48 protein-coding genes (1 of these 48 running past the window's edge) are annotated in these 57671 nt (G+C 62.3%); 20 read left to right on the top strand and 28 right to left on the bottom strand.

Going from position 1 to position 57671, the window contains the following annotated elements; genetic code table 11:
* The 7 genes in view from LIY36_RS23405 to tssA are tightly spaced (at most 31 nt apart) and all read right to left on the bottom strand, a layout consistent with a single transcriptional unit that may run on beyond the window.
* On the bottom strand, positions 1–554 hold the 5' end (the start) of the coding sequence (locus LIY36_RS23405; RefSeq protein WP_226457332.1) for an AAA family ATPase. It extends 1870 nt beyond the left edge of the window; only the first 554 of its 2424 coding nucleotides appear in the window; its start codon is at positions 552–554; its stop codon lies off the left edge, out of view.
* A gap of 12 nt (positions 555–566) precedes the next feature.
* Positions 567–1574: a type VI secretion system baseplate subunit TssG gene (gene tssG, locus LIY36_RS23400; protein ID WP_226457331.1), complete on the bottom strand. Its 1008-nt coding sequence runs from the start codon at positions 1572–1574 to the stop codon at positions 567–569.
* Entirely contained in the window at positions 1538–3307 is a 1770-nt protein-coding gene (gene tssF / locus LIY36_RS23395) for a type VI secretion system baseplate subunit TssF (RefSeq protein ID WP_226457330.1), read from the bottom strand. Before tssF ends, tssG begins: the two co-directional genes overlap by 37 nt.
* Positions 3297–3716 carry a type VI secretion system baseplate subunit TssE gene (tssE, locus tag LIY36_RS23390; protein WP_230412835.1) on the bottom strand — a complete coding sequence of 140 codons (420 nt, stop codon included), beginning with the start codon at positions 3714–3716 and terminating at the stop codon, positions 3297–3299. Before tssE ends, tssF begins: the two co-directional genes overlap by 11 nt.
* Positions 3713–5188 carry a type VI secretion system contractile sheath large subunit gene (gene tssC, locus LIY36_RS23385; protein ID WP_226457329.1) on the bottom strand — a complete coding sequence of 492 codons (1476 nt, stop codon included), beginning with the start codon at positions 5186–5188 and terminating at the stop codon, positions 3713–3715. The genes tssE and tssC overlap by 4 nt, the downstream gene beginning before the upstream one ends.
* A 25-nt stretch (positions 5189–5213) precedes the next feature.
* On the bottom strand, positions 5214–5711 hold the full coding sequence (gene tssB / locus LIY36_RS23380; RefSeq protein WP_192300842.1) for a type VI secretion system contractile sheath small subunit: 498 nt from the start codon (positions 5709–5711) through the stop codon (positions 5214–5216).
* Positions 5712–5742: 31 nt separating this feature from the next.
* Positions 5743–7296, bottom strand: a complete 1554-nt coding sequence (gene tssA, locus LIY36_RS23375; protein WP_226457328.1) for a type VI secretion system protein TssA — start codon at positions 7294–7296, stop codon at positions 5743–5745.
* A gap of 468 nt (positions 7297–7764) precedes the next feature.
* On the opposite strand from tssA, the gene LIY36_RS23370 reads away from it, so the two are divergent.
* The gene (locus LIY36_RS23370) at positions 7765–8280 is read left to right on the top strand and encodes an Hcp family type VI secretion system effector (RefSeq protein ID WP_192300840.1); all 516 of its coding nucleotides are present in this window, start codon (positions 7765–7767) and stop codon (positions 8278–8280) included.
* Between the two features lie 37 nt (positions 8281–8317).
* Here LIY36_RS23370 and LIY36_RS23365 read toward each other — a convergent pair whose 3' ends face one another.
* The gene (locus LIY36_RS23365) at positions 8318–9139 is read right to left on the bottom strand and encodes an aldo/keto reductase (RefSeq protein ID WP_226457327.1); all 822 of its coding nucleotides are present in this window, start codon (positions 9137–9139) and stop codon (positions 8318–8320) included.
* A 106-nt stretch (positions 9140–9245) separates the two neighbouring features.
* On the opposite strand from LIY36_RS23365, the gene LIY36_RS23360 reads away from it, so the two are divergent.
* The 12 genes from LIY36_RS23360 (at position 9246) to LIY36_RS23305 (ending at position 24933) form a co-directional block, all read left to right on the top strand.
* Positions 9246–9740, top strand: coding sequence for a DUF1543 domain-containing protein (locus tag LIY36_RS23360; RefSeq protein WP_226457326.1), 495 nt, complete (start codon positions 9246–9248; stop codon positions 9738–9740).
* A 222-nt stretch (positions 9741–9962) separates the two neighbouring features.
* Positions 9963–10244: a peptidylprolyl isomerase gene (locus LIY36_RS23355; protein ID WP_010210937.1), complete on the top strand. Its 282-nt coding sequence runs from the start codon at positions 9963–9965 to the stop codon at positions 10242–10244.
* A gap of 130 nt (positions 10245–10374) precedes the next feature.
* On the top strand, positions 10375–12222 hold the full coding sequence (locus tag LIY36_RS23350; RefSeq protein WP_226457325.1) for an extracellular solute-binding protein: 1848 nt from the start codon (positions 10375–10377) through the stop codon (positions 12220–12222).
* On the top strand, positions 12222–13283 hold the full coding sequence (locus LIY36_RS23345) for a microcin C ABC transporter permease YejB (RefSeq protein ID WP_192300836.1): 1062 nt from the start codon (positions 12222–12224) through the stop codon (positions 13281–13283). The genes LIY36_RS23350 and LIY36_RS23345 overlap by 1 nt, the downstream gene beginning before the upstream one ends.
* Complete coding sequence (locus LIY36_RS23340; protein WP_226457324.1) at positions 13283–14305, top strand: ABC transporter permease; 1023 nt, start codon at positions 13283–13285, stop codon at positions 14303–14305. The genes LIY36_RS23345 and LIY36_RS23340 overlap by 1 nt, the downstream gene beginning before the upstream one ends.
* Positions 14306–14315: 10 nt before the next feature.
* A complete protein-coding gene (locus tag LIY36_RS23335) occupies positions 14316–15887 on the top strand; it encodes an ABC transporter ATP-binding protein (RefSeq protein ID WP_226457323.1) in 1572 nt (523 codons plus the stop codon).
* Between the two features lie 80 nt (positions 15888–15967).
* Positions 15968–17365 carry a sigma-54 interaction domain-containing protein gene (locus LIY36_RS23330; RefSeq protein ID WP_226457322.1) on the top strand — a complete coding sequence of 466 codons (1398 nt, stop codon included), beginning with the start codon at positions 15968–15970 and terminating at the stop codon, positions 17363–17365.
* 296 nt (positions 17366–17661) lie between these two features.
* Positions 17662–19053, top strand: coding sequence for a GntP family permease (locus LIY36_RS23325; RefSeq protein ID WP_192300832.1), 1392 nt, complete (start codon positions 17662–17664; stop codon positions 19051–19053).
* Positions 19054–19060: 7 nt separating this feature from the next.
* On the top strand, positions 19061–19834 hold the full coding sequence (locus LIY36_RS23320) for a 3-hydroxybutyrate dehydrogenase (RefSeq protein ID WP_192300831.1): 774 nt from the start codon (positions 19061–19063) through the stop codon (positions 19832–19834).
* 185 nt (positions 19835–20019) lie between these two features.
* Positions 20020–21972: an acetoacetate--CoA ligase gene (locus LIY36_RS23315; protein WP_226457321.1), complete on the top strand. Its 1953-nt coding sequence runs from the start codon at positions 20020–20022 to the stop codon at positions 21970–21972.
* 144 nt (positions 21973–22116) lie between these two features.
* Complete coding sequence (locus LIY36_RS23310; RefSeq protein ID WP_226457320.1) at positions 22117–24612, top strand: hybrid sensor histidine kinase/response regulator; 2496 nt, start codon at positions 22117–22119, stop codon at positions 24610–24612.
* Positions 24613–24657: 45 nt separating this feature from the next.
* Positions 24658–24933, top strand: a complete 276-nt coding sequence (locus tag LIY36_RS23305) for a peptidylprolyl isomerase (RefSeq protein ID WP_046383114.1) — start codon at positions 24658–24660, stop codon at positions 24931–24933.
* Positions 24934–25053: 120 nt separating this feature from the next.
* Here the strand turns inward: LIY36_RS23305 and LIY36_RS23300 are convergent, their stop codons facing one another.
* The 8 genes from LIY36_RS23300 to LIY36_RS23265 form a co-directional block, all read right to left on the bottom strand.
* Positions 25054–25959, bottom strand: a complete 906-nt coding sequence (locus LIY36_RS23300; protein ID WP_226457319.1) for a sugar kinase — start codon at positions 25957–25959, stop codon at positions 25054–25056.
* 134 nt (positions 25960–26093) lie between these two features.
* Positions 26094–27302 (bottom strand): amino acid deaminase, encoded by a 1209-nt coding sequence (locus tag LIY36_RS23295; protein ID WP_192300827.1) that lies wholly within the window; start codon positions 27300–27302, stop codon positions 26094–26096.
* Between the two features lie 9 nt (positions 27303–27311).
* Positions 27312–28076 (bottom strand): IclR family transcriptional regulator, encoded by a 765-nt coding sequence (locus LIY36_RS23290; RefSeq protein ID WP_226457318.1) that lies wholly within the window; start codon positions 28074–28076, stop codon positions 27312–27314.
* A gap of 168 nt (positions 28077–28244) precedes the next feature.
* The gene (locus LIY36_RS23285; protein ID WP_078742925.1) at positions 28245–28634 is read right to left on the bottom strand and encodes a RidA family protein; all 390 of its coding nucleotides are present in this window, start codon (positions 28632–28634) and stop codon (positions 28245–28247) included.
* Positions 28635–28650: 16 nt separating this feature from the next.
* Entirely contained in the window at positions 28651–29433 is a 783-nt protein-coding gene (locus LIY36_RS23280) for an amino acid ABC transporter ATP-binding protein (RefSeq protein ID WP_226457317.1), read from the bottom strand.
* Entirely contained in the window at positions 29430–30092 is a 663-nt protein-coding gene (locus LIY36_RS23275; RefSeq protein ID WP_226457316.1) for an amino acid ABC transporter permease, read from the bottom strand. Before LIY36_RS23275 ends, LIY36_RS23280 begins: the two co-directional genes overlap by 4 nt.
* A gap of 11 nt (positions 30093–30103) precedes the next feature.
* Positions 30104–30766 (bottom strand): amino acid ABC transporter permease, encoded by a 663-nt coding sequence (locus tag LIY36_RS23270; RefSeq protein ID WP_124526745.1) that lies wholly within the window; start codon positions 30764–30766, stop codon positions 30104–30106.
* A gap of 52 nt (positions 30767–30818) precedes the next feature.
* A complete protein-coding gene (locus LIY36_RS23265) occupies positions 30819–31667 on the bottom strand; it encodes a transporter substrate-binding domain-containing protein (protein WP_192300823.1) in 849 nt (282 codons plus the stop codon).
* Positions 31668–32000: 333 nt separating this feature from the next.
* Here LIY36_RS23265 and LIY36_RS23260 point away from each other — a divergent pair, with 333 nt between their 5' ends.
* Positions 32001–32249 carry a hypothetical protein gene (locus LIY36_RS23260; RefSeq protein ID WP_226457315.1) on the top strand — a complete coding sequence of 83 codons (249 nt, stop codon included), beginning with the start codon at positions 32001–32003 and terminating at the stop codon, positions 32247–32249.
* Positions 32250–32324: 75 nt separating this feature from the next.
* Positions 32325–32654, top strand: coding sequence for a thioredoxin family protein (locus LIY36_RS23255; RefSeq protein WP_226457314.1), 330 nt, complete (start codon positions 32325–32327; stop codon positions 32652–32654).
* A 143-nt stretch (positions 32655–32797) separates the two neighbouring features.
* Here LIY36_RS23255 and LIY36_RS23250 read toward each other — a convergent pair whose 3' ends face one another.
* Positions 32798–34354, bottom strand: coding sequence for a TerC family protein (locus tag LIY36_RS23250; protein ID WP_192300820.1), 1557 nt, complete (start codon positions 34352–34354; stop codon positions 32798–32800).
* 247 nt (positions 34355–34601) lie between these two features.
* Positions 34602–35477 (bottom strand): LysR family transcriptional regulator, encoded by an 876-nt coding sequence (locus LIY36_RS23245; RefSeq protein ID WP_226457313.1) that lies wholly within the window; start codon positions 35475–35477, stop codon positions 34602–34604.
* 150 nt (positions 35478–35627) lie between these two features.
* On the opposite strand from LIY36_RS23245, the gene LIY36_RS23240 reads away from it, so the two are divergent.
* Complete coding sequence (locus LIY36_RS23240) at positions 35628–37166, top strand: MFS transporter (protein WP_226457312.1); 1539 nt, start codon at positions 35628–35630, stop codon at positions 37164–37166.
* Between the two features lie 107 nt (positions 37167–37273).
* Here LIY36_RS23240 and sohB read toward each other — a convergent pair whose 3' ends face one another.
* Positions 37274–38299 (bottom strand): protease SohB, encoded by a 1026-nt coding sequence (sohB, locus tag LIY36_RS23235; RefSeq protein ID WP_226457311.1) that lies wholly within the window; start codon positions 38297–38299, stop codon positions 37274–37276.
* A gap of 195 nt (positions 38300–38494) precedes the next feature.
* Between sohB and LIY36_RS23230 the strand changes: the two genes are divergently transcribed.
* On the top strand, positions 38495–39205 hold the full coding sequence (locus LIY36_RS23230; RefSeq protein WP_226457310.1) for a histidine phosphatase family protein: 711 nt from the start codon (positions 38495–38497) through the stop codon (positions 39203–39205).
* Between the two features lie 56 nt (positions 39206–39261).
* Positions 39262–39576: an SCP2 sterol-binding domain-containing protein gene (locus LIY36_RS23225; RefSeq protein ID WP_192300815.1), complete on the top strand. Its 315-nt coding sequence runs from the start codon at positions 39262–39264 to the stop codon at positions 39574–39576.
* Positions 39577–39721: 145 nt separating this feature from the next.
* On the opposite strand, the gene LIY36_RS23220 is transcribed toward LIY36_RS23225, so the two are convergent.
* The gene (locus LIY36_RS23220; RefSeq protein WP_226457309.1) at positions 39722–42358 is read right to left on the bottom strand and encodes an MGH1-like glycoside hydrolase domain-containing protein; all 2637 of its coding nucleotides are present in this window, start codon (positions 42356–42358) and stop codon (positions 39722–39724) included.
* 69 nt (positions 42359–42427) lie between these two features.
* Positions 42428–43837, bottom strand: a complete 1410-nt coding sequence (locus LIY36_RS23215) for an OprD family outer membrane porin (RefSeq protein WP_226457308.1) — start codon at positions 43835–43837, stop codon at positions 42428–42430.
* 289 nt (positions 43838–44126) lie between these two features.
* Here LIY36_RS23215 and hglS point away from each other — a divergent pair, with 289 nt between their 5' ends.
* The gene (gene hglS / locus LIY36_RS23210) at positions 44127–45503 is read left to right on the top strand and encodes a 2-oxoadipate dioxygenase/decarboxylase HglS (protein WP_226457307.1); all 1377 of its coding nucleotides are present in this window, start codon (positions 44127–44129) and stop codon (positions 45501–45503) included.
* Between the two features lie 166 nt (positions 45504–45669).
* Here hglS and LIY36_RS23205 read toward each other — a convergent pair whose 3' ends face one another.
* The 7 genes from LIY36_RS23205 to lexA all read right to left on the bottom strand — a co-directional run bounded on the left by LIY36_RS23205 (position 45670) and on the right by lexA (position 56086).
* Positions 45670–45894, bottom strand: coding sequence for a DUF465 domain-containing protein (locus LIY36_RS23205; RefSeq protein WP_226457306.1), 225 nt, complete (start codon positions 45892–45894; stop codon positions 45670–45672).
* 143 nt (positions 45895–46037) lie between these two features.
* A complete protein-coding gene (gene uvrA / locus LIY36_RS23200) occupies positions 46038–48545 on the bottom strand; it encodes an excinuclease ABC subunit UvrA (protein ID WP_226457305.1) in 2508 nt (835 codons plus the stop codon).
* A gap of 8 nt (positions 48546–48553) precedes the next feature.
* Positions 48554–50254 (bottom strand): ATP-binding protein, encoded by a 1701-nt coding sequence (locus LIY36_RS23195; RefSeq protein WP_226457304.1) that lies wholly within the window; start codon positions 50252–50254, stop codon positions 48554–48556.
* Positions 50255–50363: 109 nt separating this feature from the next.
* Positions 50364–53435: an error-prone DNA polymerase gene (locus tag LIY36_RS23190; RefSeq protein WP_226457303.1), complete on the bottom strand. Its 3072-nt coding sequence runs from the start codon at positions 53433–53435 to the stop codon at positions 50364–50366.
* Positions 53432–54847 (bottom strand): Y-family DNA polymerase, encoded by a 1416-nt coding sequence (locus LIY36_RS23185; protein WP_226457302.1) that lies wholly within the window; start codon positions 54845–54847, stop codon positions 53432–53434. The genes LIY36_RS23190 and LIY36_RS23185 overlap by 4 nt, the downstream gene beginning before the upstream one ends.
* A gap of 7 nt (positions 54848–54854) precedes the next feature.
* A complete protein-coding gene (imuA, locus tag LIY36_RS23180) occupies positions 54855–55469 on the bottom strand; it encodes a translesion DNA synthesis-associated protein ImuA (protein ID WP_226457301.1) in 615 nt (204 codons plus the stop codon).
* On the bottom strand, positions 55469–56086 hold the full coding sequence (gene lexA, locus LIY36_RS23175; protein ID WP_192300805.1) for a transcriptional repressor LexA: 618 nt from the start codon (positions 56084–56086) through the stop codon (positions 55469–55471). The genes imuA and lexA overlap by 1 nt, the downstream gene beginning before the upstream one ends.
* A 250-nt stretch (positions 56087–56336) precedes the next feature.
* On the opposite strand from lexA, the gene LIY36_RS23170 reads away from it, so the two are divergent.
* The coding region (locus LIY36_RS23170) for a DUF6531 domain-containing protein (protein ID WP_226457360.1) at positions 56337–57671 on the top strand (1335 nt) is incomplete at its 3' end.

The raw sequence follows: 57671 nt of genomic DNA, 5'->3' as shown, positions 1-57671 counted from the left end.
TCGCGACACAGCACCGGGTCGATTTGCCCTTCACGGGCCTGCTGCGTCAGGTCATGGGTAAACCGTTGCAACATCGACTCCGCCACCGGCTGCCCGGCTGGGCTGCTGTGGCTCAGGACAAAATCGCGCACACGCTCGGCGTCCAAACCTGCCAACACCCGCTGATAGCCGTTGCCCGCGTGCTCCAGCGGATGACGCAGCAGCGCCAGCAACAGTGCGCCGTGATCCACCTCGTGCTGACCGAGCTCCACATGCGCAAGCATTGACGCCTGTTGCAACCAGCGCACCAACGGTGGGGCAAAGACCGGATTGCGCGTGGCATGTTGCTCGCTCTTGGGTTGCAGCAGCGCATGCAGGTCGCTCACTGCCACACCGGCGTCCGCCAGGGCCTTGCCGACTAGCCCGTCGGCATGTTCCAGCAGCACCAGCAGCAGGTCTTCCACCAGCACTTCGCGGCCACCGCGGTTGACACAACGCTCGGCGGCACGCTCCAGGTCGCCACGCGTGCGGGCGGTCAACGTCTGGATAAGTTGTTGCAAGTCGATATTCATCATCACCCTTGATCCTTAATGAAGGTTGCCGGCCAGAGTGACCACGCCGTCGGCGCGCTCGTGCCCCAGCCAAGTGGTCCAGCCCAGACGACACACATTGCGTTCGCCGATATGCAACGCGCGGATTTCGCCCTCGGCCAGCCCCAGCCTCAGGTCATAGGCCAACGGGTCGCGCACGGTCAGCCGCACCAGCGCACACAGCGGCTGGTAGCCCGCACCGAACAGCAGGAACTCATGGAAGCGCTGCCAATCGAGCCCGACGATATGCACCCTGAACTTGCCGCTACGGTCGGCAACCCGTTCGCCCAATACCGAGTCCAGGCCAAGTCCATGATTGGCCTGGCCCAACCGGGTGAGCTGACACGGCGCGATCAGCACGCTGCGCGCCACCCACTGCTCGATAAACAAGCGGTGGTGCTTGAAGTAGTACCGCAGCACGGTCTCGATCAACGCCGCCGAATGCGCGCGCAGGCTCAACAGCCCGAGATACGGCAGCAATCGCTTGCAATCGAGTGGCGCGGCTTCGCGGATCGCCGGACCGCCCAAGCCCACCAAGGCAAACATCTGCTCGGAGAAGGCATCACCGGCGCCACTGCGAAACCGAGCCTGGTAGCGATACTTGCGCCAGATCGGCAGCAACAGCCGGTGCAGGCGATGTTGAAACAGGTTGAGAAAATCCCGCGTGGTGTTGCCTCCCGCCTGCTCGGCGTAGGCCTGATCGCCGTAGAACGCCGGCAGTGGCGAGCCCGCGCCAAACAGCCCGAGCACATTCAGGCGCAGACGTGCGCGCAACTGGCCGTGCTCGGTGAAAAACTCCACGCGGTCAATGTCGTGCCCGGCAAATCCCAGGCCCGGGTTGGCGACAAATTCCAACTGGTCGTACAGCGCGTCCTCATCCAGCAAAGGATGGGCTTCACGCAAATGCTCAATCACCTGCAACACCGCCTGGTACAACGAGTACTCGCGGATGCTGCGCGACAGCGGGGTTAAAGCACGGGCTGCTGGCCCATCCGGGGTGGCCATAGGTACACATCTCCTTGTGTGCTGATGACGCGAAGTTCGTGGTACGAATTGAGGCTGGCGTACAACGCGAAAAACTCATTGAGGACCGAGGCGAATACAAACACTTCGCCTTGGCCGAGAAAGCCCTGAGGGTCGATGCCCAGGTCGACGCGCAGACCGCGAACGGGCAAGCCTCGATGCAAGCGGTCGACGGCGGAGTGACTGATGGAGCGCAAGGCGTCCAGGCGTCGACGGCTGACCTTCTGTGCCTGGCGGTCGTGGTAACGCGGCAGGTCGTAGGTTTCGAGGATGACCTTCAGTGCGTTGATGTCAGTCAGCGACAGGTAGTTGAGCGACATGTGGCTGATTAGCTTCCACAGGAAGTCCTGGTCCAGGGGCGGAGCAAAGCTCTGGGTCGGTACGCTGATATTGCGGAACGCGATAAATTCCGGAGTTTGTTCGCAGGCCCTGTTGATCTCGCCGACTTGCAGTTGCCGCGGCAGGTTGTGGTTGGTGCACGTCAGCTCAACCGACAGGGTTTCCTGCTCATGCCCACGCCCACTCCTCACCACCAGCCAGGTATCCAACCCGCCATGCTGAGCCGAGGACCGTTGGCGCACGGTGTAACTTGCTGGTTTTGCGCAGTCATCAGCGTCATGTTCAAACGATTCGAACGGCACGTAGGCCTGGTAACCCAAGCCGCCTGGCCGCCACCCGGTGACGCTGTCCACGGAAAACACACTGGCGGTGCCCTGGGTGAACTCACCCGGCAACAGCAGGTATTCATCCCTCTTTGCGTCCAGTCGAACCGGCACCGCGTCGTGCTGGAACAGGTTGACAATGGGCGTGCAGTACAGCTTCACATTGTCCAGCGTCGGCGCTTGCAGCACCGCCCCGCGCGCCCGCAGGTCAAAGCGCAATACCAGACTGCGAGTCTGTTTCAGCACTGCGGCGGGCAGCGTGTGCAGCGCCTCCAGCCCCTCGATGTCGACAAACAGGTACTTCTCGGGAAATGCGAAGTACTCCTGCAAATGGCGATAGCCACGGAAGGTATTCTGCGGATAAGGGATCAGCGCCTGATCTTCGGCAAACCCTACGGGGCGCACATGGTCCGGGCGCAGCCGCAACACGGCCGCGTCCGTGACCGGGCTCCCATGTTGATCCAGCAGCACCAACTCGATGCCATCCAGGTGCCGCAGCAGGCTGAGATACAAGCCCTGACTAATGTAGCGATCACCGGCCAGGTGCAGACGCAGGGCGTCGAATACCAGCTCGCTGAAATTGCCCTGGGCGCACATGTCCAGGCGCAGGCTCATCAGCCCGCGTTCGCCTCTGGCAACGTAATCCAGCGCACCGAGTTGCAGCGGCATGATCCGCGTGGCGTAGCAGGTGCGAAAACGACAGCGCTGCCCATTCACCCCCACACTCTCCACGGCAGTGTCCCGGGCCACCTGAACGGCGTGCCCGGCGCGCTTGAGCGGGTCGAACTGCAAGATGCTGAACGCCGGTAACGGACGCATGTAGTTGGGCCACAACAAATGCATCAACGAGTGAGTCAGCTCGGGCAACTCGTCATCCAGCTTCTGGCGCAAGCGCCCGGTGAGAAACGCGAAGCCTTCGAGCAATCGCTCCACATCCGGGTCCTGCCCGGCATCCGCCAGAAACGGCGCCAGGGCCGGGTTGCGCTCGGAGAAACGTCGGCCAAGCTGGCGCAAGGCGCTGAGTTCGCTTTGGTAGTAACGGTTAAATGCCATCGGGCAGCACCTCGACATGGCCACCGTCACTCAGCCGCGCGCAGAAGGCGACGGGCTGGGTGATGCCATCGACGGTCAGCAAGGCTTCAACCGCGAATGCCAGGGCCAGGGGGTTGCGATCACGGGGCAACAACCGGACCTGGACATTGGCCAGGCGAGGCTCGTAGGCCTGGATAAAACCCTCGATTTGCAGGCGCGACTGGCTCAATGACTCATGCAAACTGCGACGCATGTCATTGAAGTCGGGCAAGCCGTAGTCCGGCAGCGTCTGCACGCTGCCAGCACGGGTACTGAGCATTTTCCCCAGGTGGGCGGCGACGCAGGTCACCCGTGATGCACCGCTGGGCGTCGGCTGCTCGAGACGCTCGAACAGGCTGCGGTGATCGTTCACCCCTTGGCCGGCACTCATGCTTTGTCGAGCTTGCCGACCAGGGACAGAGTGAAGTCCGCCCCCATGTACTTGAAGTGCGGGCGCACGCTGAGGTTGACGCGATACCAGCCGGGTTCGCCCTCGACATCACTGACCACAATCCGCGCAGCCCGCAACGGCCGCCGGCCACGCACTTCGGCGCTGGGGTTCTCCTGGTCGGCGACGTATTGGCGAATCCACTTGTTGAGCTCCAACTCCAGGTCCGTGCGCTCCTTCCAGGAGCCCAGCTGTTCGCGCTGCAAGACCTTGAGGTAATGGGCCAGGCGGTTGACCACCATCATGTAGGGCAACTGCGTACCCAGGCGGTAGTTCAACTCCGCTTCCTTGCCTTCGGCGCTGATGCCGAAGTGCTTGGGTTTTTGCACCGAGCTGGCGGAAAAGAACGCTGCGTTGTCACTGCCCTTGCGCATGGTCAGGGCGATGAACCCCTCCTCGGCCAGCTCGTATTCGCGACGGTCGGACACCAATACTTCCGTGGGAATCTTGGTTTCGATTTCGCCCATGCTGTGGAAATGATGCAGCGGCAGGTCCTCCACCGCCCCGCCGCTTTGCGGACCGATGATGTTCGGGCACCAGCGAAAGCGCGCGAAACTGTCGGTCAGGCGCGTGGCAAAGGCGTAGGCGGTATTGCCCCACAGGTAGTGCTCATGGCTGTTGACCACGTTTTCTTGATAGGCAAAGGTCTTGACCGGGTTTTCCAGCGGATCGTATGGCGTGCGCAGCAGGAATCGCGGCACGGTGAGGCCTATGTAGCGCGCGTCCTCGCTCTGGCGAAAGCTCTGCCATTTGGCAAACTGCGGGCCTTCGAAATGATCCTTGAGGTCCTTCAGGTCCGGCAGCCCGGTAAAGCTTTCCAGGCCAAAGAAACCCGGCCCCGCCGAAGCGATAAAGGGCGCGTGGGCCATGCAGGCGACGCTGGCGGCGTACTGCATGAGCTTGACGTCCGGAGCGCTGGGTGACAGGTAGTAATTGGCAATGATCGCGCCCACGGGCTGGCCGCCAAACTGGCCGTATTCGGCGCTGTAGATATGTTTGTAAAGGCCGGACTGGGTGATTTCCGGCGAGTCCTCGAAGTCGTCGAGCAGATCCTGGCGGGCGACATTCAACAGCTCGATCTTGATGTTTTCGCGAAAATCGGTGCGCTCGACTAACAGCTGCAAGCCCTTCCACGCCGATTCCAGTGCCTGGAATTCGGGGTGATGCAGGATCTCATCGATTTGCTGGCTGAGCTTGGTGTCGATCTCGGTGATCATCCGGTCGACCAGGCGTTTTTTCACCGGCTCGCCGCTGTTGTGCGGCTTGACCAGTTCTTCGATAAACGCCGCGACACCGCGCTTGGCAATGCCATAGGCCTCGTCATCGGCGCTCAGCAGTGTCTGTGCGATGATGTGATCGAGAATGCTGGCGTCGCTGCTCAGAGGCTGGGGTTGGAGGTGTGTTTGGGTGGTCATGCATCAGTGTCCTTTTACTGAAGAGTCACGGGTGGGCGCTGTTCAATCCCAGCTCTGCCAATACCCGAGCGCGGGAATCATCGTCAGCCAGAGCCTGCTCAATGGCTTTGCGGAAACTGGGGGTGTTGCCCAACGGGCCCTTGAGCGCCATCAACGCTTCGCGCAGGACCATCAGTTTGCGCAGTTCGGGCACCTGCTCGACGAGGTTGGCGGGGTTGAAGTCTTTCATCGCATTGATGCGCAACTGGATCGCCAGTTCATCGACGTCGGCGTCGTCTTGCAGGCGATTGGGCACGCTGAGGGTGAGGCTCAAGGCCTGCTTGGCGAGCACCTCGTCGAGGGTGTTCTTGTCGATGCCGATGGGTTTGCGGTCTTCCAGCTTGCGCAGGTCCTCGCGCCGGGTGAAATCCCCCAGCACCAGCAACTTCAACGGCAGTTCAACCTCTTCCTGGGCGCCGCCAACCGCCGGCTTGAACGTGATATTGATGCGTTCCTTGGGCGCAACCGAACCTTCTTTGGCCATGGTGTTTCTCCTTTTCCTGTGGCTTGAAAGCCTATTCAAGTACCGCTTCGAGATCGAAACGGCACAGCCTGCGATGGCTGTCTTCCTTGCATTCGCGCACGGCCTGGTTTTGTGGCAACAGGTCGCAACAGCGGTACAACAATTGCGCAACCTGCAGGGCCAACGCCGGTTCCCAGCGTTCCAGCCCGGCGTGTTGCAGTTCCTGATCGAGCTGTTCGAGCTGGATCTTCGCCAACTCGTGCTTGCCCGCCAGCAGACACAAGCGGGCCACGGCGAGGCGCCACTGGAAGCGTTCACGCTCGCTGGTGGCGGCTTGCATACCTTGGTTGAGTTGGCTGACGGCGGCCTTGAGCCCGTCCTTGCGCAGGATCGACATGACCTGCTGCAACGCGGCTTCCCACGGTTGCGCCGTGGCGTCGACGAGCACTTTGGGCGGCGCGGGCTGGCGCAAGTGACGTTCGATATGCAGCGAGATCCAGTCGCGGGTGGCGCGGCTGGCAAAGGCTGTGCCGTCGTGAAAATGCAATTGGGGCAGGTCCGGCAGGCGCTTGAGCAACTGGGCAAAGTCAGCCTCCAGCTCGCTCATCGCCAGCTCGGCCTGCAACGCGGCGAGGCACTGCCAGGCCATGTGCAAGCCATCGAACCAGAACATCGCGGTGGCCAGGCTGGCTTCCAGTTCCAGCAACAAATCGGCGTAGTGCCCTTGGGCGAAGCGCTCCTGGTAGCGCTGGAGCTTGTCCGGCGCCGGGCCGCGCAGGCTGGTGATGCGCTCACTATTGGCGTCCGGGTAGCCGACCAGGGTCAGCCAGGCCATGGCTCGGCTCAGGCGCAGGGCGCGCAAGTCGGTGGCGTCCTGGCGCAACCACCAAGCGCAAAGGGGTCGGGCCTGATCCTGTAACGTGCGCAGGCGCTTGTGTGCGTCTTTTTCACTGTCGATGGTGGATTCGGGGGCGAGCAATTGGGTGGTGGCCTGTTTGAGCTGGGCGATCACCCCCGCCACCGCACCGGGTGCCGGCGTGCCTTGTGTGGCGTGCTCCAGGTGCTCCGACAGTTGCCGCCGCAACGGCAGCAACATCGGTGCGTCATCCCCCAAGTGCCCGGCCCAGAGTTCATCGAGTCGCGTCAGGTGTTCGAGGATCGCTTGAAACAGCGGGCGTTGCTGGGCCAGTGGCAGGTTTTGCAGACACAGCGGCTCAAGACGCAATTCCAACCAGGCAAAGGCGGCGGCACGCGTACGTGGCTTGGCGGGAAACACCTCGACCCAATGCTGCTCGCAGAGATAGCGCAGCAGCCCAAGGCCAGCGAGCAACCCCGGGAAGGATTCGCACTCATGCAGCGCCCAGGTCAGCCACACCGCGACGCGCACATCCTTTGAATGCTCGCGCAACAGGCACTCACTGATCTCGCGGACTTTCTGCCAGTCCGGCTGGCGGGTGCCGTGCATCGACTGCAACTTGGCCAGTTCTGACTCCAGCGCTTCATATTCGCTTGAATAACGCATGTCACTGCCGGCAAAACTCGTTTGCGAGCAAGGTGAACGTGCAAGTTCAAGGTAATAGTCGAGGCACTTATCGGAATAGTTCATGGGCCGCCATACATGACCGTCAGAAGCAGGGCTGGCAAACTAATTGCACTTATCGCACAAAGTAGCGCGCCACATTAACTTCGCTCGATCGCCGCGAAGCCAGCAAACCTTAGCCATGCCTAAAACGTTCAGCAAGCAACCAAACAAGAGTTAAGGAATATCCTACACACCGCAAAAATCAAGGCCTGCGCAGCAATTTGCGCAGCACAAACGTGTAAGCCAGGCGTTATTCATGCGCACTTCAAGCACATCCAAGAGACGCCAATATGAGCAATTAATTGCGCACTTACGCGCAACTAATCCGACTTAAATTTCGCACACCGACTAAAAGAAAACCCGCAACTTACCGCGCCAGCCATATTTCATTGGCTCACACACTTTCAGGCACGTTTCTTGTTATAGGGCTCTGCCCACCCGGCACCGTCTGTCGGGTGGAACTACCTCAACCATCAGGCAAGGAAACCCGTCATGCCAACACCCGCGTATCTCTCCATCACCGGTGTCAAACAAGGTTTGATTACGGCAGGCACGTTTACCCAGGACTCGGTAGGTAACATTTACCAGGAAGGTCATGAAGATCAGATCCTGGTCCAGGCGTTCGCCCATCAGGTGATCATTCCCCGTGATCCACAGTCCGGCCAGCCGACCGGCCAGCGCGTGCACAAACCACTGATGATCAGCAAGATCTTCGACAAGTCGTCACCGCTGCTCTTCAGTGCGCTCACTGGCGGCGAAGAGGTCAAATGTCGCCTGGAGTGGTTCCGCACCTCGTCGGCCGGCACCCAGGAGCACTACTTCACCATCGAGCTGGAAGGCGCGACCATCGTCGACATCCAGTCGCGCATGCCGAACTGCCAGGACCCGGCCAACGCGCACTTCACCCATCTGGAGGACGTGTATTTCACCTATCGCAAGATCGTCTGGACCCACGAAGTAGCCGGCACCTCTGGCTCGGATGACTGGCGCACACCAGTCTCCGGCTGACGTCACGGGTCGCGGCCGCCAGGGACGGCAGCCGTGACTAGACCATCGCCAGCGGGTGCTTGCGCTGGGGTGCGCCAAACACCCGATCGATTGCGTCCAGGTCGTGCTCATCCAGCACCAGTTGCGCGGCGCTGGCGTTGAGCCGCACGTGCTCGGGAGTAACGGCCTTGGGGATCGCGATCACACCGTCCTGGCGCAGCACCCAGGCCAGGCACACCTGGGCTGGGGTGACGTCATGGCGTCGGGCGATCTGCTTGAGTGTGCTGCTGTCCAGCAATGCGCCGCCCTGGGCAATCGGGCAATAAGCCATTAGCGGCAGATGGTGTTGTTGCCACCAGGGCAACAGGTCGAATTCGATGCCGCGCTCTTCGATGTTGTAGAGCACCTGGTTGGTGGCGCATGCCGGGGCGGCGAGCTCCTGGAGGTCTGCCACATCGAAGTTGGACACGCCCCAGCGGCCGATCTTGCCGGCTTCGCGCAGGCGCTCGAAGGCTTCGACAGTTTCTTCAAGGGGATACTGGCCACGCCAGTGCAGCAAGTACAGATCGATGTAGTCCGTGCCCATGCGTTGCAGGCTGGCGTCGCAGGCGCGCGGCACACCTTTGTGGCTGGCGTTGTGCGGATACACCTTGCTGACCAGGAACACCCGGTCACGCCTGCCGCGAATGGCTTCGCCGACGACTGCTTCGGCGCCGCCTTCGCCATACATTTCAGCGGTATCGATCAGGGTCATGCCCTCGTCGATCCCCAGTTGCAACGCGGCAACTTCAGCGCGGCGCTGGCCGGGGTCTTCGCCCATGCGCCAGGTGCCCTGGCCGATAACAGGGACCGGAACACCGGCCAGATCAATGGTACGCATGACAACCTCCTGATGAGTTCGCGGATAAACAGTGTGGCATTGGCCGGACAAAAGGGTTCAATCGCAGTATGGTTGGCGCCTGCCAACTCGCCAGGAAGTACCTGCAATGCTGTTTGTCGTCATGCTCGGGGGCAAGCACCCACGGGCCCGGATTGAAGTGCACGATGTGGTGTTCGCCGTGGCGGACACACTGCAAGCCACCTACCCGCAACTGCGCGACGCCTGGTTTGGCAGCGCCAAGGGCGTGCACATCGATTCGTGGATGGCGGTAGACGGCGTGGATGGCTGGAAGGTCCAACTCAGTCACCTCGCCCCCCAGGCCGATGCCCCGCGCCTGTATTTCATCAACCTCGGTGGTTATGCAGCCAACGTGTTTGGCGAGGCGCATCAGTATGTGCTGGTTGTGGCACGCACTGCGCGGGAGGCGAAAGCGTTGGGCAAGCAGCAGATGCTGCGTCACTGGGCCCAGGCGCATACCGATGCCGTGATGGATATAGACGACTGCCTGCCGATCGATCTGGTGGATGGGCGCTATGTTCACCTTGAACAAGCCCCACACCGGCCGATCGTGCAGCACAACGACTACATCGTGCTGCCCTGACACATCAAACGGTCCGCTGCGGTGGGTCAGCAAGACCGAGGTATCTGGATTTGGGGCGGCTTCGCCACCCGGCGCGGGGCAAGCCCGCTCACTACATGGTGCGGTCGCGGTTGGGTGGCATGGGGCGTTGGTCAGGCGTGTCGGAACACCAGCGGAACTTTGCCGGGAAATAACCGCCTGAATCCGGTAGGCTCACCCTTTTTATTCAAGGAGTTAATCCCCATGGCCAAAGCCACCGCCCGCCACATCCTCGTTTCCACTGAAGACAAGTGCAACGAACTCAAGGCCCAAATCGAAGGCGGCGCTGATTTCGCAGAAATCGCCAAAGCCAATTCCAGCTGCCCATCCAGCCGCGACGGCGGCAATCTGGGTTCGTTCGGCCCAGGCCAGATGGTCAAGGAATTCGACACCGTCGTCTTCAGCGCCCCGGTCAACACCGTGCAAGGCCCGGTGAAGACCCAGTTCGGCTACCACCTGCTGGAAGTCACCAGCCGCCAGGACTGATCCGGTCTGCGCTGATGCCCTACACAACGGCCCGCCTTTTGGTGGGCCGTTGTGCATGTGATGACTGGCGACGCTGCCGCCGTTAGCGTACAAATCCCTATTCTTCTATACGCGGCGTTCAAGGCTGATAATGCGACTGGCTTTTTCTACCCTGCTTAGCTCTACCCTGGCCCTGCTGCTGGCCAGCAGCGCCGTGATCGCGGCACCGCTGCCGTACCTCACGGTCTATGGCGAGCCGGCCAAGTACCCCGCCGGCTTCCACCACTTTGACTACGTCAACCCCAATGCGCCCAAGGGCGGCAACCTACGGCGCTCGGCCATTGAGATCGGGCGCTTTGACCATGTGCTGCCCTACATCGACAAAGGCATCGGTGTGTCCCAGGTCGACGGCTGGCTCTATTCGCCCCTGGCCCAGCGCTCCCTGGATGAGCCTTACACGGTGTATGGCCTGGTTGCCGAGAAGATGGAGCGCGCCGAAGACGGCCTGTCGCTGCGCTTCTTCCTCAATCCCAAGGCGCGTTTCGCCGACGGCACGCCCATCACCGCCGAAGACGTGCGCTACACCTATAACCTGCTGATGACCCAAGGCCGCCTTGGCTTTCGCACGCTGTTCGCCGACGTCAAGCACGTCGAAGTCGAAGGTGAGCGCCAGGTACGCTTCGATTTCTCCAGCAATGAAAACCGCACCCTGCCCCTCGACCTCGCGACCCTGCCGGTGCTGCCCGAGCACTGGTGGAAAACCCGCGACTTCGCCAACGGCGGCGGCTACGAGGCACCACTGGGCAGCGGCCCGTATAAAGTCAGCAAGATCGATTCCGGCAGCACCATCACCTTTACCCGTGACCCCGACTGGTGGGGCAAGGACCTGCCCGTCAGCCGCGGCCTGTACAACTTCGATCACCTGAGCCTGGAATATTTCGGCGATACCGAAGTAGCGCGCCAGGTCTTGCGCGGCGGCGCCTATGACTTCAACCGCGAGTTTTCCGCCACCGGCTATTCCATCGGCTACAACGGCCCGGCCCTAGACGACGGTCGCCTGCAACGCGCACATTTGGCCAAGCAGATGCCGCAACCGGCCCAGGGCTACGTGTTCAATGTGCAAAAACCGATGTTCAAGGACCGCCGCGTACGCCAAGCCCTGGCGATGCTGTGGGATTTCGAATGGGCCAACCGGCAGATGATGCGCAACATGTACATCCGCCAGCAGAGCTTCTTCTCCAACAGCCCGCTGGCCGCCAGCCAACCGCCGACCCCAGAGGAACTGGCGATCCTCGAACCCTTGCGCGGGCAAATTCCCGACGAAGTCTTTACGCAAGTGTTCAAGGCCCCGGTCACCGACGGCAGCGGCATGATCCGCGACAAACAACTGCAAGCCCTGGCCCTGCTGGAAGAAGCCGGCTGGAAACCCGACGGCGACCGCCTGGTCAACGCCGACGGCGAGCCGCTGGAGTTCACCTTCCTCAACACTCAGAACGGCCTTGAGCGCCTGCTGCTGCCGTACAAACGCAACCTCGCGCAAATCGGCATCACCTTGAATATCCGCCGTATCGACTCCTCGCAGTACGTCAACCGGATGATGGCGCGCGACTACGACATGATCGTGGTCGGCTTCCCGGTCACTACTTCGCCGGGGATGGAGTTGTACAACTACTTCGGCTCAGACGCCGCGTTCGATCCCGGCGCCAACAACTACATGGTCCTCAAGGACCCGGCGGTCGATACCTTGATCAAGGGCCTGGTCAAGGCCGACACCCAGGCGCAGATGCTCACCTACGCCCACGCCCTGGACCGGGTGCTGCAATGGAATTACCTGTGGATTCCCAACTACTACCCGCCCGGCACGTCCGCCGCATGGTGGAACCGCTTCGGCCGCCCTGCCGTCGAGGCGAAAAACGATGAAGCCCTGGAAAGCTGGTGGGAAATCAGCCCTACACCGCTGACAAACGAGCAGATGCAAAAACGCGGAGGCCGCCACTGATGCTTGCTTATATCGTACGGCGCCTGCTGCTGATCATCCCCACGCTGGTGATTATCCTGCTGGTCAACTTCGTCATCGTGCAGGCCGCCCCCGGCGGCCCGGTGGAACAAGCCATCGCCCACCTGCAAGGCATCGGCGGCGGCGCGGTCGGCGGCTCGGGCGGTGACGGCATCAGCGGCGGCTCCCGGGCCAGTCGCGGCCTGGACCCGAAGCTGATCAAGGACATCGAAAAACAATACGGCTTCGACAAGCCCGCACCGGAACGCCTGTGGCTGATGCTGACCAGCTACGCCAAGCTGGATTTCGGCAACAGCTTCTTTCGCGGCAAAACAGTGATCGACCTGATCCTGGAGAAAATGCCCGTCACCATCTCCCTCGGCCTGTGGGCCACCCTGATCACCTACCTGGTGTCGATCCCCCTGGGGATTCGCAAGGCGGTGCGCCATGGCAGCAGCTTTGATGTGTGGAGCAGCACCGCCATCGTCATCGGCTACGCCATGCCAGCGTTCCTGTTTGCGATGTTCTTGATCGTGGTCTTCGCCGGCGGCACCTCGCTGAACTGGTTCCCGGTGCGCGGGTTGGTCTCGGAAAACTTCGAGGAACTGAGCACCGTCGGCAAGATCGCCGACTACTTCTGGCACCTGGTGCTGCCGGTCACGTCGCTGGTGATCGGCGGTTTCGCCACCCTGACCATCCTCACCAAAAACTCGTTCCTCAATGAAATCACGCGCCAATACGTGGTCACCGCGCGCGCCAAGGGCTTGAGCGAACGGCGGGTGCTATACGGCCATGTGTTCCGCAACGCCATGTTGCTGGTGATCTCGGGGATTCCCCAGGCGTTTATCAGCGTATTCTTTGCCGGTTCGCTGCTGATCGAGGTGATTTTCTCCCTCGACGGCCTCGGGCGCATGAGTTACGAAGCGGCGGTGTCGCGGGATTATCCGGTGGTGTTCGGCTCGCTGTTTATCTTCACCTTGTTCGGCCTCTTGATAAAACTCATTGGTGACCTCTGCTACACCCTGGTCGACCCGCGTATCGACTTCGCCGCGAGGAACGCCTGATGTTCAACCTGTCTCCCGTGGCCCGTCGACGCTTCGAACGGTTCAAGAAAAACCGACGTGGCTGGTGGTCGCTGTGGCTGTTTATCGGCCTGTTCATCCTGACCCTCGGCGGCGAGTTGATCGCCAATGACAAGCCCCTGGTGCTGAGCTTCAAGAACGAGCTGTATTTCCCGGTGTTCAAGCGCTACACCGAGCAGCAGTTCGGCGGCCAGTTGCCGTTCCAGGCCGACTACCGCAGTGACTACGTGCAAAAACTGATCAAACAGGACGGCGGCTGGATGCTGTTCCCGCCGGTCCCGTTCAGCGACGATACGCCCAACTACGAACTGACCCGGCCTGCCCCCAGCCCGCCTTCGGCCGTGAACTGGCTGGGCACCGATGACCAGTCGCGGGATGTGCTGGCGCGGGTGATCTTTGGCGCGCGGGTCTCGATCCTGTTTGCCCTGGCGCTCACCGCGATCAGTGCCGCCATCGGCATTGCCGCCGGTGCGTTGCAGGGTTACTACGGCGGCTGGGTCGACCTGATCGGCCAGCGGGTGCTGGAGGTGTGGTCGGGGCTGCCGGTGCTGTACCTGTTGATCATCCTGTCGGGCTTTGTCGAGCCGAATTTCTGGTGGTTGCTGGGGATCATGGCGCTGTTTTCCTGGCTGGCCCTGGTGGACGTGGTACGCGCCGAGTTCCTGCGCGGACGCAACCTGGAGTACGTCAAGGCCGCTCGCGCACTGGGCCTGAGCGACGCCAAGATCATTCGCCGACACATCCTGCCGAATGCCATGACCGCAACCTTGAGCTACCTGCCTTTTATTCTGACCGGTGCGATTTCCACCCTCAGCGCCCTGGACTTCCTCGGCTTCGGCATGCCCGCCGGCAGCGCCTCGCTGGGTGAATTGATCGCCCAGGGCAAGCAGAACCTGCAAGCGCCGTGGCTGGGCCTGACGGCGTTTTTCACCCTGGCACTGATCCTGTCGCTGCTGGTGTTTATCGGCGAGGCATTACGTGATGCCTTCGACCCCCGTTCATGAGTGACTGCAGATGAACCTGATCGAAATCCGCGACCTCAGCGTCGCCTTCAGCGGCCAGACCGTAGTGAACAAGCTGAGCCTGGACGTACGCCCCGGAGAGTGCCTGGCACTGGTGGGCGAATCGGGCTCGGGCAAGTCGGTGACGGCCCACTCGATCCTGCAATTGCTGCCCGAAGCCGGCACGCAAACCACAGGCTCCATCCAGTACCGCGGCCAGGAGCTGATGGGCGCGCCGGCCTCGACTCTGCAAAAGCTGCGCGGCAACCGCATTGCAATGATCTTCCAGGAGCCAATGACGTCCCTGAACCCACTGCACAGCATTGAAAAACAGATCGGCGAAACCCTGCTGTTGCACAAGGGCCTGGGCGGCAAGGCGGCGCAGGCGCGCATCCTCGAATTGCTCGATCTGGTGGGCATCCAGAACCCCCGGGAACGCCTCAAGGCCTACCCGCACCAACTCTCCGGCGGCCAGCGCCAACGGGTCATCATTGCCATGGCCCTGGCCTGCGAGCCGGAACTGCTGATCGCCGACGAACCCACCACCGCGCTGGACGTGACGGTACAGCGCAAGATCCTGCTGCTGCTCAAGTCCCTGCAACAACGCCTGGGCATGTCGTTGCTGCTGATCAGCCACGACCTCAACCTGGTGCGCAGCATTGCCCAGCGCGTGTGCGTGATGCATGCCGGCAAGATCGTCGAGCAGGCCGATTGCCAGACCTTGTTCAACGCACCGCAACACCCTTACAGCCGCCTGCTGCTGGATGCCGAGCCGGCGGGTGAAGCGCTGTGCAGCGAGGAGCGCGAGACCGTGTTACAGGTTGACGACCTGACCGTGCAATTCCCCCTCGGCGGCGGCCTGTTCCAGCGCAAAACCTACCTGCGCGCGGTGGACGGCATCAGCCTCAGTGTGCAGCGCGGCAAGACTCTGGGGATTGTCGGCGAATCGGGCTCGGGCAAATCCACCCTGGGGCAGGCGATCCTGCGCTTGCTCGACTCCACCGGCAGCATCCGCTTCCAGGGCGAAGCCCTCGACCCGCTCAATCATCAGCAGATGCGCCCGTGGCGCAAGCAGATGCAGGTGGTGTTCCAGGACCCTTACGGCAGCCTCAGCCCACGCATGACAGTGCAGCAGATCATCAGCGAAGGCCTCGAAGTGCATGCGCCGTGCAGCGTTGCAGACCGTGACGCGCAGGTGATCCAGGTGCTCAAGGACGTCGGCCTCGACCCTGCCAGCCGGCATCGTTACCCCCATGAATTCTCTGGCGGCCAACGTCAACGGATCGCCATCGCCCGCGCCCTGGTGCTCAAGCCCGCATTGATGTTGCTGGATGAGCCGACCTCGGCCCTCGACCGCACGGTGCAGAAGCAGGTGGTAGCGCTGTTGCGTGAGTTACAGGAGAAGTACGGCCTGACCTACCTGTTTATCAGTCATGACCTGGCGGTGGTGCGGGCGATGGCCCATGACATGATCGTGATCAAGGACGGCAAGGTCGTGGAGCGCGGCGCAAGCCAGCAGGTATTCGAAGCGCCCCAGCACGCCTACACCCAGGAGCTGCTGGCCGCCGCGCACATCCTCCTGTAAACCCATCCCCCTGTGGGAGATGGCTTGCCTGCTCCCACAGGACCGCACTCCCACTCCCATTTTGTGTTGGCGACATAAGCATGAACACCAACGAAAGCCTCAAGGATTACCAACAGGTGCGCGGCCTGGCCATCCAGTCGCTGTTCGAGATCATCGAGCAGTCCAGTGAAGGCACGGTGATTGTCGACCGCGACGCGAATATCGTCTGGATGAACGAGCGCTACGCCAAGCGTTTCGGCTTGAAAAGCGCCGACGAGGCCATCGGCCAGCCGTGCGAACAGGTGATCTCCAACAGCCTGCTACGCCAGGTGGTGCGCAATGACCAGCCGATCCTGCTGGATATACAGGACACACCCAAAGGCCCGCTGGTGGTAATGCGCCTGCCGATCCACAACGATGCCGGCGCGGTCATCGGTGCGATTGGCTTTGCGCTGTTTGATGAGCTGCGCAACCTGTCGCCGCTGATCGAACGCTACCTGAGCATGCAGCAGGAACTGGCTTCGACCCGCTCGTTGCTGCGTTCGCGACAGAGCAAATACAACTTCGCGCACTTTATCGGCACCAGCGCCGCCAGCCTCGAAGTCAAGCGCCGTGCGCGGCGCAGTGCCAGTGCCGAGTCGCCGGTGTTGCTGCTTGGCGAAACCGGCACCGGCAAGGAGCTGCTGGCCCAGGCGATTCACGGCGCATCGAAGCGGGCACACAAGGCGTTTGTCAGCGTCAACAGCGCGGCGATTCCGGCCGACCTGCTGGAGGCCGAGTTCTTCGGCACCGCGCCGGGGGCATTTACCGGCGCCGACCGCAAGGGCCGTCCCGGCAAGTTCCAGATTGCCCAGGGCGGCACCTTGTTCCTCGACGAAATCGGCGATATGCCCCTGCCCCTGCAAAGCAAATTGCTGCGAGTGTTGCAGGAAAAGGAGTTCGAGCCGGTAGGCTCCAACGAGATGCTGCACAGCGATGTACGGGTGATTGCCGCCACGTCCATGGACCTGGAGGCAGCGATCAAGCGTGGCGAGTTTCGTGCGGACCTGTATTACCGCCTGAATGTATTGCCGATCCAGGTGCCGCCGTTGCGTGAACGATTGGAGGACATCCCAGCGTTGAGCGAAGCGATTCTGGAGGAGTTGCGCAGCCAGCACGAACTGGATCGCGAAGCCCTGGCGCTGCTGGCGCAACATGCGTGGCCGGGGAATATTCGCGAACTGCGCAATGTGCTGGAACGGGCGGCGTTGCTCAGTGATGACCTGGTGTTGAACGCCGAGGAAATTCGCGCAGCCATCGGCACCTTCACCCCGGTGCAACGCACTGCCGTGGCGACGGTAGCGGGCGAAAGCTTCAGCGCGGCGCGGGAGCGCTTTGACCGGCAGATCATTGCGGCGGCGTTGGCGGCCTGTGGCGGGAATGTGGTGGAGGCAGCCAAGCGGCTGGGGCTTGGCCGCTCGACGCTGTACAAAAAGATGCTGGCCCTCGGCATCGCCTAGTCTCAAAACAGAGACAGCACTCTCGCTATCAAGACAGCCGCCTGTGGAAGCGGGCTTGCCCGCGAAGGCGGTGGTGCAGCCGACGCATCTGTGACTGATACTGCGCCTTCGCGAGCAAGCCCGCTCCCACATTTGTTCTGCGCCCGTCTCAAATTCGAGACAATACTCGCAGCAGCCACCAGAAAGAAATAATTTATCCTTATATTTCAACGACTTAATATCTTGGCACGCATCTCGCTATAGCTTCTCCCCACCGCAACACCCACAAAAATAACAATTCGATCTGGAGACACTCCATGAGTGTAATCATCGCCCTGGCAGCCCTCGCGCTGCTGATGCTGGCTGCCTACCGTGGCTATAGCGTTATCCTGTTTGCCCCCATCGCCGCCCTCGGCGCCGTCCTGCTCACCGACCCGTCCGCCGTCGCGCCTGCCTTTACCGGGGTGTTCATGGAGAAGATGGTCGGCTTTATCAAACTGTATTTCCCGGTGTTCCTGCTCGGTGCGGTGTTCGGCAAGCTGATCGAGCTGTCGGGCTTTTCCCGTTCGATTGTGGCCGCCGCGATCCGCTTGCTCGGCACCCGCCAGGCAATGCTGGTGATCGTGCTGGTCTGCGCCCTGCTCACCTACGGCGGTGTGTCGCTGTTTGTGGTGGTGTTTGCGGTGTACCCATTTGCCGCGGAGATGTTCCGCCAAAGCAATATCCCCAAGCGCCTGATCCCGGCGACCATCGCCCTCGGCGCCTTTTCGTTCACCATGGACGCCCTGCCCGGCACTCCACAGATCCAGAACATCATCCCCAGCACCTTTTTCAACACCACCGCCTGGGCTGCGCCGTGGCTGGGCCTGATTGGCACGGTCTTCGTGTTCTGCGCCGGCATGCTCTACCTCGCGCGCCAGCGCAACAAGGCGCAGCGCGCCGGTGAAGGGTATGGCACCGAGTTGCGCAATGAGCCGGAAACCGCTGAAAACCTGGCGCTGCCCAACCCGTGGATCGCGCTGTCGCCGCTGATCCTGGTGGGGGTGATGAACCTGCTGTTCACCCACTGGATCCCGCAGTGGTACGGCAAGACCCACAGCCTCGCGCTGCCGGGCATGAGCGCGCCGGTGACCACCGAGATCGCCAAGCTCACTGCGATCTGGGCGGTGCAGGCTGCGTTGCTGGTGGGGATTATCGTGGTGCTGGTGTTCGGCTTCTCCGCGATCAAAAGCAAGCTTGCCGAAGGCAGCAAAAGCGCGGTCAGCGGCGCGTTGCTGGCGGCGATGAACACCGCGTCGGAATACGGCTTCGGCGCGGTGATTGCCTCGCTGCCGGGCTTTTTGGTACTGGCAGACTGGCTCAAGGGCATTCCCAACCCGCTGGTCAACGAAGCGATCACCGTGACGCTACTGGCCGGTATCACCGGGTCCGCGTCGGGTGGCATGAGCATTGCGCTGGCGGCCATGTCCGAGAGCTTTATTTCAGCAGCCCATGCGGCCAATATCCCCCTTGAAGTGCTGCACCGCGTCGCCGCCATGGCCAGCGGCGGCATGGACACCCTGCCCCACAACGGCGCGGTGATCACGCTGCTGGCGGTCACCGGCCTGACCCACCGCGAAGCCTACAAGGACATTTTCGGCATTACGATTATCAAGACCCTCGCGGTGTTCGTGGTGATCGGTACTTTCTACGCCACTGGCATTGTGTGAGGTTTTCATGACGACATTGAACGGCAAGACCGCCCTGGTCACCGGTTCCACCAGCGGTATCGGCCTGGGCATCGCATTGAGCCTGGCCAAAGCCGGCGCCAACCTGATCCTCAACGGCTTCGGCGACGCCAGCGCGGTGATCGCCCAGGTGCAGGCGTTCGGCGGCAAGGTCGGGCATCACCCGGCCGACGTCAGCGACCCGGCGCAGATCGCCGACATGCTCGCCTACGCCGAGCGCGAGTTCGGCGGCGTCGACATCCTGGTCAACAACGCCGGCATCCAGCATGTGGCGGCGGTGGAAGACTTCCCCACCGAGCGCTGGGATTCGATCATCGCCATCAACCTGTCGTCGGTGTTCCACAGCACGCGCTTGAGCCTGCCGGGCATGAAAGCCAAGGGCTGGGGGCGCATCGTCAACATCGCCTCGGTACACGGCCAGGTCGGTTCGGTGGGCAAGGCGGCCTATGTGGCGGCCAAGCACGGCGTGATCGGCCTGACCAAAGTGGTGGGCCTGGAGACCGCGACCAGCAACGTGACGTGCAACGCCATCTGCCCGGGCTGGGTATTGACGCCGCTGGTGCAGAAGCAGATTGATGATCGCATCGCCACGGGCGTGGACCCGCAGCAAGCGCAGCATGATTTGCTGGCAGAGAAGCAGCCGTCGCTGGAATTTGTGACGCCGCCGCAGTTGGGTGAGTTGGTGCTGTTCCTGTGCAGCGAAGCCGGCAGCCAAGTGCGTGGTGCGGCGTGGAACATCGATGGCGGCTGGTTGGCCCAATAAACGCAAACCTGGACAACACTGGAGATACAAATGTAGGCAAGGGCTTGTGTGGGAGCGGGCTTGCTCGCGAAGGCGGTGGTTCAGCCCAAGCATCTGTGACTGATACTCCGCCTTCGCGAGCAAGCCCGCTCCCACATTGGGCCTGTGTTGCCTGGCAGACTCAAACAAGAACAAGAGATCTCGCAATGTCCGACATCCTCTGGCAACCCTCCCCGGAACGCATCGCCAATACGCGCATGGACCAGTTCCGCCGCTACATCAACGCCCACCACAACGTGCAACTCAACGACTACCCCGCCCTGCACCAGTGGAGCATCGACCAGCGCCCCGACTTCTGGCAGGCCATCGTCAGCTTTTTCGACGTGCAGTTTCGCAGCCCGCCCAGCGCCGTACTGATTGAACAAAGCGCCATGCCCAGCGCCCAATGGTTCCCCGGCGCCACCCTGAATTTTGCCGAGCACCTGCTGCGCCGCCGCGACGATCACCCCGCCGTGGTCGCCATCAGCGAAGACGGCCAGCGCGAGCAGTTGACCTACGCCGAACTGGCCGCACACGTCGCGGGCCTGCAAACAAGCCTGCGGGCCATCGGCGTGACCCAGGGCGACCGCGTGGCCGCGTGCATGCCCAATACTTGGCAAACCCTGGTGGGCATGCTTGCCACCACCAGCCTTGGCGCGATCTGGTCATGCTCATCGCCGGATTTCGGCACCCAGGGTGTGATCGACCGTTTCGGCCAGATCGAACCCAAGGTGCTGATCAGCTGCGCCGGTTATCGCTATGCGGGCAAAGATATCGATCAAAGCGCCAAGCTCAATGAAATCCTCGAACGCCTGCCGTCCCTGGAGCAACTGATCGTGGTGCCATACGCCAAGCCCCAGGCGCGGGTCGAGGACTACCGGAGCGCGGCCAACGTCGCCCTGTGGGACGACTTCTACCGACCCGGCGGCGATCCGCAATTCGTCGCGGTGCCGTTCGATCATCCGCTGTACATCCTTTATTCCAGCGGCACCACCGGGGTGCCCAAGTGCATCATCCACGGCACCGGCGGCGTGCTGCTCACGCACCTCAAGGAACACGGCCTGCATGCCGATCTGTGCCGTGAGGATTGCCTGTTCTACTACACCACCTGCGGCTGGATGATGTGGAACTGGCTGGTGTCGGTACTGGCCATCGGCGCCACAGCGGTGCTGTATGACGGTTCGCCGTTCCACCCTGGGCCCGAGCGCTTGCTCGACTTGATCGATGCCGAAAAGATCAGCGTGTTCGGCACCAGCCCCAAGTTTCTCGCCACCCTGGAAAAGGCCGGTCTGCAACCGCGCTTGAGTCACGATTTGCGCAGCCTCAAAGGCTTGATCTCCACCGGCTCGCCCCTCTCGCCGCAGAGCTATGACTACGTGTACCGCGAGATCAAGGGCGAGCTGTGCCTGTCGTCCATGTCTGGCGGCACCGATATTGTGTCCTGCTTTGTGATCGGCAACCCGGTGCTGCCGGTGCGCCGTGGCGAGATGCAGTGCAAGAGCCTGGCGATGGCCATTGAAGTGTGGAACGACCGCGGCCAGCCGTTGATCGGTGAAAAAGGCGAGTTGGTCTGCACCCGGCACTTCCCGGCGATGCCCATCGGCTTGTGGAACGATCCGCACCAGACGAAGCTGCGCGCCTCGTATTTCAGCCAGTTCCCTGGCGTCTGGGCCCAGGGCGACTACGCCGAGCAACGCCCGAACGGCAGCCTGCTGATCCACGGGCGCTCCGATGCCGTGCTCAACCCCGGCGGCGTGCGAATCGGCACGGCGGAGATCTATCGCCAGGTGGAAAAAGTCCCGCAAGTCATGGAAAGCCTGGCCATCGGCCAACGTTGGCAGGATGACGTACGGGTGGTGCTGTTTGTACGCCTGGGCGACGGCATCGCCCTGGATGAGGCGCTGGAGCAGCAGATCCGCCACGTCATCCGCGCCAACACCACGCCACGCCATGTACCGGCAAAGATCCTCGCCGTCACCGACATCCCGCGCACCATCAGCGGCAAGATCGTCGAATTGGCAGTGCGCAATGTGGTACACGGCGAGCCGGTGAAAAACACCGATGCGCTGGCCAATCCCGAGGCCTTGGAGCAGTTTCGCGACCGGCCTGAGCTGGCTTGATAGATGAAAGGTTTCAGCCCTGAGCCACTCATTTGAAGACAAAACCCCAATGCATGCTATTTTTCGAGGGGTAGTCAGCCGTTCCCTTGTCACGGGATAATCGGCGTTTGTCATATTTCAAAGCGTTACGCTCAGGGCTTTTTCATGAATGGAACATCCACCGTCAGCGAAGCCGGCGCATTGATCGCACGGCTGGACTGGGCGCAAAGCCCTCTCGGTGAAGCCAAAAACTGGCCGCAAAGCCTGCGTACGGCGGTGGATATTGTCGTCCACTCGCCGATGCCGATGCTCCTGCTGTGGGGCAGCCAACTGACCCAACTGTACAACGACGGCTTCGCCGCCCTGGCAGGCAACAAGCACCCACAGGCGCTCGGCCAGCCGGCGCACCAGACCTGGCCGGAATTGCACAGCTTTACCGCACCGATCTACGACGCGGTGCTCAGCGGCCAGGTACGCACGTTCAGCGAGCAGCCCTTCGTCCTGCAACGCAACAACCGCGACATGGAAATCTGGCTGGACCTGACCTACAGCCCGATCCGCGATGAAAGTGGCAGCGTGGCCGGCATCCTGGTCACCGCCATCGAAACCAACGAGCGCCGCAAGGCTCAGCACAACACCGAGCAACGCCTGCAACTGGCGCTGGCAGCGACGGACGCCGTCGGCACCTGGGATTGGGACATCGCCGAAGACCGCTTTATTGCCGACGCCCACTTCGCCTACCTGCACGGCGTCGACCCGGATACGGCCGAGCTGCTGCCGATCAGCGACTACCTGCACGGCGTGCATCCCGAAGACCGTGGCATGGTGACGCGCAGCATCAAGCACTGCATCACCTTCGGCACCGAGTACGCCGAGGAATACCGCCTGCAACAAGCCGACGGCACCGTGCGCTGGGTGTTCGCCCGCGGGCGTTGCTACAAGGACCATCAGGGCCGCCCGGCGCGCTTTCTCGGCGCCGCCCTGGACCTCACCGAACGCAAGCACACCGAACAGGCCCTGCGCCAAAGCCAGACCGAGCTGCAGTTGATCATCAACGCCATGCCGGTGCTGATCGGCTATGTCGACCACGAGCAACGCTTTCGCCTGAACAACAGCGCGTACCTGGACTGGTACGGCATGACGCCCCAGGAGCTGTACGGCAAGACCATCCGCGAAGTGCTCGGCGACGAGGTGTATGCCGGGCGCCAGGACCAGATCAACGCCGCGCTCAACGGCAAGGCATGCAGTTTCCTGACCATCACCCCACACCGCGACGGGCGCCCGCGCCATGCGCTGATGAAGTACCTACCGCGCTTCAGCAACGACGGCTCGGTGAACGGCTTCTACATCTTTGTGATCGACGAGACCGAACGCAAACTCACCGAGGAAGCCCTGCGCCACCTCAACGAAAACCTCGAAGAGCGCGTGGCCCAGCGCACCCAGGCATTGGCCGAGGCCAACCAGCGCCTGCAAAACGAAATGTTCGAACGCGAGCGCGCCGAAGATGCGCTGCGCCATGCGCAAAAGATGGAAGCGGTCGGCCAGCTCACCGGCGGCATTGCCCACGATTTCAACAATATGCTCACCGGCATCATCGGCAGCCTGGACCTGATGCAGCGTTACATCGCCGCCGGGCGCAGTGAAGACATCGGCCGTTTTACCGATGCCGCCGTGTCCTCCGCCCATCGCGCCGCCGCCCTCACCCACCGTTTGCTGGCCTTCTCACGGCGCCAATCCCTGGACCGCCGCCCGCTCGACCCGAACCAGCTGGTGGCGTCCCTCGAAGAGTTGTTCCGCCGCACCAAGGGCGCCCATATCAACCTCAAGGTGCAATTGGGCCACGACATCTGGCCGGTGAACACCGACGCCAGCCAGCTGGAAAACGCTCTGCTCAACCTGGTGATCAACGCCCGCGACGCCATGCCCGACGGCGGTGAACTGCTGATCGAAACCGCCAACAGCTACCTCGACGGCACCGACATCACCACCCTGGAACCAGTCAAAGCCGGTGACTACGTGATGCTCGGCGTATGCGACAACGGCTCCGGCATGGCGCCGAAAATCCTCGCCAAGGCGTTCGACCCGTTCTTCACCACCAAACCCATCGGCCAGGGCACCGGCCTTGGGCTGTCGATGATCTACGGTTTTGCCCAGCAGTCCGGCGGGCACGTGACCATCCACAGCGAACCGGGCCAGGGCACCTGCGTGCGTCTGTACCTGCCGCGCCTGCATGGCACCGCGCTGGAAAGCAGCCTGCCGGCCAGCGTCGGTGAAGCGCCGGTGGCCCTGGCGGGTGAAGCCGTGGTGGTGGTCGAAGATGACCCGGCGGTGCGCATGCTGGTGGTCAATGTGCTCGGCGAATTGGGCTACACCGCGCATCAGGCGGCGGATGCACGCACCGCCTTGCCGCTGCTGGAATCGGATCTGCGCGTGGACCTGCTGGTCACCGACGTCGGCCTGCCAGGCATGAACGGCCGGCAATTGGCCGAGATCGCCCGCCAGCACCGCCCGGGCCTGCGCGTGTTGTTCATGACCGGTTACGCGGAAAAAGCCGCCGAGCGCCAAGGCTTCCTGGAGGACGGCATGGACATGGTGGCCAAGCCGTTTTCCATCGACCTGCTGGCCACGAAAATCCGCAGCATGATCAGCGTCGTCGAGTGAGTTCAGGCATAATCGCGCGCCGTTGCACGTACCTGGTAGAGATCAATGAAAGCCCAAGCCCGTCATATCCTGGTGAAAACCAGCGAAGAAGCCGAACAACTCAAACAGCGCATTGCCAAGGGCGAAGCCTTTGACGTGCTGGCCAAGAAGTACTCCACCTGCCCATCGGGCAAGCGCGGTGGGGATTTGGGCGAGATCCGGCCGGGGCAGATGGTCGGGGCGATTGATGCGGTGATCTTCAAGAAGCCGCTGCGGGTGGTGCATGGGCCGGTCAAGAGCAAGTTTGGGTATCACCTGGTGCAGGTGTTTTACCGGGATTGAGGGTTGGCTTGAGGCCGCTATCGCAGGCAAGCCAGCTGCCACAGGTGACCGCGTTTTGTTTGAAGGAATGCGGTCGAATGTGGGAGCCGGGCTTGCCCGCGATCCGCCGCAGGCGGCCATTCACCGAGGGATCAACGCCCCTGGTACTTGAATCACCCGACTCGCCAACCCATGCCCCGCCACCGCCGCTTGCTCCGGCGAGCCGCCCTTCAAGCGACTGGCCAGATACGCCGCACTGAACGAGTCCCCTGCCGCCGTCGTATCCACCACCTTCTCAACCTTCAGCGCCGGCACGGCAAAGTGCTCGCCCTTGAAACGGATCAGGCATTCCTGCGCGCCACGCTTGAGCACCACTTCGTCAATCCCCGGATACGCCGCAAACACCTGCTCACTGCTGGCATAACCAAACAACCCGCGCTCGTCATCTTCGGTCAGCAAGGCCATATCCACCTCGGCCAATACCTTGTGATAGGCCACACGCGCCGCTTCGACGCTGGCCCATAAACGCGGCCGGTAGTTGTTGTCAAACACCACCTTGCCCCCGCGCCGGCGGGTTTCGACCAGGGCTTGCAACAAGCGCTCGCGGCCGACTTCGCCGAGCACCGCCAGGGTGATGCCGCTGAAATACACCACGTCGTAGCCCGGCAAGGCCGCCAGGATCGGCGCGGCGGCAGGCGTGGTAAAGCAGTCGCGCACGGCGGCTTCGTTGCGCCAGTAAAGAAATTTGCGCTCGCCGCTGGCGTCGGTCTGGATGCAGTACAACCCCGGCAAACGTCCCGGCAGGCGCTGGACCATGTCCAGGCCGAGGCCTTCGTCGCGCCATTGCTGGCACATCGCGTCGCTGAAGCTGTCATCGCCCAGGGCGGTGACGTAATCGACGCGGCCTAGGCTGCCCAGCTCGCGGCGCAGGTACACCGCCGTGTTGAGGGTGTCGCCGCCGAAGCTCTGGTGCAGGCTGCCGTCGGCGCGGTGTTGCAGTTCGATCATGCATTCGCCGATGAGGGCGATGTGGGGGTGAGCAGTCATGATGGGGTCTCGGGTGTGGCTGATGGCCTCTTCGCGAGCAAGCCCGCTCCCACATTGGATTGGGTTCACAGATTTCTATTTGTGAATACCGTCAACTGTGGCAGCGGGCTTGCTCGCGAAGGGCTCGACTCGGTCTAGAAACAGGTATGCAAGCTCTCGACCACCTGCAACTGCTCATCCACCAGGCAACCCACCTGCCACTTGTCAAACGTCAGGCACGGGTGCGAAGTACCGAACGAAATAATGTCACCAATACGCAACTCAACCCCCGGCGCCACGCTCATGAACGCATGCTGGTCCATCACCGCCGTGACCTTGCACCCGCTCACATCCTCGCCTTCGGCGGGCACGATCCCAGCCTTGTAGCGCTTGAGCGGCACCGGCAACCCGGCGTCGTAGGCCACGTCGCGCTTGCCCAGGGCAACCACCGCGAAGCCCGGCTCGGGCAGCGATTGCACGTGGGCCCAGACTTCCAGCGCCGGGCGCAGGCCTTCGTTGAGGTCGCTGCGACGCTCGAGTACGCAGCATTGCGCGTCTTTGTAGATACCGTGGTCGTGGGCCACATAACTGCCGGGACGCAGCACGCTGAGGAAGCGGCCGGCGGCGTTTTGTGTTTCGAACGACTCGGCGATCAGGTCGTACCAGGCCGACCCCGATGCGCTGATGATCGGCTTGGCCAGGTCGAAAGAACCGTTGTTCTGCAAATCCACCGCCAGGCGCACCAGGCTCGCGGCAAAGTCGCGGATACCGCTGATAGCGTGCTCGCCGTGGATCACCCCTTCATAACCTTCGATACCGGTCAGCGCCAGGGCCGGCTGGGCCTGGATCGCCTTGGCCAGGTCGCGCACTTGCTGCTCGCTGCGGCAGCCGCAACGGCCGCCGACCACGCCGTATTCGATCATCACATTGAGGCGCAGGCCACGGGCGGCAAAGAACAGCCCGAGGTCGGCGACGTTGTCTGGATGATCGACCATGCAGTGGAAATCGAAATCCTTGTCCGCCAACAGGTCGGCGATCAACGCCATGTTCGGCGCACCCACCAGTTGGTTGGCCATCAATACGCGGCGAACGCCACCGGCGTAGGCAGCACGGGTCTGCACGGCGTTGGCCAGGGTAATGCCCCAGGCACCGGCGGCGATCTGGCGCTGGAACAGCGCCGGCATCATGCTGGTCTTGCCATGGGGCGCCAGCTCGGCGCCACTGTTGCTGACGAACGTTTGCATCCAGCGGATGTTGTGTTCCAGGGCGTCGCGGTGCAGCACCAGGGCCGGCAGGCTGACGTCACGGACCAGATGGGCACCGACGGCGGCGGCGCCTTTTTCAACGGCATTGATGGCAGACATGAAATGCTCCTATTCGTTGATGCGACGGGCCAGGCTGTTGGCGCTGTCGATCAACACCCGGCGATAGTCGTTGTAGTTTTTCAGCGCATCGGCCCTTGGGGCGACGATGCACAGGGTCGCAATGCTAATGCCTTGCGCGTCCCGCACCGGGGCGGCAAAACAGTGGGTAAAGGTGTCGGCCACGCTGTCGAAGGAGAAGAAGCCATCGAGGGTGGCCTGGCGGATCTGTGCCAGGAAGGTCTCCAGCGGCAAGCGCTCACCGTCCGGCAGGATGAAATCGTCCTGGTCGATCAGGTCGATGATCTGCTGGTCGCTCAGATGCCCCAGCAGCAGGCGCCCGGAGGCCGTCCAGGGGATCGGCGCGTTTTCGCCGATGTCCGAAGAAATACGGAAATGCCGCTCGCCCTCGCGCATCAGCGCCACCGTGTATTTGCGCCCGTTGAGCAGGCACATCTGCGCGGTTTCGTGGGTCTGGCTGACGATTTCCTGCAAGGCGTGGTCGGCCTCGCGGGTCAGGTCGAAGTGGCGCAGGTGCGCCTGGCCGAGAAAATACAGCTGGCGACCAAGGTAGACGTGACCGTCTTTGCCTACCGTCTCCAGAATGCGTCGCTCCAGCAGCGAGGCGACCAGTTCGTAGACCGTGGACTTGGGGCTGCCGATGCCGCTGGCAATATCATTCGGGCGCAGGGGCTGGCCGATTTCCTTGAGGAAATCGAGAATATCGAACGCCCGGTCCAGGCCTTTGGCGCGGCGTTTGATGGTGTCTTCGGTCATGGCAGTTTTCGGTCCGGTCATAGTAGTAATGCTGCACAGTGAACCCCTGTGGGAGCGGGCTTGCCCGCGAAAGCGGTGGGTCAGTCAGGCATGGGTTGCCTGACACTCCGTCATCGCAGGCAAGCCAGCTCCCACATTGGCGCTGCGGGGGTCTTCAGATCGCTGCATTTAGCCTTTTTTCTTGTAGGCCACGCAATCGATCTCCACCTTGCAATCGACCATCATATTGGCCTGCACACAGGCGCGCGCCGGTGCGTGTTCCGGGGTGAAGTATTCGCCGAACACCTTGTTGAAACTCCAGAAGTCCCGTGGGTCTTCCAGCCATACGCCAACGCGGACCACGTCTTTGAGCTCGTAGCCGGCTTCTTCGAGGATCGCTACCACATTGCGCATGGTCTGCCGGGTTTGCTCGACGATGCCACCGTTGATGATTTCACCGTCCACCGCTGGCACTTGGCCCGAGACGTAGAGCCAGCCGTCCGCTTCCACCGCACGGGCGAAAGGACGTGGCTGGCCGCCGCCGGCAGTGCTGCCGGTGCCGTAACGAGTAATGCTCATAAAAATAGCCTCCTGATTAAAAACGAATGTTCTTGAGAAATTCCGCCAGGCGCGGCGATTGCGGGCGCTCGAAGATGTCCTTCGACGAGCCCTGCTCTTCAATGCGGCCCTGGTTCATGAAAACGATCTTGTCGGACACTTCATAGGCGAAGCGCATTTCGTGGGTGACCAGCAACATGGTCATGCCCTCTTCCGCCAGGCCCTTGATCACGCTGAGCACTTCGCCAACCAGTTCCGGGTCGAGGGCCGAGGTGACTTCATCGAACAGCATCAGGCTGGGGTTCATCGCAATCGCCCGGGCAATCGCCACGCGCTGTTGCTGGCCGCCGGAAAGCTGGCCGGGGAAATGGTTGCGCCGCTCCAACAAGCCTACGCGGTCGAGCCATTTTTCCGCCAATGCCACGGCCTCGTCCTTGCCCATCTTCTTGACCTTGAGCAGGCCGAGGGTGACGTTTTGCAACGCGGTCAAATGGGGGAACAGGTTGAACTGCTGGAACGCCATGCCGGTCATTGCGCGGTGCTGGGAGATCACGCGCTCAGGGTGACGCACGCGCTTGCCGGCGATTTCGCTGTAACCGATGGACTCGCCGTCAAGCGTGATCTGCCCGCCCTGGAACTCTTCCAGCAGGTTGACACAGCGCAGCAGCGTGGTCTTGCCCGAGCCGCTGGAGCCGATCAACGTGACCACGTTGCCGCGCTGCATGCTCAGGTCGACGCCCTTGAGTACTTCCACGTCGCCGTACTGTTTACGCAGGCCGCGAATGTTGAGCAGTGCTTGCTCTGTTTGAGGTTGGTTCATGGCAAGGCCACCCGCTTTTCAATGTAGCGCCCGAATAACTCGATGGCGTAGTTGATGACAAAGAACAGAAACCCGGCGAACAGATAGAACTCCAGGGTCATGAAGGTACGCGCGATGACTTGCTGGGTACTCAACAGCAACTCGGCCACGCCGATGACCGAAAGCAAAGTCGAGGCCTTGACGATTTCCGTGGAGGAATTGACCCACGTCGGCAGGATCTGCCGCAGTGCCTGTGGCAGCAGCACGTAGGCCAGGGACTGTGGGAATGTCAGGCCAATCGCCTTGCCCGCCTCCAGTTGCCCACGGGGGATGGCTTGCAGCGCGCCGCGCACGATCTCCGAGACGTGAGAACCGCAAAACAGTGTCAACCCGACCGCACCGGCCTGGAACGCGCTGATTTGCCAACCGAGCGCCGGCAGCATGTAGAAACACGCGAGCACCAGCACAAACACCGGCGTGCCACGGATCAGATCCACATACAGGCGAAACGGCGCCCGCATCCAGAACTTGCCGTAGGTCAGGATCAACCCGGCGACGATGCCGATCAGGGTGCCGAAGATAATCGCCAGCGCTGACACATACACGCTGGCTTGAAAGCCCGCCCACAGGGTATCCCGGGCGATCCACAACTCATGCAACCAGCTGGGGGACTCGTACATGGGAACCCTCCTTAACGACGGATCGCCAGACGCTGTTCCAAGTAACGGAGCAGCATGGCAATGAGGTAACAGGCAGCCACGTAGAGCGCTGTCGTGACCAGCCAGGTTTCAATCACCCGGTAGCTTTCGACGTTGATCTTGCGGGCGTAATAAGTCAGCTCCGGCACCGCAATGGCAGCGGCCAGCGAGGTGTCCTTGAACAGCGAAATAAAGTTGTTCGACAGCGCCGGCAGCACGTTGCGCAGCATCACCGGCACGGTGATGTAGGCACGGATGCGCCACTCGCCCAGGCCGATGGCCAGGCCGGCTTCACGCAACCCCTTGGGAATATTCAACAGCCCGGCACGGAATACTTCGGTCAGGTAGGCACCGGCGTACAGCGACAGCGTGATGATGAAGGACGGGATTTTGTCGAGGCGGATGCCCAACGACGGCAGCGCAAAGTAGATCAACAGGATCAGCACCAGGATCGGCGTGTTGCGCACCACTGTCACGTACACCGAGGCGAAGATTCGCAACGCGCGGTGCTTGGACAGCATGGCAAACGCCATCAGCAGGCCGATCACGCAACCGATGGCGATCGACAGCAGTGCCAGCTGCAGGCCCAGGCCGAGCCCCGCCAGCAAAGTGTCGAAATCGCGCCACACGGCGGCAAAGTTCAACTGATAGTTCATGGTCAGCAATACCTAATAGGGGCGCCGTTCGCGGCGCCCCGGTTGTCACGAATCACTTGAACTCGACAGGAAAACCAATCGCCGGCGATGGTAGATCGACGCCGAACCACTGCTTGAACGAGGCTTGGTAGGTGGGGAACTCGACACCGGTCATGGCTTCATGCAGGGCGGTGTTGACGAAGTTCAGCCAGTCCTGGTCGCCACGCTTGACCGCGCACGCGTAGGTCTGCGGGCTCCAGGCGTAGGTCGGGCTGCGATAGCGGCCAGGGTTCTGCACCATCAGGTATTTGACCGAGGACTGGTCGGTGGCGGCGGCATCGGCGCGGCCGGAGTTCACAGCCTGGTACATCAGGTCGACGCTGTCGTATTGGTCGACCTTGGCTTTTGGCAGGGCCTGATGCACCAGTTCTTCGGCGTAGACGTTTTGCAGCACCGCCACGGTGACGCCGTCGCCAGCGGCTTGCAGGTCTTCAATCTCTTTGTACTTGCTGTTGTTCGGCAATAGCAGGCCGACGCCTTCGCGGTAGTACGGCAGGGTAAACGCGACCTGCTGAGCGCGGCTGGCGGTGACGGTGATGAACTGGCAACTCATGTCGACCTTGTTGGTCAGCAGGTTGGGAATCCGTGCGTCGGACGACTGCACCACAAATTCGACTTTGCTCGGGTCGTTGAACAACCCCTTGGCCACGATGCGGCCGATGTCGATATCAAACCCCTGCAACTTGCCATCCGCTCCCTGGAAGTGCCACGGCGCATTGGTACTGCCTGTACCCACGATCAAGTGCCCACGCTTGAGCACATCATCGAGCTTGCTGTCCGCCGCCTGCACTTGGCTTGCGAGGGACGCCGAGGCGGCGAAGAGAAAAACACACGCTTTGAATACGGAAGGTCGGTGATGCATGACAAGCACTCCAGGAGTTGTGTATTCCGCTATACCGGAACTTAGTATGTAACAACGGAATAGACAGCAGAAAGTGTGCCACACGCCGAAATAGAAAAATACGCGGGGAATAAATTCTTTATAAATCAGCCAGATAAATCGTCGCAGGCAATACGGCGATACGCCAGCATCTGCGCCCACCGTGCTACCCCAGGCCACACACTGCGGTGACAGGCCCCAGTCGGGCGCGCCAAAACAGCGTTACCGCGCACCGTTGCGGTGCGCGCGCACCGTGGAAAAATCCCCATGCTCGGCTAGCCTTTGCACATGCCCGCCTACAAGGACCGTGCCCTGATGAAGTTTCGTCTTACCCTGGTTTTGCTTTCCTTGCTGGTGGCCGGCAGCGCCTGCGCCAGCAACGATCGCCGCGACTGCAAGGAAGAACTGCGCAAGCTCAAGGACACCTTGAGCACCAACTACACCAGCCAGAACCACCACGGCTATCGCCAGGCCAAGGCCTCGCGGGACAATCTGGAATACAAGAAATGCGCGAGCCAGGCGCGCAAGGCCCGCGAGCGCTTGGAGCGTGACCGGGACCTGTGAAGATTGACAGTAGACGCTGCTCAATCCTCGATTTAGCGTTGGCGACAACTACCGCCGCGCAAGAGGAAGGCTGTCATGGGACTTGCCACTGCGACGATTGCCAATGCCGAGGACTACCGACAGGTACTGAGCAGCTCACGCCCAGTATTTTTGCTGTTTGTTTCAGCCCGCTGCCCCGCTTGTTCTCAGGCCGTGCCGCTGTTTGAAAGGGTTGCCGCCAACTACCCCGAGGTCGTGAGCATGGTGCTTGACTGTGAAAACACTCCTCGCCACCCGGAGGTAAAGGGCACCCCGACCTGGTTGATCTACCTCAACGGAGAGTTGAAAGAGGCATTCAAGGGTTTAGGCGCCCCAGAAGATCAAGACCAATTCGTTGAAGACACGTTCGCCCGCTACGCCCGCTAGTCCTTGCACACCCCTGATGGCCATCTACGCGGCTCAAGGCAGTCTCGACCGAACCCAGGTAAAGGATGGCGACATCCTCAACCCGGTGCCGTTCAAGGCCAACCGGGCGCTGTATGTGTCAAAACACGCAGGCAAGGACTGCTTTACGGTTCACGCACCATCGTCACCTGAGTGACCCGTCGCTCTTCGACCGCGGCCACGGTCAGGCGCCAGCCTTCGTACGCCAGGCTGTCGCCGACCATTGGCAAGCGGTCCAGCAGGCTCATCACCAGGCCGGCGAGGGTCTGGTAATCCTCGGTCGCCACTGCCTGAAAGCCGGTACGCTGGCGCAGTTGGTTCAGGTTCATTGCGCCATTGGCACGGAACCCGGCGCCCTCCTCGACAATATCCGGCCCCTCGATTTCGCTGGCATCCGGCAATTCACCGGCGATGGATTCAAGGATGTCGGTCATGCTCAACACGCCCATGAAGTCACCGAACTCGTTGATCACGAAGGCGATGTGGGTGGACTCCTGGCGCATCTGCTCCAGGGCGTTGAGGATCGAAAAACTCTCCAGCAGATTGATCGCCCGGCGTGCCAGGTGTTCCAGGTTCGGCTGGTTGCCGGCCAGGTATTCCTTGAGCAGTTCCTTCTTGTGCACAAAACCCAGCGGTTCATCCACCGCGCCGTTGCGGATCAACGGCAGACGCGAGTAGGACGAATGCATCAGTTTCAGGCGAATCGTCTCTGCATCGTCCGCCAGATCGATGTAATCAACCTTGGCGCGCGGCGTCATCAGCGTACGAATCGGCCGCTCGGCCAATTGCAGCACACCGCTGATCATCACGCGCTCGCGGCGATCAAACAGCGGGCCCTGGGCGGTATCGGGCTCACCAAGCAAGTCGGCCACCTCTTCACCGACCTCTTCCACCGCCAGGCTGCGACCGCCCAGCAAACGCATTACCGCATGGGCGGTGCGCTCACGCACCGGCAGCACGCCTTGCGCCGACTTCTTGCGGCGGGCACGGGCAATCTGGTTGAACACCTCGATCAGGATCGAAAAACCGATGGCCGCATACAAGTAGCCCTTGGGAATATGGAAGCCCAGGCCTTCGGCGGTCAGGGCGAAACCGATCATCATCAAGAAGCCCAGGCAGAGCATGATCACCGTCGGGTGCGCGTTGACGAAGCGGGTCAACGGCTTGCTCGCGACGATCATCAGGCCGATGGAAATGATCACCGCGATCATCATCACTGCCAACTCATCGACCATGCCCACGGCGGTGATCACCGCATCGAGGGAGAACACCGCGTCGAGCACCACGATCTGCGCCACGATCGGCCAGAACATCGCGTAGGCCACATTGCCCGTACGCTGGGCCACATGACCTTCGAGGCGCTCATGCAATTCCATGGTGGCCTTGAACAACAGGAACACACCACCAAACAGCATGATCAGGTCGCGACCGGAGAAGCTCTTGTCGAACACTTCGAACAACGGCTGGGTAAGCGTCACCAACCACGAAATACTCGCCAGCAAGCCCAGGCGCATCAGCAACGCCAGGGACAAACCGATCAACCGCGCACGGTCACGCTGCTCCGGCGGCAGTTTGTCTGCCAGGATGGCGATAAACACCAGGTTGTCGATACCCAGCACCAGTTCCAGCACAATCAAAGTCAACAGGCCGAGCCAGGCCGTTGGATCCGCTAACCATTCCATTTATAGAGTCTCTTTGTTCGATTATCAGAATGCCGGACACGGCAATGCGCGGTCAGTGGACCGGGACAAGACTAGCAGTCGAAATACGGGGTGCTTGAGCGGAAACGGCGGCAGCGGATGTCTTGGGGAAAGACGACTGGGGGGCTCCGAGAGGGTGTTCATGCAAGTCCTGCGACAAGAAAAGGACTTGAATCGTACAACCGCAAAGCAAATTTCCTACAGCGCAAAACTATTACAAGATCTGTAATCATGTCCGGCCGGCCGCCTTGGCCAACTGGATAAACCGCGCCACGGCGGGGGCTTTTTCGAAGCGCCGGTGGATCAGCGACAACCACGACGACGCCTCACTGCCTTGAATCGGCCGGTAGACCACGTTCGGCAAGGCCACATGTCCCACCACCGATGACGGCACCACCGCCACCCCTTGCCCCAGCGAAACCAGCGCCAACACCGCGACCAAACCACCTGGCTGCGGGCCCAGGCGTGGCGCAAAACCGCCCTGGGTCGCGACATGCAGGGTGCCGCTGATCTGCTCGGGCAAGATGAAGGTTTCATTTTGCAGGTGTTCACAACCGATGGCCTTCAGGCCCAACAGCCAGGAATCCTGGGGCAGTGCGAGGACAAAACCTTCACTGTCCAGGCGCACCGCTTCTACGCCATCGGGCAGGGTCATGGGCGAACGAACGTAGCCGATGTCATAGCGCCCATCCGCCACCGCGCCCGGCAGCGTAGCCATGGCGCACTCGCGCACATTCACACTGACATCGGCAAATGCCTGGCCGAACGCCTGCATCTGCCGTTGCAACAGCCCGCTATACACCGCGGACGCCACATAGCCCAACTCGATATGGCCGATTTCACCACGCCCGGCTCGCTGGGCCTTACGCTGAGCGAGCTCGAATTGGCGCACGGTAGCTTCGGCTTCCGGCATCAGGGCCGCGCCCGCTTCGGTCAGGCTGACCTCGCGCTGTTGACGGATAAACAAGCGCGTACCCAGAGCGGTTTCCATGTCCTGGATCTGCCGACTCAAGGTCGGCGGCGCGATCCCCAGTTGCTCAGCGGCGCGGGTGAAGTTGCAGTGCCGGGCAACAGCCAGGAAATAGCGGAAATGGCGGATGTCCATCGCAGGGTTAGCTCAAAGGTAATGAAGTTGTACGTGGCGCCTAACAAAGGCGCCAAGTGCTGGCGATAAGCTGGGACCATCCTAACAGCACAGAGCCTTTGCGATGCATATCCACTTCAAACCACTCATTGCCTGCAAGGTAATCGGATCATGAACCCGGTCAGCCCGCGCCTGACCCTGTTGACCGCTTCCGGCGTCTGCTCGCTGATTGTGCTCGACACCAATATCGTCGCCGTGAGCCTGCCGAGTATCGCCCGCGACCTTGGGGCCAACTTCGCCGACATCGAATGGGTGGTCAGCGCCTACATGCTCGCCTTCGCCGCGCTGCTGTTGCCGGCCGGCAGCCTCGCCGACCGTTTCGGGCGCAAACGCTCGCTGGTCTGGGGCCTGGGTATTTTTATCCTCGCCTCCCTAGGCTGTGGCGCCGCCCCGACCGCGTTGCTGCTGGATGCCGCACGTGCTGTCAAAGGCGTCGGCGCCGCGCTGTTGCTGACCGCGGCCTTGGCCTCCATCGGCCATACCTTCCACGATGAAGTGGAGCGCGCCAAGGCCTGGGCGTTCTGGGGTGCGTGCATGGGAGTGGCGATGACCGCCGCGCCGACCCTGGGCGGCTTGATCACCGAGTACCTGGGCTGGCGCTGGATTTTCTACCTCAACCTGCCTGTGGGCCTGGCGCTGATGGCTCTGGTGCTGCGCGCGATCCCGGAATCCCGCGACACCCAATCGGCCCGGCTCGATCCGTGGGGCAGCCTGGCCTTCAGTGCCAGCCTGTTGTGCCTGATCTGGGGACTGATCGAAGCGAACCGCATAGGTTGGGACAGTCCGCTGACCTATGCACGCCTGCTGGGTGGTGCAGTGCTGTTGGGCGTGTTTGTGCTGGTCGAACGCTTGCAACAGCGACCGATGGTGGACTTGCAACTGTTTCGTCATCCGCGCTTTATCGGCGCGTTGCTGGGGATGTTTGCCTACGCCGGTTGTGCCCAGGTGATGATGACATTACTGCCGTTCTACCTGCAGAACGGCCTGGGTTTCTCCGCAATCACTTCGGGCCTGGGCATGCTGCCATTTGCCCTGACTATGCTGGTGTGCCCACGCATCGGCGCACGCCTGGCCGGACGCTTTGCGCCTGCGACCATGATGGCCATCGGTTTGACCCTGGTGGGCTGCGGCAACCTGCTCAGCGCCTGGGCGGTGAATGTGGGGGGCTACCTGCCCTTCGCCCTGGCGATTGCCATCACTGGCGCCGGCGCGGGTTTGCTCAATGGCGACACCCAGAAAAACATCATGGCCTGCGTGCCGCGCGACCGCGCCGGGATGGCCTCGGGGATGAGTACCACCATGCGTTTCAGCGCGATCATGCTGGCCATTGGGGTATATGGCGCGCTGCTCAATAGTCAGAGCGAGCAGTTGTTGAGCACGAGCATCGGTGGGCAGTGGCAGGCGCAAGTGGCCGGCATAGCGTCGCGGGTGGTGGCGGGCGACATGCCGGCGGCGATGGCGCTGTTACCGGAGCCAGCACGCGCCAGTGTGCAACCGTTGGCCCGGCAGGCGTTTGTCGGTGGGTTTGGCGGGGTGCTGTGGGTCGCAGGATTATTGGGGTTGCTAGGGGCGCTGGTGGTGGGCATGTTGATGCGACACCCGATCAATCTGGGAGCGGGCGTGTGTGGGAGCGGGCTTGCTCGCGAATGAGGAGTGTCAGTCGCTAAATCCGGTGACTGGTACACCGCTTTCGCGAGCAAGCCCGCTCCCACACAAGCCCGCTCCCACAAGGGATCACTTGGATCCGAGGGGTCGGGTTACCAAAACCGCTGCTGGGTCAGACGGTTCCACCAGGTCAGCAGCACCCGGTCCACGGAACCGCTGGCCGCCAGGCCGACACGTTCCTGCAAGCTCTTGCGCTCGGCATAGTGCAGGTGGAACACCTCGGCGGTCTTGGCCTTGGTCGCCAGGTATTCGTCGCTGGTTTGCAGCTCATCGACCAGTTGCTTGTCCAGCGCTGCAACACCCAGCCACACCTCTCCGGTCGCGACTTCATCAATCGCCAACTGTGGGCGATAGCGCGACACGAAGTTCTTGAACAGTTGATGGGTGATGTCCAGGTCTTCCTGGAACTTCTCGCGGCCCTTCTCGGTGTTTTCGCCAAACACCGTGAGGGTGCGCTTGTACTCGCCGGCGGTCAGCACTTCAAAGTCGATGTCGTGTTTTTTCAGCAGGCGGTTGACGTTGGGCAACTGCGCCACCACGCCAATCGAACCGAGAATGGCAAACGGGGCGCTGATAATTTTCTCGCCGATGCACGCCATCATGTAGCCGCCGCTGGCCGCAACCTTGTCGATGCACACGGTCAACGGCACGCCCGCCTGGCGGATCCGCGCCAGTTGCGACGAGGCCAGGCCGTAGCTGTGCACCATGCCGCCGCCGCTTTCCAGGCGCAGGACCACTTCGTCCTTAGGCGTGGCGAGGCTGAGCAACGCGGTGATTTCATGGCGCAGGCTCTCGGTGGCCGAGGCCTTGATGTCGCCGTCGAAATCCAGCACGAACACCCGTGGCTTGGCCTCGGGCTTTTTCTTGCTGTTCTTCTTTTCGGCTTTGCTTTCGGACTTGCGCAGGGCCTTGAGCTGGTCCTTGTCGAGCAGGGTTGATTCCAGGCGCTCACGCAGGCCCTTGTAGAAATCATTGAGTTTGCTGACCTGCAATTGGCCGGCGGACTTGCGACGACCTTTGCTGCGCAATGCCGCGAAGCTGATCAGTACCACCAGAATAGCGACCACCAGGGTGACGGTCTTCGCCAGAAAGCTCGCGTATTCGGCCAGGAAATCCATGTTTCTCCTTACAAGTGCAGTGCGCCAGGCGCGGATTGCCCAAGCATACCGGCGGCACCGCGTTCGAGCCAGTGATCAAACCGCCAGCAACGGAGCGTTCCAACGAGCTTTTAAAACAAGCGTATGTTTTTCCATTGACAGCTCGCAGGCATCCCCATAACCTCGCCAGACTTTCAACGTACCGGGAAAACGGACGTGGGCAGCATCTATCTGATTCGACATGGCCAAGCCTCCTTCGGTGCAGACGACTATGACGTCCTGTCGCCCGTCGGCGTGGAACAAGCGCAAGTGCTCGGGCGTCACCTGGCCGAACTGGGCCTGACGTTCGACCGCTGCATCGCCGGCGACCTGCGTCGCCAGCAGCACACCGCCAGCGCCGCGTTCGATCAATACAGCGCCCTCGGCCTGCCGGTGCCGGCCTTGGAGGTAGACAGCGCCTTCAACGAGTTCGACGCCGATGCGATCATCCGCGCCCTGCTCCCCGACCTGCTCACCACCGAACCCGAAGCCCTGGAGATCCTGCGCAATGCCGCGCAGAACCGCAGCGAATTCCAGCGCATCTTCGCCCTGATCATCGAGCGCTGGCTGGCCGGCACCTATGATCCGCCGGGCCTGGAAAGCTGGCTGGGGTTTGTCGAGCGGGTCCAGGGTGGCCTGCAGCGCATTCTTGAAGCGGCGGACAACGCGCAGAAAATCGCCGTGTTCACCTCCGGCGGCACCATCACCGCCCTGCTCCACCTGATTACCCGGATGCCCGCTGCCCAGGCCTTCGAACTGAACTGGCAAATTGTTAACACCTCGCTCAACCAGCTGAAATTCCGCGGTCGCGAGGTGGCCCTGGCTTCCTTCAACAGCCACTCCCACTTGCAACTGTTGAAGGCGCCGCAACTCATCACCTTCCGATGAGCTGCGGCCAACCGTGACCCCAAGGTCACTGGACTCACCATAAAAGGATCGAAACCATGACTGACGTAGCCAAAGCTGTAGAAGCAATGAAAGCCAAATTCAACCCAAGCGCCGCTGACGGCCTGGACCTGGTATTCGGTTTCCGCATCGACGACACCAAGAACTTCTCGCTGATCGTCAAAGACAAGACCTGCGAACTGCAGGAAGGCGAAAACCCAGACGCACAAGTAACGCTGGTCATGGACAGCGAAACCCTGGAAGGCATCGTTGACGGTTCCACCGACGGCATGCAGGCCTTCATGGGTGGCAAGCTGCGCACCGAAGGCGACATGATGCTGGCAATGAAGTTGAGCGAGCTGTTCCCTTCCTGATTCACGGGCAACCCTGAATCCCTGTGGGGCGTGCTTGTGTGGGAGCGGGCTTGCTCGCGAATGCGGACTATCAGTTGATCGATCTGTGACTGATACACCGCCTTCGCGAGCAAGCCCGCTCCCACATTTTGATTCACCGTGATGTTCAGGCTTTCGGTTGCAGCAACAACGCCACCAACGCACTCCACCCCGTCTGATGCGACGCCCCCAGGCCGCGCCCTGTCTCTCCATGGAAATACTCATGGAACAACACCAGGTCACAACTCGCCGGGTCCGCCTGCAACTGCGCATACCCCGCCATCGATGGCCGCAGGCCATTTTCATCGCGTAGAAACAACCCCGTCAGCCGCTCACTGAGCCCGTCAGCCACGTCCTCAAGCGACGCCAGATAACCACTGCCCGTGGGGTACTCCACGGAGAAGCTGTCGGCGTAGTAGCGGTGAAATTCCCGCAGCGATTCGATCAGCATGTAATTCACCGGCATCCACAACGGCCCGCGCCAGTTGGAATTTCCGCCGTACAACCGCGAATCGGATTCACCAGGCTGGTAGCTGGCACACAGGGTGTTGCCATTCATCTTCAGGGCCAGCGGTTGCTCGGCAAACGCCTTGGACAGGGAGCGCACACCAAACGCCGACAAAAACTCACGTTCATCCAGCATGCGCCGCAGCAGGTCCTTGGTACGTTCGCCGCGCAGCAGTGCCAGCAACAGGCGATTACCCTGCCCCGGCTCGTTCCACCGCGAGACCAATTTGGCCAGGTCCGGGCGGTGCTTCATAAAGCCCAACAAACGCTCGCGCAACCCTTCCAGACCTTCATGCTCGCGCTGCTCCAGCACCAGCACCGCAAACAGCGGCATCAGCCCGACTATCGAACGCAGGCGCACCGGTTCATTGTTGCCGTCTGGGCGGCGCAGCACATCGTAGAAGAACAGGTCCTGCTCATCCCACAGACCTTCGGCGCTGTCATCCACGCGATTGATGGCGCCAGCGATATACAGGAAGTGCTCGAAAAACTTCACCGCGATGTCGACGTACACCACATTTCGCCTGGCCAGCTCCAGAGCCATGCGCATCAAGTCAAGGGCATATGCCGCGACCCACGCCGTGCCATCCGCCTGATCCAGCTGATACCCCGGCGGCAGCGCGGCCGAGCGGTCGAACAAGGCAATGTTGTCCAAGCCGAGGAAACCACCCTGGAACAGGTTGCGCCCCTCGGCATCCTTGCGATTGACCCACCAGGAAAAATTCAACAGCAGCTTGTGGAAGATCCGCTCCAGGAAGTCCATGTCGCCTACGCCGGTCAGCGCCTTATCCTGCTGGTACACGCGCCAACTGGCCCAGGCATGTACCGGTGGGTTGGCGTCGTCGAAGCGCCACTCATACGCCGGCAACTGGCCATTGGGGTGCATGAAGCGGTCTTTGACCAGCAGCAGCAATTGTTTCTTGGCGTAGGCCGGATCAATCAGCGCAATCGCCACCGCCTGGAAGCCCTGGTCCCAGGAGGCATACCAGGGGTACTCCCAGGTGTCTGGCATGGACAGGATGTCGAAGTTGGACAGGTGCCGCCAATGGCTGTTGCGGATATGCAACCGCTCGGCCGGCGGCGCGGGCTGGGCTGGGTCGCCGTCGAGCCATTGGTTGACGTCGAAATAATACAGCTGCTTGGACCACAACAAACCGGCCAATGCCTGACGCTGTACGTTGCGTGCATCCTCAGACGCGATGCCCTGTTGCAAGGCTGCGTAGAAATCGTCGGCCTCCTGGCGCCGCAGCTCAAACAGCTTGCGCGCATTGACCTCAGGCGCGGCCACCGGCGCAAAACGCAGGTAGAGGGTTGTGCTTTGCAAGCCTGCCAATTCGAGGACGAACCGCGCAGCGACCTTGGTGCCGCTGTCCCGTCGGATCGCCGATTGGACGCCGCCCACCACATAATCGTTGATCCCGTCCTTGAACGGCCCCGGCGCCGGTAGCCCATCCAAACGAGGGTGGTTGCTCTCGTTCTCACAGAACAACCACTCCACCCCATCCTGGCCCCAGGCACTGAGGTAACGATCCGGCAGCTCATGATGACGCGCTAGCACCTGTTCGCCGTCGAGTACCAGGCGCGGCACTGGCGCATCAAAGGTCCAGCTCCAGTCGTTGCGCGCCCACACCTGGGGCAATACCTGCAAGCGTGTCGGCTGATCCGAACGGTTGTGCACGGTGACGCGCATGAAAATATCGTCGGGCTGATGCTTGGCGTATTCGACGCTGACATCGCAGTAACGGTTGTCTTCAAACACCCCGGTGTCGAGGATTTCGTATTCGGCATCGCCCAGCCCACGGCGGGCGTTCTCGGCGATCAAGTCGGCGTAGGGAAAGGCCGCGTGCGGGTATTTATACAGCATGCGCATGTAGGCATGACTCGGCACGCCATCGACGAAAAAATACAGTTCCTTGACGTCCTCGCCGTGGTTGCCCTCGGCGTTGTTCAGGCCGAACAGACGTTCCTTGATGATCGCGTCGCGCTCGTTCCACAGCCCCAGGCCCAGGCACCAGCGTTGCGCGTTGTCGCTGAAACCGGCCAGGCCATCCTCGCCCCAACGGTAGGCGCGGCTGCGCGCATGTTCGTGTGGGAAATACGCCCAGGCGTCGCCGTCGGCGCTGTAGTCCTCGCGTACCGTGCCCCACTGGCGCTCGCTTAAATACGGGCCCCACTCGCGCCAGCGCTCGGCGTCCTGAGTCGCCAGGCGCTGGCCTTCGGTGGTGTCGGTTATTCGGGTTACGGGCGTGGCCGTCATGCGGTCCTCCGGCGCCTACAAGGTAGGGAGCAGTGTAGGACCCATCCACACCCGTGTGCACATGAAGGTTTAGAAGATCGCGTAGGTGTAGTTGAAGATCAGGCGGGTTTGATCCTGATCGGCAGTACCAGTGTTCTTGCCGTGGTAGGTGCCAGTCCGCAAAGTCGTCCCGAAACCTTTCAGAGGACCGGCCTGCACAACGTAGTCCAGACGGAAGTCGGCTTCGTTTTCTTTCTGGTCAGGGCCACCAGCCACCTTGGACTTGATGTCCCGGCCATCCAGGTAAGCCACGGAAGCCTTCAGGCCGGGCACGTAGGCCTTGAAGTCATACGAGTACTGACCAAAGTTGACCTGCTCGCCCGCACGGGAGAACTGGCCGACCACGGCGTCGGTGAACAGGTAGAAATCGCTGCCGCCAGCACCCTGCGCATGCGGGTCGGCCAGGCTGCCCTGGTTCACCCACACAAAGCCGCCGTCGTCGCCCACGCCAATATGGCCAAGCATCAGGCTGCTGCCGCCCAGTTGGTAGGTGAAGGCCGCACTGTAGGTTTTGTTGTCCACTTCATTGGCGTGCTTGGCGTAGCCACCGTTGTTGTTGAACTGGTAGCCACTCTGGCCGTTCTTGCCGTCACTGCTGCTGTCGAAGTAGCGCAGGTCGGTCTTGAACGATTGGTCATTGCCCAGCGGCAATACGTGGACCAGGCCGAAGTAGTTCTGTTTGTAGAAGTCTTGGAGTTGGGCGTAGTAGTACTGCAACGTCAGGTTTTTCGCGATGACGTTGTCGGAGGAACCAAACGGCTTGTAGTCCACCCCACCGAACTTGAAGCTGTCGCTGTCGCGCTGGCCACCCGCCACGCTCAAACCTGTGGAATTGCTGGAGGCGCGGCCTTCGACGCGGTTCAGTTCACCCCCGGTGAAGGTGACGTTGGGAATATCGCTGGAGGTGAGGATGCCGCCGTCAAAGGTTTGCGGGGCCACACGGCTATCGTTGGACACCAGGATCGGCAACACCGGCGCCAGGCCGCCACCGACATGCAACTCGGTCTGGGAAATGCGGAACTTCACATTGCCTGCCGCGCGTCCAAACGCATCGGCGGGTTCGGTGCCGTTGTTCTTGGTCGGGAAGAAGCTGTTGCCATTGCCCGCCAAGCCTGCGCCCGCCGTATGGCCATCGCCACCGTCCAGACGCAGGGCGCCAAAGGCCATCACGTCGAAACCGACACCAACGGTGCCCTGGGTGAAACCGGACTTGTAGTCAAAGCGCAGCGCGGTGGCGGCTTCACGCAGATCGTTGTTGGTCCCCGAACGGTTATCGGCGCTGTAGTACATGGTCCGCGAACTCACGGACGCATGGCTGTCCTCAAGGAAACCGCTGTGTCCGTTGCCGGTGCCCAGCGAACCGAGCCCGAAATCATCTGCCCAAGCCTGTTGTGCAAGAACGGCGGCGGTGATGGATAACGCCAGTGTAGAAATTTTCATTAACGACGGCCCCTGAACATTTTTTTATGTGTGTGATGTGCGAAACGGCGTTTTCATCCCTGCGAACGTGACGATTCTTTCATGCCGGATGGGGCCGACTCCGTGAAGAATTAGTTAGGAAAACCGTCGGAAAATGAAATTCTTCGTTGGCGGTTTTTTGTCATATTCACGTCATCTCATTCATTTGCAGAATGAAGTCCTGAAGATTCTTCGTTTGCGCACACACCCCCTGCCCAACAAAATCCTGGCATCGGCTACGTCCACCACCATCGTCATCAGGAATTTTTCTATGCCCAGCACCGCACATGTCAGCCCCGACGAGATCCGCAAGGGCTTTTCCAAGGCCATGTCCGACATGTACCGAGATGAAGTTCCGCTGTATGGCGCACTGATGGCGCTGGTGGCCGAGACCAACACCCGCGTGCTCGAGGCCCAGCCGGACCTGGCGCAACAACTGCAACGCACCGGCGAAATCCAGCGCCTGGACATGGAACGTCACGGCGCCATCCGCCTGGGCACCGCCTTCGAACTGGCAACCATCGGCCGTCTGTTTGCAGTGATGGGCATGCAACCGGTGGGCTACTACGACCTGACCCCAGCCGGCGTGCCGGTGCATTCCACCGCGTTCCGCGCCGTGCATGAGCAGGCGCTGCAAACCAGCCCGTTCCGCGTGTTCACCTCGCTGCTGCGCCTGGAACTGATCGACAACCCCGAGCTGCGCGCCTTCGCCGAAACCGCCCTGGCCAAGCGCTCAATCTTCACCCCTGGCGCCATGGCGCTGATCGAACAAGCGGAAAAGGCTGGCGGCCTCAACGCCGTGGATGCCGAGGAATTTATCCTCCAGGCCCTGGAAACCTTCCGCTGGCATCACACCGCCACTGTCACCCGCGCGCAGTACCAGCAACTCAGCGACCAGCACCGCCTGATCGCCGACGTGGTGGCGTTCAAGGGCCCGCACATCAACCACCTGACCCCGCGCACCCTGGACATCGACCAAGTCCAGGCCGCCATGCCCGGCAAGGGCATCACGCCCAAGGCTGTGATCGAAGGCCCGCCGCGCCGCCAGTGCCCGATCCTGCTGCGCCAGACCAGCTTCAAGGCCCTCGACGAAGCCATCGCCTTCACCGACGCCAGAGGCAGCCACAGCGCCCGCTTCGGCGAAATCGAACAACGCGGCGTAGCCCTGACCCCCAAAGGCCGTGCGCTGTATGACCAGTTATTGAATGCCGCACGCGATGAACTGGGCGCGTTCCCCAACGAGGGCAATGCCGCACGCTACATGCAACTGATGGAACAGCACTTCCAGGCCTTCCCCGACAACCACGCACACATGCGTGAACAGGGTCTCGCCTACTTTCGCTACTTCGCCACCGATGCCGGCCTGGCGGCCCGTGGCCAGGCCGATCAACCACGCACACTGGAGGCGCTGATCGCGGCAGGTCATGTGACAGTGGAGCCGTTGGTGTACGAAGACTTTCTGCCGGTAAGCGCGGCGGGGATTTTTCAGTCGAACCTTGGGGATGCCGCGCAGAGTCATTACGCGGCCAATTCAAACAAGGCGGAGTTCGAGAAGGCGTTGGGGCGCCGGACGATTGACGAGTTGGAGTTGTATGGCGAGACGCAGCAGCGCTCGATTGACGAATGCACTCAGGCGCTGCTCGCCTGAAACAAGATACCCGCCCGGCTCACCAGCGTAATCCTTACGCCGTATTCGCCCCCAGAGCCCCAAGAGCCGGGTGGGTGACGGGCATCATAGGCAGCAACAGGGTTGCTGTCGGTAAGATCAATCTGAACAAATATGTCCGCCCCTTCTGTAGGGCGTGAGGCTTCATTCAGCCCAACTGCTCCACAATCCTATCCTTGACCAACAACCGTTTCTTCTTCAGCTTCTCCACATCCTCATCGCTGGCACTGGCCGCTTCTGCCTTCAGAACCTCTTTGTCGGCATCCTCGTATTGAGTGAGCAGCGCATCCAGACGCTTGTCGCCCGCCCTGCGTTCATGAACGGCTTCCTTGCTCCAACCCAAGTCCTGATACAGGTCGTGTTTCACTGGCATGACGTACCTCCGCATGTTGATCAATGGCTTACGCCCTTGAAGCTAGACCATTGCAAGGGGGGTGTCATGTTTGCGGTCACGACACTGTTCAAAATTCTGGGGCGGGCTTTAGGGGGAGCGGGCTTGCTCGCGAAGGCTGATGCTCAGGCCAGCTCCCGGGCCAAGAACGGCGCGGTGCGGCTGGTTTTGCTTCTGGCCACTTGCTGCGGCGTGCCACACGCCACCACATTCCCCCCCAGATCTCCCGCCCCCGGCCCGATGTCGATCACCCAGTCACTTTGCGCCACCACACGCATCTCATGTTCCACCACAACCACGCTGTGCCCCGCGTCCACCAGCTGATTGAGTTGGCTGAGCAGGCGGTCCACGTCCCGCGGATGCAGGCCGGTGGTGGGCTCGTCCAGGACGTACAGGGTCGCGCCCCGGGCATTGCGTTGCAGTTCGGTGGCCAACTTGATGCGTTGCGCCTCGCCGCCGGACAGTTCAGTCGCCGGCTGTCCCAGGCGCAGGTAACCCAGACCGATGTCACGCAAAACCTGCAACGACCGCAGTACCCCCGGTTGCTCGGCAAATACGTCAACGGCCTGTTCCACCGTCAACCCCAGCACCTGGGCAATATTCAGGCCTTGCCATTGGATGGCCAGTGTCTCGGGGTTGTAGCGCGCGCCATGGCAGGTCGGGCACGGTGCGTAGACGCTGGGCATGAACAGCAATTCCACGCTGACAAACCCTTCACCCTCGCAGTTCGGGCAACGGCCCTTGGCGACGTTGAAGGAGAATTGCCCGGCGTCGTAATCACGTTTTTTCGCCGCCGGTGTCGCGGCAAACAGTTTGCGCACCTGATCGAACAAGCCGGTGTAGGTCGCAAGGTTGGAACGCGGGGTGCGGCCGATGGGTTTCTGGTCCACCTGCACCAGGCGACGGATCTGCTCCAGCCCGGCGCTGATGCGCCCACCGCTGGTTTGCGGGGCGGCGTCTTCCAGGCTCTGTTCTTCATCACTTTCCACGCTGCGCCCTAGGCCACTGCCCACCAGATCCAGCAGGGCCTGGCTGACCAGGCTGGACTTGCCCGACCCGGAAATCCCGGTAACCGCAGTAAAGCAGCCCAGCGGGAAGTCCACGCTCAGCGCGCGGAGATTGTTGCGCGTCACGCCTTCCAGTTTCAGCCAGCCGCCGGGCTCGCGACGCACCCGTGGCAAGGCGCTTTTTTCCGCGAACAGGTATTCACGGGTCTGTGACGCTTCAACCTGCGCCAGGCCGGCCGGTGGCCCGCTGTACAGGACTTGCCCGCCATGCTCGCCCGCCGCCGGGCCCAAATCGATCAGCCAGTCGGCGCGGCGCATGGTTTCCAGGTCATGCTCGACCACAAACAACGAGTTGCCCGCCGCCTTCAAGCGTGCGAGCGCGGTGAACAATGCCTCACCATCCGCCGGGTGCAGCCCCGCCGACGGCTCGTCGAGCACATAGATCACGCCAAACAGCTGCGAGCCCAATTGCGTCGCCAGCCGCAAGCGCTGCAACTCGCCGGACGACAACGTCGGCGTGCTGCGCTCCAGGGACAAATAGCCCAAACCCAGCTCGGTCAAGGTGCTGACCCGCTCCAGCAGGTCCTGGGCGATGCGTTGGGCGGCCAGGCGCTTTTCCACCGACAGTTGCATGCTGTCCTGCCCCGCCGCCACCGGCCGCAACAGCTCGGCCAGCTGGGTCAAGGACAGTTGCGACAACTCGCCAATGTCGACCCCGGCAAACTTTACCGACAGCGCCGCCTTTGTCAGCCGCTTGCCCTCGCATAAGGGGCAGGCGCTGCCCTGCATGAACTGCGACACACGCTTTTTCATCAGCGCGCTTTGGCTGTGGGTGAAGGTGTGCAGCACGTAACGCCGCGCCCCGCTGAAGGTGCCCTGGTAACTCGGCTCCAGCTTGCGCTGCAACGCTTCGCGGGTCTGCTCCGGGGTGAGCCCTGCATACACCGGCACGGTGGGGGTTTCTTCGGTGAACAGGATCCAGTCGCGCTGCTTTTTCGGCAGCTCACGCCACGGGATGTCCACGTCATACCCCAGGGTCACGAGGATGTCGCGCTGGTTCTGGCCTTGCCACGCCAACGGCCAGGACGCCACCGCGCGCTGGCGGATGGTCAGCGACGGATCGGGCACCATCAGCGCCTCGGTCACTTCATACACACGCCCCAGGCCGTGGCATTGCGGGCAGGCGCCTTGGGGCAGGTTCGGCGAAAAATCCTCTGCATACAGCATCGCCTGCCCCGGCGGATAACTGCCGGCGCGGGAGTAGAGCATGCGGATCAGGCTCGACAAGGTGGTGACGCTGCCCACCGACGAGCGCGCGTTTGGCGTACCGCGCTGTTGTTGCAGGGCTACGGCGGGCGGCAGGCCTTCGATGGAGTCCACATCCGGCACGCCGACCTGGTCGATCAGCCGCCGCGCATACGGCGCCACCGATTCGAAATAGCGCCGCTGCGCCTCGGCATACACCGTGGAAAACGCCAGGGACGACTTACCCGAGCCCGACACCCCGGTGAACACCACCAGGGCATCCCGCGGGATGTCCACGTCGACGTTGCGCAGGTTGTGTTCGCGGGCGCCACGCACCCGCACGAAACCGTGGAATTGAGGGGTGTTGCGCTGTGAAGTCATGGTCAACCTTATCTCGCGGTGAGCACGCTGCGCACCCGTTGCGTCAGGGCTTCGGGGCTGTAGGGCTTGCTCAGCAGGTGAATGTCGGGGCTCAGCAAGTGATTGCTGGAAAGAATGTCGCGAGTGTGGCCAGAGGTGAACAGTACCGCCACGCTGGGTTGTTGTGCACGGGCCCAGGCGGCCAGGTCGGTGCTTTTGACGCGGCCAGGCATGACCACGTCGGTAAAAATCAGGTCTGGCAGCAAACCGCCTTGCAAGGCCTGCATGGCGCGGTCGCCGTCTTCGGCAGTGAGTACGGTGTAGCCCGATTGCTGCAGCAATTCGACCACGGTCAGGCGCACGCCTTCATTGTCCTCCACCACCAGGATGGTTTCCTGCCCGCCGGTGTGGGGCAGTTGATCGATGTGCACTTCCAGGCTTTCCGGCTCCAGGCTGTGGGGGAAATACATCTGCACCACCGAGCCCTTGCCCTCCTCGCTCCACATCTCCACGTGCCCGCCACTCTGGCGCACAAACCCGAACACCATGCTCAGGCCCAGGCCGGTGCCGTGGCCTTCACGCTTGGTGGTGAAGAACGGCTCGAACGCGCGCTTGAGGGTCAGCGCCGACATGCCCACCCCGGTGTCGGTGACCGCCAGGCGCACATACTCCCCAGGTTTGATGCTTTTGCCCGCACAATCGCTGGGGTTGAGGATGATGTTTTCACCTGTGATGCGGATCACACCCTCGCCTTTCATCGCGTCGCGGGCATTGATCGCCAGGTTGAGCAGCGCGTTCTCCAACTGGTTGCGATCGACGTTGATAAGCCAGGCGTCCTGGGGCATTTGCACGTCGATATGAATGGTTTCCCCCAGCGCCCGTTGCAGCAACTCACCCAGGCCCGCATAAATGCGTTGCGGGTTGTGAACCGCTGGCGACAGCGGTTGACGCCGGGCAAACGCGAGCAGCTGCGCCGACAGCTTGGCGCCGCGTTCCACCGCCGCAATCGCCGCCGCCACACGGCGCTGCACCTGGGCGTTGTCCGGTTCATGGCGGGCCAGCAGGTGCAGGTTGCCGGCGATCACTTGCAACAGGTTGTTGAAGTCATGGGCCACGCCACCCGTAAGGCCGCCAATGGCTTCCAGCTTCTGCGACTGGCGCAGTTGCTCCTCGGCGGCGGAGCGCGCCTGTACTTCGGCGGCCACGCGCTGTTCGAGGTTGTGGGTGAGTTCCTGGCGCACCCGCTCGGACTGCACCAGTTCGGTGGTCTCCACCACAATCGCCAATACGCCCGCCGGTTGCTGGTTGTCGCCGGCGACCGGGCTGTAATAGAGGTCCAGCCACACGGTTTCCGGCAAACCGTTGCGCAGCAGCACCAGGTCCTTGTTGTTGAACGACAAGGTGCCGCCCGCCAGGCAGGTGTCCACCACGTGCCGGTTGAAGTCGGCGACTTCCGGCCAGCCCAGCTCCACCGGCGTGCCCAGCAGGTACGGGTGGCGACCGCCGGCGAACCGCGAATAGCTGTCGTTGTAGATCATGTAACCCAGGCGCCCCCACAGCATCACCATCGGCACGGGGGACGCCAACATCATCTGTACGTTGCAGGCCAGGCTGGTGGACCAGCGGTCGATGGGGCCCAGGTCGGTGGCCGACCAATCGAAGGCACGGATCCGCTGGGCCATTTCACCGGCCCAGCCTTCACAGCCATGGGGGTTGGATAAAAACTGCATCGGTTGGCTCAGTACGCAAAGAAGACATCGGCAAGTTTTGGAGCGCAGCAAACTTAGATGGTTTCAACCTATGTACGTTAGGCGTTAAACAACGCACCTACCACTCGTCTCAGTGAAAATCCCGACTGCGCACGTGAATCCCTTCCAGCAGCGGTGTCAGGTCGGTCAACCGCCCGGCAATCAAGTGCCGCACCTCGCCCACCGCTTCCCAGCGTCCGTCCACTTTCAGCAGCCGCGACCCCACCAGTGCCTGGCGTTGGCGCTCGGCCAGGTCGCGCCAGACCACCACATTGAGGTTGCCAAACTCGTCCTCCAGGGTGACGAAGGTCACCCCGCTCGCCGTGCCTGGACGTTGACGGCCGGTCACCAGACCCGCGACGCTGACATTGCGCCCATGCTCCACCGCCATCAGCTCCCTGGAGCTGCGGCAGCGCCGTCTGCGCAATTCATCACGCAGCAACGCCAGCGGATGCGGGCCAAGGGTAGTGCCGACGGTGGCGTAGTCGGCCTGCAAGTCTTCCCCCACCGTGGGCGCGGGCAGTTCCACCACGTCTTCATCCGGGCTGGGCAAGCCGGCAAACAACCCGAGTTGCTTATGCACCCCGGCCACCGCCCAGCGCGCCGTGTGCCGGTTGCCCGCCAAGGCGCGCAAGGCACCGGCATCCGCCAGCAACGCCTGGGCACGGGCGTCCAGGCCTGCGCGCTCGTCCAGGTCGGCAATATCGTTGAACGGGCGACGTTGACGCGCCGCTTCGATGCGCCGCCCCTCCTCTTCGCGAAACCCCGCGATCATGCGCAAGCCCATGCGAATCGCCGGCTGCGCGCCCTCGATAGGTTCCAGGCTGCAATCCCAGTCACTGGCCTGCACATCCACCGGACGGATCTGCAACCGATGTCGCCGCGCATCCTGCAGGATCTGGTCCGGACTGTAGAACCCCATGGGCCAGCTGTTGATCAGCGCACAGGCAAAGGCCGCCGGCTCATGGCACTTGAGCCAGCAACTGGCATAGGTCAGCAAGGCGAAACTGGCCGCGTGGGACTCCGGAAAGCCATAGCTGCCAAAGCCCTTGATCTGCTCGAATATCTGCGCGGCGAACGCCTCGCTGTAGCCGTTTTTCAGCATGCCGGTGCGCAGCCGTTCCTGGTGCGGCTCCAGGCCGCCGTGGCGTTTCCAGGCGGCCATGGAACGGCGCAACTGATCCGCCTCGCCGGGGCCGTAATCGGCAGCGACCATGGCGATCTGCATGACTTGCTCCTGAAACAGCGGGATGCCCAGGGTCCGCTCCAGCACCGCTTTCAATTGCGGCGAGGGATAGGTGGTCTCTTCCTCCCTGTTCCGCCGCCGCAGGTATGGATGCACCATGCCACCCTGGATCGGCCCCGGCCGCACGATCGCCACCTCGATCACCAGGTCATAAAAAGTCTTGGGCTTGAGCCTGGGCAACATCGACATCTGCGCCCGCGACTCGATCTGGAACACGCCGATGGTGTCGGCCTTGCTGATCATCGCGTAGGTCGCCGGGTCTTCCTTGGGAATGGTCGCCAAGGCCAGGTCGAGGTGACGATGGCGGCGCAGCAGATCGAAGCAGCGGCGGATCGCGCTGAGCATGCCGAGGGCGAGAATATCCACCTTGAGCAGGCCTACCGCGTCGAGGTCGTCCTTGTCCCATTGAATGATGGTGCGCTCGGCCATCGCCGCGTTTTCCACCGGCACCAGGGTGTCCAGCGGGTATTCGGAAATCACAAAACCGCCAGGGTGCTGGGACAGGTGCCGGGGGAAGCCGATCAGTTGCTGGGTCAGTGTGAGTACCCGACGCAGCAGCGGGCTGTCGGGGTCGAAGCCGCCTTCACGCAGGCGCTCAAGTGGCGGCGCAGCGTCGCTCCAGCGTCCGCAGCAGTCAGCCAGGGCGTTGATCTGATCCGGCGGCAAACCCAGGGCCTTGGCCACGTCACGCACCGCGCCGGCGGCATGGTAGCTGCTGACCACCGCCGTCAGCGCCGCGCGGGTACGGCCATAGCGCTGGAACACGTACTGCAGCACTTCTTCGCGGCGCTCGTGTTCGAAGTCCACGTCGATGTCCGGCGGCTCATTGCGCTCTCTGGACAGAAAGCGTTCGAACAGCATATTCATCAGGCTCGGGTTGATCTCGGTGATCCCCAGGGCGAAACACACCGCCGAGTTGGCCGCCGAGCCCCGGCCCTGGCACAGGATCGAACGGCTGCGGGCAAAACGTACGATGTCGTGCACGGTGAGGAAGTAGCTTTCGTAGCCCAGCTCGCTGATCAGCTCCAGCTCGTTGTTGATCTGCTGCAAGGTCTTCGCATCCACGCCCTCTGGCCAGCGCCGGGCGATGCCCTCTTCGGTCACGGCGCGCAGCCAGGAGCGGGCGTCATGGCCTGCGGGCACCAATTCGCGCGGGTAGTGGTAGCGCAACTGGCTGAGGTCGAAGGTACAGCGCCGGGCGATGGTTGCGGTTTCGTCGAGCAAGGCTTGCGGGTACAACGCGGCCAGGGCGTCGAGGCTGCGCAGATGCCGTTCGCCATTGGGATGCAGGCGCGTGCCGGCTTCGGCCACCGGCACGTGATGGCGGATCGCGGTCATGGTGTCTTGCAGGGCGCGGCGGCCACGGGCATGCATGTGCACATCGCCACAGGCCACGGCAGGCAGTTGCAGGCTGGCGGCCAGTTGCAGGCGCTGTTCCAGCAGGCGCGCATCGTCCTGGCCGCAATGCAGCTGCACCGCCAGCCACAGGCGTTCGGCGAAGGTGCGGCGCAGCCATTGGATCTCGGCCTGGGTGGTGCGATCTTCGGCGATCCACAGTGCCAGCAGGCCGGGCAGCGGCTGGTCGAAGTCCTCTTGCAGCAGGCGGTAGCGGCCCTTCTCGGCACGCCGGCGGGCCACCGTGATCAAGCGGCACAGCTGCTGGTAACCGCTGAGGTTTTCCACCAACAGCACCAGTTTCGGGCCGTTCTCGATGCGCATCTCGCTGCCGATAATCAGCGGTAACTGCACCGCTTTGGCCGCCTGCCAGGCGCGCACAATGCCCGCCAGGGTGCATTCATCGGTGATCGCCAGGGCGCTGTAGCCTTGGTGTTTGGCGCGTTCGAACAACTCCAGCGCCGTAGACGCGCCGCGCTGGAAACTGAAATTGGACAGACAATGCAGTTCGGCGTAACTCATGCAAACCAGCCTTGCAGCCACAGCCCATCGCGCTGGCCCACGGTGCGGTAGGCCCAGCCTTGTTGACCGGCACGGGTCTGGATCAGGTAGTAGTCGCGGCGGATGTCGGCGCCGTCCCACCAGCCGGATTCGATGCGCTCCGGGCCCATGAGGATCTGGATGCCCGGCTCGGCCAGCAGGGTCGGTTCGCTCAGCAACCAGCCGGGGCGCCGGACGTTGTTCAGGGGTGGGCTGGGGCGACTGTCGGCCGCCGCTTGCCAGGCGCATTCGGGGCGATGGTCGGCGTGAAAGCGCAGGCCCTGCACCGCGTCATCCCCTAGCCGGGCGCGCAGGCGTTCGCGCAGTTGCTCCCACGGCAGGGTCTGTTGCGGGCGGTCGTCGAACAGGTCCTGGCGCTGTGGCACGAACACCGGCAGGTCCTGGGCCACCAGGCGAAAGCCGCGCACCGGGGATGTCACCTGCACTTGCTCCAGGCGGCCGCGCGCCAGTTCGAACAGCATCGCCGGTTCACGTTCGGCACTGAGCAGGCCGACCTTGATCACGCTGTCGGGGGTCTGGGCATGCTCCAGGTGCAGGTCGAAACGCTGCACGCCACTGTCGCGCCCACAGAGGAAGGCGGACAGATCGCCGGTCAAGCGCCGCAACGGGAACAGCAGCGCCTGGTGGGATTGCACGTCGAAATTCAACTCGATGCGCACATCGAACTGATCCGGCGGTTGATAGAACGCCAGGGCCAGCGGGCGCTGCCCGGTCAAGGCATCGAGGTGTTTGAGCAGGCTGGCATCAAACCGCCGCGCCAAGGTGTGCCGGGGCAACGCCTGCACCTGGGCCAGGGTGCGCAGGCCCATGCGCGACAAGGCCGTGGCCGCTTGCGGGTCGAGGCCGGCGCGGTCAATCGGCAGCGGCGCCAAGGCCTGCATCAAGGCGCGGTCATCGGCCACCGCCAGGCCATCGTAGAGATTGGCCAGCACCCGCGCCGCTGCCGGGTTGGGCGCGGCGACGATGCGGTGGCGAAAACCCAGCTCGGTCAGTTCCTGGCGCAAGCGCGCTTCGAACTGCGGCCACGGGCCGAACAAGCCCAGGCTCGACTCGATTTCAAACAACAAGGCCCGCGGGTAATACAGGCTGACCTGGGAGCTGAACCGATAGGCCCAGGCTGCCAGGAATTGCTGCCAGCGTTCGATCTCGGCGGGGTCGTATTCGGCGCTGGCAAACGTCTGGACCAGGGCATGGGCGGCGGTCAGGGATTGTCCAGGACGCAGCCCCAACGCTCGGGCCGCATCATTGACAGTTTGCAACACGCGCCGCTGCGGCGTGCCGGCCAACAGGGCCAGGGGTTGGTCCGGCTCGGGGTGCGCACGCTGCACCCCGTCCAGCGCCAATTGCGGAAAGACAATACACACCCAGCGCATGCCAACCTCAGTGCCCGGCCAGGGCAATCGGCGCCGGGTGGGCCAGGCCGCCGCGGCACTTGAGCACCCGCACTTGCGCGGGCTTCGCTTCAACCGCCAGGCGCAACGCGGCGGGCGATGAGTTGATCGCATCGTTCAAGGAGCGCCAGGCGAACGCCAGGGTCTGACCGGTTTCCGCCGCCACCTGCAAGCGCCGCAGCGCACGGTCATCGGCCTTGCGCGGCCAGCACAACACCGCGCCGCAACTGCCGGAACGCAAACACTGCTCCACTGCCCACAGCGCGTCGCGCTCCTCGGCCTGGATCACCGAGAGCAAACGCAGATCCACCCCGGCGTTCTGCCAGGCATGGGGATACGGCGTGTAGGGCGGCGCCACCAACACAATGCGCTCGCCGGCCTTTGACAAGCGTGCCAGGGTCGGCAGCACCAACTGCAACTCGCCGACGCCCTCCTTGGCCATGAGGATTTCACTCAACGCCGCCTCCGGCCAACCGCCGCTGGGCAACACCGCGTCCAACCCCGCCAGCCCGGTGGGATGCACGCTGGACGGTGGCGCGGCGGGCCGGCCTTTCCACACGCGGCCGCCATTGAACAGCGTGTCCAGCGCAACGACGGCGCCCATCAGCCTTGCCTCACCAGGCCGCAGAACACCCCTTCGATGGCCAGGTCGCGGTCGGGCCCCACCACGATCGGTTGATACGCGGGGTTGCGCGGCAACAGGCGCACGCTGTCGCCGCTGCGTTCGAAACGCTTGATGGTCACTTCGCCGTCCAGGCGCGCCACCACAATCTGCCCGTTCAAGGCCTCGGCACTGCGGCGTACGCCGACCAGATCGCCGTCAAGGATGCCGTCTTCGATCATCGAGTCGCCCTGCACCCGCAACAGGTAATCCGGGGTTTTGCTGAAGGTGGCTGGGTCCAGTTGCAGACGGCTGTGCACTTCGGCATCGGCGCCGATGGGCAAGCCTGCGGCCACCCGGCCGAGCACCGGCACATCCAGCCACTCCGGGCGCGCCGGTTGGTTGAGCAAGCGAATACCACGCGCCTGGTTCGGGTTGACCTCGATAAAACCGGCCTCGGTCAACGCCAGCACATGCTTGCGCGCCACGCTGCGCGAGGCAAAACCGAAGGCCTCGGCGATCTCGGCGAGGCTGGGGGGCTGGCCTTGTTGCGCGATACGGTCGCGGATAAAGGTCAGGATGGCGGTGCGGCGGGGAGTCAGAGTCGTCATGGAGTACATTTGTACTCCTGTGAGAAATTTCTGACAATAGCCGCCAGTCGAGTGGCATCAGACCTGCCCTGTCGAAACCTCCCACACAACCGCCGGATTAGCTCTACTCCCCTGCTTTGAGAACCTCTGCAAAGTCCTTCGCCTGATTTTCACCATGCGAGGGATTGCAGATGGATGTTGTTTTGGATGCCCTGATCAAGGGGGCCGTGTCGTGATTTCCGCTACCAGCCAGGCGATTGGCTATCTGGTGCTGGCGGCCATGGATGCCAAATCGCGGGACGTCGACGCGGTTATCAGCGACTTCAACCGCTGCCTTAATACCTATGACGCCTGGACGCAAAGCGCCTTCAGTGTTTCGGCGTTGGAGGTTGAACAGGTATTTAAAGTCGGCAACGAGGTGGCACTCGTCGAACCCGCCAGCCGCTCCAATCTCCCCAGCAGCACCACCGCAACCTGCCCGGCCAATGGCACGTTGACCCTGGTGCACATGTTCCAGACTGCGCGATTCGTGCCCATCGGCAACACGCCGGTGAAGGTGCAGCGGATCGATTCAGATGGCCGCCCACTAGGTGACCCCCTCCATAAAACCATCGGCCCGAGTGGCATCCTCGAAATCAGCGAATGCGAGCGCAACCAGCGCTACAAGGTCAGCTTCTATCCCAACCTCTCCACGGCACATTTCAAGGCGCTGTACGCCTCGTATCAGGCGGTGATCGCGCCGCTGGAAGACTGGCTGCGCAGCGAATGGAAGACCACCTTCAAACCGCTGTGGAAGGACTACTCCGAAGCCAACTTCCTCCAGCGCTACCTATCGCTGCACGAGGCCTATGCACGCGGGTTTGGCGAGGCACTGTATTCACTCTGGGACACCCTCAAGCAACTGTTCCAGTGGCTGGCAGACCCGCTGGCCCACGCCGAACAACTGTTGCATTACCTGACCGACCTCCAGTTCGAACAGCTGCTGAAAGCCGGCACCGACGCCATCGCCAAGGGTTTGCTGGTGTTGAGCGACGAGCCGCTGCTGTTTGTTTATCTGTCGGCGCTGGTCAGTTGGATGCGCCTGCTGCCCCCGCCGTATCTGAACGAGCTGCTGGGAGAGATCAGCGCCGAAGTGCTGATCAATCTGGTGCTGTGCCTTGCGACTGGCGGGATGGGCGTGGTGGTGCGCATGAGCGCGAAGATGCTGGGCGGTATCAAGTCCCAGCGGGCGCGCAGGTGGTTGGAGCACATGGCTGGGCAATTTGGTAAGTCTCGGCTGGCGGAGCATGTCGAGGCAGCCAAACCGGTGTTACTGGGCAGTCCCGCGACGCCGATTTCGGGGGTGCCGAGTGCGCAGTTGAAGGCCGGGACCGAGCTGGTCTCCAACCCGGTGACGGCGGTGCGGAGCAAGTCCAGGCAGCACACGACGTTGGTGCGACAGGAACCTGTCGATGATGTGCCCGCTGCGGGCAAGAACCCCAACGGCGATGCCGCTGCGGCTGCGGATAAAACCGCGACCCATGGCTGCCCGGTGTCGATGGTCACCGGGGAGGAGTTGCTGACCCTCACCGACGGTGTGCTGGACGGGGTGTTGTCGTTCGAGTGGACGCGGCTG

It is taken from the genome of Pseudomonas sp. AF03-9, assembly GCF_020515815.1.
Taxonomy (GTDB): domain Bacteria; phylum Pseudomonadota; class Gammaproteobacteria; order Pseudomonadales; family Pseudomonadaceae; genus Aquipseudomonas.
This window is presented reverse-complemented; position numbering and strand designations above follow the sequence as displayed.

What these genes read in the sequence shown, in the direction of transcription:
- tssG (WP_226457331.1), bottom strand. Translation starts at nt 1,574, where the DNA reads ATGGCCACCCCGGATGGGCCAGCAGCCCGTGCTTTAACCCCGCTGTCG.
- tssF (WP_226457330.1), bottom strand. Translation starts at nt 3,307, where the DNA reads ATGGCATTTAACCGTTACTACCAAAGCGAACTCAGCGCCTTGCGCCAG.
- tssE (WP_230412835.1), bottom strand. Translation starts at nt 3,716, where the DNA reads ATGAGTGCCGGCCAAGGGGTGAACGATCACCGCAGCCTGTTCGAGCGT.
- tssC (WP_226457329.1), bottom strand. Translation starts at nt 5,188, where the DNA reads ATGACCACCCAAACACACCTCCAACCCCAGCCTCTGAGCAGCGACGCC.
- tssB (WP_192300842.1), bottom strand. Translation starts at nt 5,711, where the DNA reads ATGGCCAAAGAAGGTTCGGTTGCGCCCAAGGAACGCATCAATATCACG.
- tssA (WP_226457328.1), bottom strand. Translation starts at nt 7,296, where the DNA reads ATGAACTATTCCGATAAGTGCCTCGACTATTACCTTGAACTTGCACGT.
- LIY36_RS23370 (WP_192300840.1), top strand. Translation starts at nt 7,765, where the DNA reads ATGCCAACACCCGCGTATCTCTCCATCACCGGTGTCAAACAAGGTTTG.
- LIY36_RS23365 (WP_226457327.1), bottom strand. Translation starts at nt 9,139, where the DNA reads ATGCGTACCATTGATCTGGCCGGTGTTCCGGTCCCTGTTATCGGCCAG.
- LIY36_RS23360 (WP_226457326.1), top strand. Translation starts at nt 9,246, where the DNA reads ATGCTGTTTGTCGTCATGCTCGGGGGCAAGCACCCACGGGCCCGGATT.
- LIY36_RS23355 (WP_010210937.1), top strand. Translation starts at nt 9,963, where the DNA reads ATGGCCAAAGCCACCGCCCGCCACATCCTCGTTTCCACTGAAGACAAG.
- LIY36_RS23350 (WP_226457325.1), top strand. Translation starts at nt 10,375, where the DNA reads ATGCGACTGGCTTTTTCTACCCTGCTTAGCTCTACCCTGGCCCTGCTG.
- LIY36_RS23345 (WP_192300836.1), top strand. Translation starts at nt 12,222, where the DNA reads ATGCTTGCTTATATCGTACGGCGCCTGCTGCTGATCATCCCCACGCTG.
- LIY36_RS23340 (WP_226457324.1), top strand. Translation starts at nt 13,283, where the DNA reads ATGTTCAACCTGTCTCCCGTGGCCCGTCGACGCTTCGAACGGTTCAAG.
- LIY36_RS23335 (WP_226457323.1), top strand. Translation starts at nt 14,316, where the DNA reads ATGAACCTGATCGAAATCCGCGACCTCAGCGTCGCCTTCAGCGGCCAG.
- LIY36_RS23330 (WP_226457322.1), top strand. Translation starts at nt 15,968, where the DNA reads ATGAACACCAACGAAAGCCTCAAGGATTACCAACAGGTGCGCGGCCTG.
- LIY36_RS23325 (WP_192300832.1), top strand. Translation starts at nt 17,662, where the DNA reads ATGAGTGTAATCATCGCCCTGGCAGCCCTCGCGCTGCTGATGCTGGCT.
- LIY36_RS23320 (WP_192300831.1), top strand. Translation starts at nt 19,061, where the DNA reads ATGACGACATTGAACGGCAAGACCGCCCTGGTCACCGGTTCCACCAGC.
- LIY36_RS23315 (WP_226457321.1), top strand. Translation starts at nt 20,020, where the DNA reads ATGTCCGACATCCTCTGGCAACCCTCCCCGGAACGCATCGCCAATACG.
- LIY36_RS23310 (WP_226457320.1), top strand. Translation starts at nt 22,117, where the DNA reads ATGAATGGAACATCCACCGTCAGCGAAGCCGGCGCATTGATCGCACGG.
- LIY36_RS23305 (WP_046383114.1), top strand. Translation starts at nt 24,658, where the DNA reads ATGAAAGCCCAAGCCCGTCATATCCTGGTGAAAACCAGCGAAGAAGCC.
- LIY36_RS23300 (WP_226457319.1), bottom strand. Translation starts at nt 25,959, where the DNA reads ATGACTGCTCACCCCCACATCGCCCTCATCGGCGAATGCATGATCGAA.
- LIY36_RS23295 (WP_192300827.1), bottom strand. Translation starts at nt 27,302, where the DNA reads ATGTCTGCCATCAATGCCGTTGAAAAAGGCGCCGCCGCCGTCGGTGCC.
- LIY36_RS23290 (WP_226457318.1), bottom strand. Translation starts at nt 28,076, where the DNA reads ATGACCGAAGACACCATCAAACGCCGCGCCAAAGGCCTGGACCGGGCG.
- LIY36_RS23285 (WP_078742925.1), bottom strand. Translation starts at nt 28,634, where the DNA reads ATGAGCATTACTCGTTACGGCACCGGCAGCACTGCCGGCGGCGGCCAG.
- LIY36_RS23280 (WP_226457317.1), bottom strand. Translation starts at nt 29,433, where the DNA reads ATGAACCAACCTCAAACAGAGCAAGCACTGCTCAACATTCGCGGCCTG.
- LIY36_RS23275 (WP_226457316.1), bottom strand. Translation starts at nt 30,092, where the DNA reads ATGTACGAGTCCCCCAGCTGGTTGCATGAGTTGTGGATCGCCCGGGAT.
- LIY36_RS23270 (WP_124526745.1), bottom strand. Translation starts at nt 30,766, where the DNA reads ATGAACTATCAGTTGAACTTTGCCGCCGTGTGGCGCGATTTCGACACT.
- LIY36_RS23265 (WP_192300823.1), bottom strand. Translation starts at nt 31,667, where the DNA reads ATGCATCACCGACCTTCCGTATTCAAAGCGTGTGTTTTTCTCTTCGCC.
- LIY36_RS23260 (WP_226457315.1), top strand. Translation starts at nt 32,001, where the DNA reads ATGAAGTTTCGTCTTACCCTGGTTTTGCTTTCCTTGCTGGTGGCCGGC.
- LIY36_RS23255 (WP_226457314.1), top strand. Translation starts at nt 32,325, where the DNA reads ATGGGACTTGCCACTGCGACGATTGCCAATGCCGAGGACTACCGACAG.
- LIY36_RS23250 (WP_192300820.1), bottom strand. Translation starts at nt 34,354, where the DNA reads ATGGAATGGTTAGCGGATCCAACGGCCTGGCTCGGCCTGTTGACTTTG.
- LIY36_RS23245 (WP_226457313.1), bottom strand. Translation starts at nt 35,477, where the DNA reads ATGGACATCCGCCATTTCCGCTATTTCCTGGCTGTTGCCCGGCACTGC.
- LIY36_RS23240 (WP_226457312.1), top strand. Translation starts at nt 35,628, where the DNA reads ATGAACCCGGTCAGCCCGCGCCTGACCCTGTTGACCGCTTCCGGCGTC.
- sohB (WP_226457311.1), bottom strand. Translation starts at nt 38,299, where the DNA reads ATGGATTTCCTGGCCGAATACGCGAGCTTTCTGGCGAAGACCGTCACC.
- LIY36_RS23225 (WP_192300815.1), top strand. Translation starts at nt 39,262, where the DNA reads ATGACTGACGTAGCCAAAGCTGTAGAAGCAATGAAAGCCAAATTCAAC.
- LIY36_RS23220 (WP_226457309.1), bottom strand. Translation starts at nt 42,358, where the DNA reads ATGACGGCCACGCCCGTAACCCGAATAACCGACACCACCGAAGGCCAG.
- LIY36_RS23215 (WP_226457308.1), bottom strand. Translation starts at nt 43,837, where the DNA reads ATGAAAATTTCTACACTGGCGTTATCCATCACCGCCGCCGTTCTTGCA.
- hglS (WP_226457307.1), top strand. Translation starts at nt 44,127, where the DNA reads ATGCCCAGCACCGCACATGTCAGCCCCGACGAGATCCGCAAGGGCTTT.
- LIY36_RS23205 (WP_226457306.1), bottom strand. Translation starts at nt 45,894, where the DNA reads ATGCCAGTGAAACACGACCTGTATCAGGACTTGGGTTGGAGCAAGGAA.
- uvrA (WP_226457305.1), bottom strand. Translation starts at nt 48,545, where the DNA reads ATGACTTCACAGCGCAACACCCCTCAATTCCACGGTTTCGTGCGGGTG.
- LIY36_RS23195 (WP_226457304.1), bottom strand. Translation starts at nt 50,254, where the DNA reads ATGCAGTTTTTATCCAACCCCCATGGCTGTGAAGGCTGGGCCGGTGAA.
- LIY36_RS23190 (WP_226457303.1), bottom strand. Translation starts at nt 53,435, where the DNA reads ATGAGTTACGCCGAACTGCATTGTCTGTCCAATTTCAGTTTCCAGCGC.
- LIY36_RS23185 (WP_226457302.1), bottom strand. Translation starts at nt 54,847, where the DNA reads ATGCGCTGGGTGTGTATTGTCTTTCCGCAATTGGCGCTGGACGGGGTG.
- imuA (WP_226457301.1), bottom strand. Translation starts at nt 55,469, where the DNA reads ATGGGCGCCGTCGTTGCGCTGGACACGCTGTTCAATGGCGGCCGCGTG.
- lexA (WP_192300805.1), bottom strand. Translation starts at nt 56,086, where the DNA reads ATGTACTCCATGACGACTCTGACTCCCCGCCGCACCGCCATCCTGACC.